The organism is Pseudomonas sp. CC11G (genome assembly GCF_056174845.1).
Genome location: NZ_JBWBZC010000001.1, coordinates 147,501 through 204,169 on the forward strand (window position 1 = coordinate 147,501; position 56,669 = coordinate 204,169).

Genomic DNA, 56,669 nt, shown 5'->3' on the forward strand with positions numbered 1-56,669 from the left:
GTCGGCCTGCGCGGAAGATGTAACGGGGCTCAAACCATGCACCGAAGCTACGGGTATCACTTAGGTGATGCGGTAGAGGAGCGTTCTGTAAGCCTGTGAAGGTGAGTTGAGAAGCTTGCTGGAGGTATCAGAAGTGCGAATGCTGACATGAGTAACGACAATGGGTGTGAAAAACACCCACGCGAAAGACCAAGGTTTCCTGCGCAACGTTAATCGACGCAGGGTTAGTCGGTCCCTAAGGCGAGGCTGAAAAGCGTAGTCGATGGAAAACAGGTTAATATTCCTGTACTTCTAGTTATTGCGATGGGGGGACGGAGAAGGCTAGGCCAGCTTGGCGTTGGTTGTCCAAGTTTAAGGTTGTAGGCTGACTGCTTAGGTAAATCCGGGCGGTTAAGGCTGAGAACTGATGACGAGTGCTCATTAGAGCGCGAAGTGGTTGATGCCATGCTTCCAAGAAAAGCCTCTAAGCTTCAGATAACTAGGAACCGTACCCCAAACCGACACAGGTGGTTGGGTAGAGAATACCAAGGCGCTTGAGAGAACTCGGGTGAAGGAACTAGGCAAAATGGCACCGTAACTTCGGGAGAAGGTGCGCCGGTGAGGGTGAAGCATTTACTGCGTAAGCCCATGCCGGTCGAAGATACCAGGCCGCTGCGACTGTTTATTAAAAACACAGCACTCTGCAAACACGAAAGTGGACGTATAGGGTGTGACGCCTGCCCGGTGCCGGAAGGTTAATTGATGGGGTTAGCTAACGCGAAGCTCTTGATCGAAGCCCCGGTAAACGGCGGCCGTAACTATAACGGTCCTAAGGTAGCGAAATTCCTTGTCGGGTAAGTTCCGACCTGCACGAATGGCGTAACGATGGCGGCGCTGTCTCCACCCGAGACTCAGTGAAATTGAAATCGCTGTGAAGATGCAGTGTATCCGCGGCTAGACGGAAAGACCCCGTGAACCTTTACTATAGCTTTGCACTGGACTTTGAATTTGCTTGTGTAGGATAGGTGGGAGGCTTTGAAGCGAGGACGCCAGTTCTTGTGGAGCCAATCTTGAAATACCACCCTGGCAACTTTGAGGTTCTAACTCTGGTCCGTTATCCGGATCGAGGACAGTGTATGGTGGGTAGTTTGACTGGGGCGGTCTCCTCCTAAAGAGTAACGGAGGAGTACGAAGGTGCGCTCAGACCGGTCGGAAATCGGTCGTAGAGTATAAAGGCAAAAGCGCGCTTGACTGCGAGACAGACACGTCGAGCAGGTACGAAAGTAGGTCTTAGTGATCCGGTGGTTCTGTATGGAAGGGCCATCGCTCAACGGATAAAAGGTACTCCGGGGATAACAGGCTGATACCGCCCAAGAGTTCATATCGACGGCGGTGTTTGGCACCTCGATGTCGGCTCATCACATCCTGGGGCTGAAGCCGGTCCCAAGGGTATGGCTGTTCGCCATTTAAAGTGGTACGCGAGCTGGGTTTAGAACGTCGTGAGACAGTTCGGTCCCTATCTGCCGTGGACGTTTGAGATTTGAGAGGGGCTGCTCCTAGTACGAGAGGACCGGAGTGGACGAACCTCTGGTGTTCCGGTTGTCACGCCAGTGGCATCGCCGGGTAGCTATGTTCGGAATAGATAACCGCTGAAAGCATCTAAGCGGGAAACTAGCCTCAAGATGAGATCTCACTGGGACCTTGAGTCCCCTGAAGGGCCGTCGAAGACTACGACGTTGATAGGTGGGGTGTGTAAGCGTTGTGAGGCGTTGAGCTAACCCATACTAATTGCCCGTGAGGCTTGACCATATAACACCCAAGCAATTTGCTTAATCGCAGATTGACGGTGTGAAGACGAAAGAACCGAAAATTCGCAACACACAAATTACCGAATCCGAAAAACACATACCCAATTTGGAGTAACGCGAAAGCGAGACTCCACCCGAATTGCTTGACGACCATAGAGCATTGGAACCACCTGATCCCATCCCGAACTCAGTAGTGAAACGATGCATCGCCGATGGTAGTGTGGAGTTTCTCCATGTGAGAGTAGGTCATCGTCAAGCTTAAATTCCAAACCCCTCATTCGCGCAAGCGAGTGGGGGGTTTGTTTTTGCGCGCAGAAAAGTTGGATAACTCGGCATCGTGAGGCTGGGTATCGCTCTGCTAAATGGCGCTCAATAACCTTGTTTCCGGTGTTGATGCTTTCTATGCAATGACGAGGTGCGCCGATATGATGCGTGCCTCTCAGTCGGGCGCTCCGCAGATGCAAAGTTTACTGACGCTTCTACAAGATGGGCGATTTCATTCGGGCGAGGCGCTTGGGCTTGCTCTAGGGATAAGCCGCGCCGCGGTCTGGAAGCAGTTGCAGGAACTGGAGTCTGCTTATGGCCTTCGTGTTCACAAAGTGCGCGGACGAGGCTATTGCTTGGAGAGCCCAGTCATTCTTCTGGAGCGCGACAAGCTTCTAGATAATCCTGGTGGATGGTTGCCCCATGTGCTGGAAGGCACTGACTCCACCAATGCAGAGGCTTTCCGTTGCCTGGAAGCGCGCCGCGAACCCCCATTTTTTATCGTTTCGGAAAGACAGACTGCTGGCCGGGGGCGGCGTGGGCGTCAGTGGGTGAGTCCTTTTGCAGAAAACATCTATTACAGTCTTTTGCTTCGCGTCGAAGGCGGTGCTGTGCAGTTGGATGGCCTTAGTTTGGTGGTGGGATTGGCTGTGCTAAGTGCAATGCAAGAGTCAGGCGTCGTCGGCTGTGGCTTGAAATGGCCGAACGACATTCTTGTCGGTGGGCGAAAATTGCCGGAATATTGCTGGAATTATCTGGGGATCCTGCAGATATTTGCCACGTGGTGATTGGCGTCGAATCAACGTCAATATGCGCAGCGAAGGTGCGATTGATCAGCCATGGACGTCCATGCGCCTGGAAGTTGGTGAGTTGGTTGATCGAAATACGTTGGTTAATAGTCTTAATGCGCACCTGGACCGTTATCTGCGGCTTGCATCGCCAAAGCGGATTTCAGCGCTTCAGGCTGAGTGGGAGTCAGTGCACCTTTGGCAAGAAAGGAAGTGTCTCTTTCCGCGGGAGCGCAAAAAATTGATGGGCGAGTGCTTGGGGTGGATTCCAGGGGGGCGTTGCGCCTCTTGGTGGGTGGGGTTGAGCGCCAATACAGTGGTGGTGAGCTTAGTTTGAGGTTGCGTGATGATTCTTGAGCTCGACTGCGGAAAACAGCTTATCAAATGGCGGGTGCTGGATAGGCGGTCGGTGGTGGCTGCTGGCGGTATGGTTGGCTCTTCGAGGAGCTGCTTACCAGTCTTGCTGAGCTGTCGAGCGCAGCATTGCGCGCTGCCAGAATAGTGAGCGTGCGCAGTGACGACGAGACTGCTGCGATTGTTAGCTCTTGCTTGAGCGATTTGGTGTTACTGCGCTGCTGGCTCGGTCAGCGGAGGTTGTTGGCAGCGTAGTGAACGGCTATGGCGACTATCAGCGACTGGGGTTGGATCGCTGGCTGGCTATCCTTGCGGCGTACCACCTTGCGGGTAAGGCATGTCTGGTTTCTCGACCTGGGTACGGCCGTAACTTCCGACTTTGTGGCTGCAGATGGGGCTCATCTCGGCGGCTTTATCTGCCCGGCGTTCCGCTGATGCGTAATCAGCTGCGTACTCATACCCGGCGTATCCGTTATGACGATGATGCGGCTGAGAAGGCGCTGCATGCCCTCGCTCCAGGGCGCTCAACTGTAGAGGCGGTTGAGCGCGGTTGCTCTCTTATGTTGCGGGGATTTGTACAAACCCAGCTGGAGCTGGCGCAAGAGTACTGGGGGGAGTCGTTTGAGGTGTTTCTCACGGGGGGGGATGCTGGTTCTGTAGAGGAAATCCTACCTTCCGCACGCGTGATGCCGGATCTGATTTTTATCGGCCTGGCTATCGCATGTCCCTTGGCTTGAGGTTCTTATGCGTTGGTTTGTTCCTTCGTTCCTGGTTTTGAATCTGTTCTATTACGTGTGGCACCAGCAGCAGACGCCATTGCGAGCTAAAGAGGTCGCGCCGTTGTCCCTGCATCAAGAGGTGCGCCAGGATATTCGCCTGCTAAGCGAGTCTGGTGGTGCGCAAAGTCGTCGGGAGCACCCAGTCGAGCCGGCGGCAGTTTCCTCTGAGGTGTGCATGTTTTTGGGTGGTTTTGATCAAGAGGATGCCGCCAAGCTGGTTGAGCAGCGTTGATTGCTCTGGATATCCAGTCCCGAGTGAGAGTTGTAGATGCGCCGGCGGGGTTGGACTACTGGGTTTACTTGCCGCCACTTGCATCTCGCCAGGCGTCACTGCGGCAGTTAAAAGAACTTCAGGCACGAAAAATCGACAGTTACATAATCACTCAGGGTGACCTTTCAAACGGCATTTCTGGGAATGTTCCCGCGTAGCGAGTCTGCGGAAAGCGTAATGCAGCGCCTGCGCGAAGTGGGTTACGAGCCGCAAATGCGGGAACTGCCGCGTGCGCACCGTAATTTCTGGGTCCGTATAGCGCCCGAAAGCCGCCGTTTAGCTGACGATGCGCTGCTGCAGTCACTAGCTCGTGATTTCAATGGCTTACAACATCAATTAATGCCGTGCGAAAGCGTTGCATCGCCGAATTAGTTTGAATAGAATGGCGCCCGCTTTGCAGGGTTGCTCTCTGGGTGAGTCTGAAAAGTTGTTGTCGAATGCGCTAACCTCAAGTTTTTTATGAGGAATTGCTTGACAGCTGGGTGGCATGCGAAGAGAATGCCGCCTCACTTTGGAGGGGTTCCCGAGTGGCCAAAGGGATCAGACTGTAAATCTGACACGCGAGTTTCGAAGGTTCGAATCCTTCCCCCTCCCCATATTTAGCGTGAGCTGCAAGCTCCGCGGGTATAGTTCAACGGTAGAACCTCAGCCTTCCAAGCTGATGGTGCGGGTTCGATTCCCGCTACCCGCTCCATGTTTGTGGTTTGTGTAAGAAGAGTTCGCTCTTGTAGCTCAGTTGGTAGAGCACACCCTTGGTAAGGGTGAGGTCAGCGGTTCGAATCCGCTCAAGAGCTCCATTATTAAAAGGCAGATATGCAGATATCTGCCTTTGTTTTAATGGTCGCGTGAGTCGCGCACTTAATCGATGGGAGACGCTCTGATGGCTAAAGAAAAGTTTGAACGGAACAAACCGCACGTCAACGTTGGCACCATCGGTCACGTTGACCACGGTAAAACCACTCTGACCGCTGCTCTGACCCGCGTTTGCTCCGAGGTTTTCGGTTCGGCTCGCGTTGACTTCGACAAGATCGACAGCGCTCCAGAAGAAAAAGCTCGTGGTATCACCATCAACACCGCTCACGTTGAGTACGATTCGGCCGTGCGTCACTACGCACACGTTGATTGCCCAGGTCACGCCGACTACGTAAAAAACATGATCACCGGTGCTGCTCAGATGGATGGCGCTATCCTGGTTTGCTCGCCGCTGATGGTCCGATGCCGCAAACCCGTGAGCACATCCTGCTGTCCCGTCAGGTTGGCGTTCCTTACATCGTTGTCTTCCTGAACAAGGCTGACATGGTGGACGACGCTGAGCTGCTGGAACTGGTTGAGATGGAAGTTCGCGACCTGCTGAGCACTTACGAGTTCCCGGGCGACGACACTCCGATCATCATCGGTTCGGCTCTGATGGCTCTGAATGGCCAAGACGACAACGAAATGGGCACTACCGCTGTTAAGAAGCTGGTAGAGACTCTGGACAGCTACATTCCTGAGCCAGTTCGTGTCATCGACAAGCCGTTCCTGATGCCAATCGAAGACGTATTCTCGATCTCCGGCCGCGGTACTGTAGTTACCGGTCGTATCGAGCGCGGTATCGTCAAGGTTCAGGAAGCTCTGGAAATCGTTGGTCTGCGTGACACCACTCAGACTACTTGCACCGGCGTTGAAATGTTCCGCAAGCTGCTCGACGAAGGTCGTGCTGGCGAGAACTGCGGCGTTCTGCTGCGCGGTACTAAGCGTGAAGACGTTGAGCGTGGTCAAGTACTGGCCAAGCCGGGTTCGGTTAAGCCGCACACCAAGTTCGAAGCTGAGGTTTACATCCTTAGCAAAGACGAAGGTGGTCGTCACACTCCGTTCTTCAAAGGCTACCGTCCTCAGTTCTACTTCCGTACTACCGACGTAACCGGTAGCTGCGAACTGCCGGAAGGCGTTGAGATGGTAATGCCAGGCGACAACATCAAGATGGTTGTTACCTTGATCAAGTCGATCGCCATGGAAGATGGTCTGCGTTTCGCGATTCGCGAAGGCGGCCGTACCGTTGGTGCCGGCGTTGTTGCCAAAATCATCGAGTAATCGTTGATAAGTCCCCATCGGGCCGGCATAATGGTCGGCCTGATTTTGTTTTAGGTCAGTAGCTCAATTGGCAGAGCGACGGTCTCCAAAACCGTAGGTTGGGGGTTCGATTCCCTCCTGACCTGCCAGTTTTACCAAGAAGTTAAAACTGGCACGTCTTTCACAGGGTCCTCGTAAATGACTGTTAAGGCTGAAGCCAAAGAATCGCGCTTTGATCTGCTCAAGTGGCTTGTTGTTGCTGCTTTGGTTGTGGTTGGCGTGGTTGGCAATCAGTTCTTCTCTGGTGAGCCGATTCTGTACCGTGTCCTGGGTCTGCTGGCGCTTGCAGCTGTAGCTGCATTTGTTGGTCTGCAAACCGCTAAAGGGCAGGCATTTTTCGGGCTCGCAAAAGAAGCTCGGGTTGAGATTCGTAAGGTCGTTTGGCCAACTCGTCAGGAAACCACGCAGACCACGCTTATTGTTGTGGCTGTTGTATTGGTGATGGCGCTGTTGTTGTGGGGGCTTGACTCCCTGCTAGGCTGGCTTGTTTCCATGATTGTTGGTTAAAGGTGTCCCGTGGCTAAGCGTTGGTACGTTGTGCATGCTTACTCGGGTTACGAGAAGCATGTAATGCGCTCTCTGATTGAGCGCGTCAAGCTGGCCGGCATGGAAGATGGGTTCGGCGAGATTCTGGTCCCCACTGAAGAAGTGGTTGAAATGCGTAATGGCCAGAAGCGCAAAAGTGAACGCAAGTTCTTCCCGGTTATGTTCTGGTGCAGATGGACATGAACGAAGGCACTTGGCACTTAGTCAAGGATACGCCTCGCGTCATGGGCTTTATCGGTGGTACTGCTGATAAGCCTGCGCCAATCACTGATAAAGAGGCTGATGCAATTTTGCGTCGTGTTGCTGATGGTAGCGACAAGCCGAAGCCGAAAACTCTGTTTGAGCCAGGTGAGATGGTCCGTGTAATTGACGGTCCTTTTGCTGACTTCAGCGGTGTTGTCGAAGAAGTGAACTATGAGAAAAGCCGGATCCAGGTGGCTGTGACCATTTTTGGTCGCTCTACCCCGGTTGAGTTGGAGTTTAGTCAGGTCGAAAAGGCATAACTGACAAAGCATCCCGTACCCCGCAGCCTCAGGCTGTGGGGTTTTGTCGTCACTGGGATAAACGCGTAAGTAACCCGGGGAGCCGTAAAGGCGCTAGAACCCGAATTGGAGTAGCTAATGGCTAAGAAAATCACGGCTTATATCAAGCTGCAAGTAAAGGCTGCACAAGCTAACCCGAGCCCGCCCGTAGGCCCGGCTCTTGGTCAGCATGGTGTGAACATCATGGAGTTCTGCAAGGCGTTCAACGCCAAGACCCAAGGCATGGAGCCTGGTCTGCCGACTCCAGTGATCATCACTGTTTATAGCGACCGTAGCTTCACCTTTGAAACCAAAAGCACCCCTGCTTCGGTTCTGCTGAAGAAAGCTGCTGGTCTGACTAGCGGTTCGGCCCGTCCGAACAGCGTCAAGGTTGGCACCGTTACCCGTGCTCAGCTCGAAGAGATCGCCAAAACCAAACAGGCTGATCTGACCGCTGCTGATATGGATGCAGCCGTGCGTACTATCGCCGGTTCTGCTCGCAGCATGGGCCTTAACGTGGAGGGTGTGTAATGGCTAAGTTGACTAAGCGCCAAAAGGCTATTGCCGAGAAAATCGTTGCCGGTAAATCGTACGGTTTCGAAGAAGCGGCCACCCTGCTGGCAGAGCTGTCGAAAGTTAAGTTCATCGAGTCGTTCGACATCGCTGTGAACCTGGGTGTTGACCCGCGTAAATCCGACCAAGTTGTACGTAGCGCTACCGTTCTGCCGCACGGCACCGGTAAGACCGTACGCGTTGCCGTCTTTACCCAAGGCCCGGCTGCTGAAGCTGCTCTGGCTGCCGGTGCTGACCGCGTTGGTATGGACGACCTGGCCGCCGAAATGAAAGCTGGCGACCTGAACTACGACGTCGTTATTGCTTCGCCGGACGCCATGCGCGTTGTCGGTCAGTTGGGTCAAATCCTCGGTCCACGTGGCCTGATGCCTAACCCTAAAGTGGGTACCGTAACCCCAGACGTAGCCACTGCCGTGAAAAACGCCAAGGCTGGTCAGGTTCGTTATCGCACCGACAAAACGGCATCATCCACACTTCCGTCGGCAAAGTTGGCTTTGAAGCCATCAAGCTGAAGGAAAACGTTGAAGCCCTGATCGCTGACCTTAAGCGTATCAAGCCGTCGGCGTCGAAAGGCATCTACGTTAAGCGCGTAACCCTGAGCACCACTATGGGCCCAGGTCTGGTTATTGATCAGAGCTCGCTCGACGCGTAAGACAAATCGGCCGGAGCAATTGATTGTTCGGGCTGTTGAAAGATTGGGGTCCCTGCCTGGCGGGGGCTATCCAAGACCGTAGGCGACGAAAGTCTTAAACCACAAGCCTACGCAGATGGTGCTCCCGGTTCCTTACGGAATCTGACACCAAACGACATCCGGCTTCGGTTGGATGAAACGTAACAAGCAGGAGTTAACCCGTGGCAATTAAACTCGAAGACAAGAAGGCCATCGTCGCTGAAGTCAACGAGGCTGCCAAAGTCGCTCTGTCCGCTGTCGTGGCTGATGCCCGTGGTGTGACAGTAGGCGCAATGACCGGACTCCGTAAAGAGGCTCGTGAAGCTGGCGTTTATGTACGTGTAGTACGTAACACCCTGCTCAAGCGCGCTGTTGCCGGCACTCAATATGACGTGCTCAACGACGTGTTCACTGGCCCGACCCTGGTTGCATTCTCGAACGAACATCCTGGCGCTGCTGCCCGTTTGTTCAAAGAGTTCGCCAAAGGTCAGGATAAGTTCGAGATCAAGGCAGCTGCGTTCGAGGGCAAGTTCCTCGCAGCTAATCAGATCGACGTACTGGCAAGCCTGCCGACCCGTGACGAAGCAATTTCTCAGCTGATGAGCGTGATTCAAGGCGCAACCAGCAAGTTGGCTCGTACTCTGGCGGCCCTTCGCGACCAGAAAGAAGCTGCCGCAGCCTGAGGCTGAGCATCTCCTTTCGCGTTTATTGTTTATTTCGATGGCCGCGTAGGCTGTCACCCCAATACAGGAATTAGAGTCATGGCTCTGTCTAACCAAGAAATCATCGACGCAATCGGCGAGAAATCCGTTCTGGAAATCGTTGAACTGATCAAAGCAATGGAAGAGAAGTTCGGCGTTAGCGCCGCTGCTGCTTCCGCTGGCCCAGCTGCTGGCCCAGCCGCTGTTGCTGAAGAGCAAACCGAATTCAACGTAATGCTGCTTGAATCCGGCGAGAAGAAAGTAAACGTGATCAAGGTCGTTCGTGAACTGACCGGTCTGGGTCTGAAAGAAGCTAAAGCCGTTGTTGACAGCGCTCCTGGCATCGTCAAGGAAGCTGTGTCGAAAGACGAAGCTGAAGCTGCTAAGAAAGCCCTGGAAGAAGCAGGCGCCAAAGTCGAGCTCAAGTAAGCGACGACCTTGCGTCTACAGCCCAAGCGTAGAGCGAAAGGCTGATGGCTGGTGGCTTTTGCCACCGGCCTTTTTCCGTTATAGGCCGACCTTCGAGGGTTGGCCTGTAGCTGAAGCAGTAACCGCCCCGAGGGGTGGCGCAAACCGAGAGTTTGCAAGATTTTCTGGCTGCTCCCGTCGGGAGGAGCCAAATAAGCAGGTGACCAAGCTGGGGAACGCTGATGGCTTACTCATATACTGAGAAAAAACGTATCCGCAAGGACTTTAGCAAGTTGCCGGATGTCATGGATGTGCCTTATCTCCTGGCCATCCAGCTGGATTCGTATCGCGAATTCCTGCAGGCGGGAGCTACAAAGGATCAGTTCCGCGACATCGGCCTGCATGCGGCCTTCAAGTCCGTTTTCCCGATTATCAGCTATTCCGGCAATGCTGCTCTGGAATATGTCGGTTATCGCCTGGGCGAACCGGCCTTTGATGTGAAAGAGTGCGTGCTGCGTGGCGTGACATTCGCCGTGCCGCTGCGGGTAAAAGTCCGTCTGATCATTTTCGATAAGGAATCGTCGAACAAAGCGATCAAGGACATCAAAGAGCAAGAAGTTTACATGGGGGAAATCCCCCTGATGACCGAGAACGGTACTTTCGTTATCAACGGTACCGAGCGCGTCATCGTTTCCCAGCTGCACCGCTCCCCAGGCGTGTTCTTCGACCACGACCGTGGCAAGACTCACAGCTCGGGCAAGCTGCTGTACTCCGCGCGCATCATTCCTTACCGCGGTTCGTGGTTGGACTTCGAGTTCGACCCGAAAGACGCGGTATTCGTACGTATCGACCGTCGCCGCAAGCTGCCGGCGTCCGTGCTGCTGCGCGCGCTGGGTTACACCACTGAGCAAGTGCTCGATGCGTTCTACGAGACCAACGTGTTCCATGTTCAGGGTGAGAATCTCAGCCTGGAACTGGTACCGCACCGTCTGCGTGGCGAAATTGCTGTTCTCGATATCAAAGACGAGAAGGGCAAGGTCATCGTTGAGCAAGGCCGCCGTATTACCGCGCGCCACATCAATCAGTTGGACAAGTCCGGAATCAAGACCCTGGAAGTGCCGCTGGACTACGTCATTGGTCGCACCAGCGCCAAGGCGATTGTTCACCCGGCTACTGGCGAAATCCTGGCTGAGTGCAATACCGAGCTGAACACTGAAATCCTGGCAAAAATCGCCAAGGCTCAGGTCGTACGTATCGAAACGTTGTACACCAACGACATCGACTGCGGTCCGTTCATCTCCGACACCCTGAAAATCGACGGCACTACCAATCAATTGGAAGCGCTGGTCGAGATCTATCGGATGATGCGTCCAGGCGAGCCACCTACCAAGGATGCTGCCGAGACCCTGTTCAACAACCTGTTCTTCAGTGCCGAGCGCTACGACCTCTCCGCTGTAGGTCGCATGAAGTTCAACCGTCGTATCGGTCGTACCGAGATCGAAGGTTCGGGCGTGTTGAGCAAGGAAGACATCGTCGAAGTTCTCAAGACCCTGGTCGACATCCGCAACGGCAAAGGCATCGTCGATGACATCGACCACCTGGGTAACCGTCGCGTGCGTTGTGTTGGCGAGATGGCCGAGAACCAGTTCCGCGTTGGCCTGGTGCGTGTAGAGCGTGCGGTCAAAGAGCGTCTGTCGATGGCTGAAAGCGAAGGCCTGATGCCGCAAGACCTGATCAACGCCAAGCCAGTGGCTGCGGCGGTGAAAGAGTTCTTCGGTTCGAGCCAGCTCTCGCAGTTCATGGACCAGAACAACCCGCTGTCCGAGATTACCCACAAGCGCCGCGTTTCTGCTCTCGGCCCAGGTGGTTTGACCCGTGAGCGTGCTGGCTTCGAAGTTCGTGACGTACACCCGACCCACTACGGTCGCGTATGCCCGATCGAAACGCCGGAAGGTCCGAACATCGGTCTGATCAACTCCCTGGCGGCCTATGCCCGGACCAACCAGTATGGCTTCCTGGAAAGCCCGTACCGTGTGGTGAAGGACACTCTGGTTACTGACGAAATCGTGTTCCTCTCGGCTATCGAAGAGGCAGACCACGTGATCGCTCAGGCATCGGCAACGATGAACCAGAAAGGTCAGCTGGTTGATGAGCTGGTAGCTGTTCGTCACTTGAACGAGTTCACCGTCAAGGTGCCGGAAGACGTCACGCTGATGGACGTTTCGCCGAAGCAGGTTGTGTCCGTCGCCGCTTCGTTGATTCCGTTCCTCGAGCATGACGACGCCAACCGTGCATTGATGGGTTCGAACATGCAGCGTCAGGCTGTTCCGACTCTGCGTTCGGACAAACCGCTGGTTGGTACCGGCATGGAGCGCAACGTTGCGCGTGACTCCGGCGTTTGCGTCGTGGCACGTCGTGGCGGCGTGATCGACTCCGTCGACGCCAGCCGTATCGTGGTTCGCGTTGCGGATGACGAAGTTGAAACTGGCGAAGCCGGTGTTGACATCTACAACCTGACCAAATACACCCGTTCGAACCAGAACACCTGCATCAACCAGCGTCCGCTGGTGAGCAAAGGTGACAAGGTTGAGCGCAGCGACATCCTGGCTGATGGTCCGTCCACCGATATGGGTGAGCTGGCTCTGGGGCAGAATATGCGCATCGCGTTCATGGCCTGGAACGGTTACAACTTCGAAGACTCCATCCTCCTGTCGGAGCGTGTGGTTCAAGAAGACCGTTTCACCACGATCCATATTCAGGAACTGACCTGTGTGGCGCGTGATACCAAGCTCGGGCCAGAAGAGATCACCTCGGACATTCCGAATGTGGGCGAAGCTGCGCTGAACAAGTTGGACGAGGCCGGTATCGTTTACGTGGGTGCTGAAGTTGGCGCTGGCGACATTCTGGTGGGCAAGGTCACTCCGAAAGGCGAGACCCAACTGACCCCAGAAGAGAAGCTGCTGCGCGCCATCTTCGGTGAGAAGGCTTCCGACGTTAAAGACACGTCCCTGCGCGTACCGACCGGTACCAAAGGCACGGTCATCGACGTTCAGGTCTTCACCCGTGACGGCGTAGAGCGTGACGCTCGTGCGCTGTCGATCGAGAAGATGCAACTCGACGAGATCCGCAAAGACCTCAACGAAGAGTTCCGCATTGTTGAAGGTGCAACCTTCGAGCGTCTGCGTTCCGCCCTGGTTGGCAAGAAAGCCGAAGGCGGTGCTGGTCTGAAGAAAGGCGCCGAGATCACCGACGAGTTCCTCGACGGCCTCGAGCGCGGTCAGTGGTTCAAGCTGCGTATGGCTGAAGATGCTCTGAACGAGCAGCTTGAGAAGGCGCAGGCTTACATCGTTGACCGCCGTCAGTTGCTCGACGACAAGTTCGAAGACAAGAAGCGCAAACTGCAACAGGGCGATGACCTGGCTCCGGGCGTGCTGAAGATCGTGAAGGTTTACCTGGCAATCCGTCGTCGCATCCAGCCGGGCGACAAGATGGCCGGTCGTCACGGTAACAAAGGTGTGGTCTCCGTGATCATGCCGGTAGAAGACATGCCGCACGATGCCTATGGCACCCCGGTCGACATCGTTCTCAACCCGCTGGGCGTACCGTCGCGTATGAACGTCGGTCAGATCCTTGAAACCCACCTGGGCCTCGCGGCCAAAGGTCTGGGCGAAAAGATCAACCGCATGCTCGAAGAGCAGCGCAAGGTTGCTGAGCTGCGTAAGTTCCTGCACCAGATCTACAACGAGATCGGTGGTCGTCAAGAAACCCTGGCAGACCTGTCTGACCAAGAAATTCTTGATCTGGCGAAGAACCTGCGTGGCGGCGTGCCGATGGCAACTCCGGTGTTCGACGGTGCCAAGGAAAGCGAAATCAAGGCCATGCTGAAACTGGCAGATCTGCCAGAAAGCGGCCAAATGCAGCTGTTCGACGGCCGTACCGGCAACCAGTTCGAGCGTCGTGTGACCGTTGGCTACATGTACATGCTGAAACTGAACCACCTGGTGGACGACAAGATGCACGCTCGTTCTACCGGTTCCTACAGCCTGGTTACCCAGCAGCCGCTGGGTGGTAAGGCGCAGTTCGGTGGTCAGCGCTTCGGGGAAATGGAAGTTTGGGCGTTGGAAGCATACGGCGCCGCGTACACCCTGCAGGAAATGCTGACCGTTAAGTCGGATGACGTGAACGGCCGTACCAAGATGTACAAAAACATCGTGGACGGTGATCACCGCATGGAGCCGGGCATGCCCGAGTCCTTCAACGTGTTGATCAAAGAAATCCGTTCGCTCGGTATCGATATCGATCTGGAAACCGAATAACACGAAGCGCAATGGGAGCGGGGCTGTAGAGCCCGCTCCTTGCTCCGCCAGGAGGAAAGGCCTTGAAAGACCTACTGAATTTGCTGAAAAACCAGGGTCAAGTCGAAGAGTTCGATGCCATCCGTATTGGGTTGGCCTCGCCAGAGATGATCCGTTCGTGGTCCTTCGGTGAAGTTAAAAAGCCGGAAACCATCAACTACCGTACGTTCAAACCTGAGCGTGACGGCCTGTTCTGCGCCAAGATCTTTGGCCCAGTAAAGGACTACGAGTGCCTGTGCGGTAAGTACAAGCGCCTGAAACACCGCGGTGTGATCTGCGAGAAGTGCGGTGTTGAAGTCGCCCTTGCCAAGGTTCGTCGTGAGCGCATGGCGCACATTGAACTGGCTTCGCCGGTTGCCCACATCTGGTTCCTGAAGTCGCTGCCGTCCCGTATCGGCCTGCTGCTGGACATGACCCTGCGTGATATCGAACGCGTTCTCTACTTCGAGAGCTATGTAGTTATCGATCCAGGCATGACCACCTTGGAAAAGGGTCAGTTGCTGAACGACGAGCAATATTTCGAAGCCATCGAAGAGTTCGGTGACGACTTCGACGCCCGCATGGGTGCCGAAGCTGTTCGCGAGCTGCTGACTGCTATCGATCTGGAGCACGAAATCGGCCGCCTGCGTGAAGAGATTCCGCAGACCAACTCCGAAACCAAGATCAAGAAGCTGTCCAAGCGTCTGAAGTTGATGGAGGCCTTCCAGGGTTCCGGCAACCACCCAGAGTGGATGGTGCTGACCGTTCTGCCGGTTCTGCCGCCAGATTTGCGTCCGTTGGTACCGTTGGATGGTGGTCGTTTCGCGACGTCCGACCTCAACGATCTGTATCGTCGAGTGATCAACCGCAACAACCGTCTGAAGCGCCTGCTCGATCTGTCCGCCCCGGACATCATCGTGCGCAACGAAAAGCGCATGCTGCAGGAAGCGGTTGACGCCCTGCTCGACAATGGCCGTCGCGGTCGTGCCATCACTGGCTCGAACAAGCGTCCGCTGAAATCCTTGGCCGACATGATCAAGGGTAAGCAAGGTCGTTTCCGTCAGAACCTGCTCGGTAAGCGCGTGGACTACTCCGGTCGTTCCGTTATTACCGTAGGCCCGACTCTGCGTCTGCATCAGTGCGGTCTGCCGAAGAAGATGGCCCTCGAGCTGTTCAAACCGTTCATTTTCGGCAAGTTGGAAATGCGTGGCCTGGCCACCACCATCAAAGCCGCGAAGAAAATGGTTGAGCGTGAGCTGCCAGAAGTGTGGGACGTTCTCGCTGAAGTGATTCGCGAACACCCCGTACTCCTCAACCGTGCACCGACCCTTCACCGTCTGGGTATCCAGGCGTTTGAACCGGTTCTGATCGAAGGTAAAGCTATTCAGCTGCACCCGCTGGTCTGCGCTGCGTACAACGCCGACTTCGACGGCGACCAAATGGCCGTGCACGTACCGCTGACACTGGAAGCCCAGTTGGAAGCGCGCGCGTTGATGATGTCGACCAACAACATTTTGTCGCCAGCCAACGGTGAGCCAATCATCGTTCCGTCGCAGGACGTTGTATTGGGTCTGTATTACATGACCCGTGAAGCGATCAACGCCAAAGGCGAAGGTCGTGTGTTTGCCGATCTGCAAGAAGTCGACCGCGTATTCCGCGCCGGCGAAGCAGCGCTGCACGCCAAAGTTAAGGTGCGTATCAACGAGGTCATCAAAGATCGCGACGGCAGCATCACCAAGAACACCCGCATCGTCGACACCACTGTTGGCCGCGCGTTGCTGTTCCAAGTTGTTCCGGCCGGCCTGGCGTATGACGTGGTCAACCAGCCAATGAAGAAAAAGGCGATCTCCAAGCTGATCAACCAGTGCTACCGCACCGTTGGCTTGAAAGACACTGTGATCTTCGCTGACCAACTGATGTACACCGGTTTCGCCTACTCGACTATCTCCGGCGTTTCCATTGGCGTGAATGACTTCGTCATCCCCGATGAAAAAGCTCGCATCATTGATGCAGCCACCGAAGAAGTTAAGGAAATCGAAAGCCAGTACGCCTCCGGCCTGGTAACCCAGGGCGAGAAGTACAACAAGGTGATCGACCTCTGGTCCAAAGCCAACGACGAAGTGTCGAAGGCGATGATGGCGAACCTTTCGAAAGAGAAAGTGATCGACCGTCACGGTAAAGAAGTGGATCAGGAGTCGTTCAACTCCATGTACATGATGGCTGACTCCGGCGCTCGGGGTTCGGCAGCTCAGATTCGTCAGTTGGCCGGTATGCGTGGTCTGATGGCCAAGCCGGACGGCTCGATCATCGAGACGCCGATCACCGCGAACTTCCGTGAAGGTCTGAGCGTACTGCAGTACTTCATCTCCACTCACGGTGCTCGTAAAGGTCTCGCGGATACCGCGTTGAAAACTGCGAACTCCGGTTATCTGACTCGTCGTCTGGTAGACGTGGCGCAAGACTTGGTCGTTACCGAGATCGACTGCGGCACCGAACACGGCCTGTTGATGACTCCGCACATTGAAGGCGGTGACGTGGTTGAGCCTCTGGGTGAGCGCGTTCTGGGTCGAGTAATTGCCCGTGACGTATTCAAGCCAGGTACTGAGGACATCATCGTGCCGGCTGGCACCTTGGTGGACGAGCAGTGGGTTGAATTCATCGAGCTGAACAGCATCGACGAAGTGATCGTGCGTTCGCCGATCAGCTGCGAAACTCGTTATGGCATTTGCGCCAAGTGCTACGGCCGCGATCTGGCCCGTGGTCACCAGGTGAACATCGGTGAAGCTGTCGGCGTTATCGCTGCTCAGTCGATCGGTGAGCCGGGTACCCAGCTGACCATGCGTACGTTCCACATCGGTGGTGCGGCAAGCCGGACCTCTGCTGCAGACAGCATTCAGGTCAAGAACGGCGGCACCATCCGCCTGCATAACCTGAAGCACGTTGAGCGTGCTGACGGCAATCTGGTGGCGGTATCGCGTTCTGGTGAGTTGGCTCTGGCGGACGAATTCGGTCGCGAGCGCGAGCGTTACAAGCTGCCTTACGGTGCTGTTATTTCCGTCAAGGAAGGCGACAAAGTGGATGCCGGCGCGATCGTCGCCAAATGGGATCCGCACACCCACCCGATCGTTACCGAAATGAAAGGTACCGTGACCTACGTGGGCATGGAAGAAGGCATCACCATCAAGCGTCAGACTGACGAATTGACGGGTTTGACCAACATTGAAGTACTGGATCCGAAAGACCGTCCAGCTGCCGGCAAAGACATCCGTCCTGCTGTGAAGATGGTCGGTGTTGACGGTAAAGACTTGCTGCTGCCAGGTACCGACGTACCGGCTCAGTATTTCCTGCCAGCTAACGCCTTGGTCGGTGTGGCGGATGGGGTGCAAGTGGGCGTGGGTGATGTTATCGCTCGTATCCCGCAAGAAACTTCGAAAACTCGCGACATCACCGGTGGTCTGCCGCGTGTTGCCGACTTGTTCGAAGCGCGCCGTCCGAAAGAAGCCTCGATCTTGGCTGAAGTCAGCGGCACCATCGCGTTCGGTAAAGAAACCAAAGGCAAGCGCCGTCTGGTTATTACACCGAACGACGGTAGCGATCCGTACGAGGAGCTGATTCCGAAGTGGCGTCACCTGAACGTCTTCGAAGGCGAACAAGTGAACCGCGGCGAGGTTATCTCCGACGGTCCAAGCGATCCGCACGACATCCTGCGTCTGCTGGGTGTAAGCGCGCTGGCCAAGTACATCGTTAACGAAATCCAGGACGTTTATCGCCTGCAGGGCGTGAAGATCAACGACAAGCACATCGAGACCATCCTGCGTCAGATGCTGCGTAAAGTTGAGATCACCGAATCCGGCGACTCTAGCTTCATCAAGGGCGACCAGATGGAACTGACTCACGTACTGGGCGAGAACGAGCGTCTGAGCACGGACGACAAGTTCATCTCCAAGTTCGACCGCGTTCTGCTGGGTATCACCAAGGCATCGTTGTCCACCGAATCGTTCATCTCGGCGGCTTCATTCCAGGAAACCACCCGCGTCCTCACTGAGGCTGCGGTTACTGGTAAGCGTGACTTCCTGCGCGGCCTGAAAGAGAACGTGGTGGTAGGTCGTCTGATTCCGGCCGGTACGGGTCTGGCTTATCACAGCGAGCGTAAACGTCGTCGTGATGCCGGCAAGCCGGTTCAAGTGAGCGCCAGCGAAGCTGAAGCTCAACTGTCGGAAGCGTTGAACAACCTGTAATCGCTACAGGTTGCCAATCGGGTCAGGGCCCGGTGAAGCGAAAGCCTCACCGGGCCTTGTCTTGACGGGGTGCCAGAAGCTCTTTAGACTCTTGTACCCCTAAATTTGGCGGGACTCATGTCCTGCCATTTTGTTTTTCTTGTAAGACAATAGCGTCGAAAGACAACAGTGGAGCTAGTAGATGGCAACTATCAACCAGCTGGTACGTCAGCCGCGTAAGCGTATCGTCGAGAAATCCGACGTTCCTGCGCTGCAGAACTGCCCGCAACGTCGTGGCGTATGCACCCGTGTGTATACCACCACGCCGAAAAAACCTAACTCGGCACTGCGTAAAGTATGCCGTGTGCGTCTGACCAACGGTTTCGAGGTTTCCTCGTACATCGGCGGTGAAGGCCACAACCTGCAAGAACACAGCGTGGTACTGATCCGCGGCGGTCGTGTAAAAGACTTGCCAGGTGTTCGTTACCACACCGTTCGCGGTTCCTTGGATACTTCCGGTGTTAAAGGTCGTAACCAAGGTCGTTCGAAATACGGTACCAAGCGTCCGAAGTAAGTGCAGCGCCCGAGTGATCGGTCGTTTCACCCAAAATAGATTTTCATTTTTCTGAGTCGATAAGAGTAAGGTCGGGCGTTCAACCCAGGATTGTCATCCAGAGGTTTTATTGTTCCCGGGCTAACCTGAAGACCGTTTGAGGGCTTATCCATGCCAAGAAGACGTGTAGCAGCCAAGCGCGAAGTGCTTGACGATCCAAAATACGGTAGCCAAATCCTGGCCAAGTTCATGAACCACGTGATGGAAAGCGGCAAGAAAGCCGTTGCCGAGCGTATCGTTTATGGCGCGCTGGAAAAGGTTAAAGAGCGTAAGAACAGCGATCCCCTGGAAATCTTCGAGAAAGCTCTCGACGCCATCGCTCCGCTGGTCGAAGTGAAGTCGCGCCGTGTTGGCGGTGCTACTTACCAGGTTCCGGTCGAAGTTCGTCCGTCCCGTCGTAACGCCCTGGCCATGCGCTGGTTGGTGGATTTCGCCCGTAAGCGTGGCGAGAAATCCATGGCCCTGCGTTTGGCTGGCGAACTGTTGGATGCTGCTGAAGGCAAAGGTGCTGCAGTTAAGAAGCGTGAAGACGTGCACCGTATGGCTGAAGCCAACAAAGCATTTTCGCACTACCGCTTCTAAATTCAGCGCTTCTAATATTGCGAGGGCTTTATGGCTCGTCTTACACCGATCAACCGCTACCGTAACATCGGTATCGTCGCGCACGTGGATGCTGGCAAAACCACTACCACTGAGCGCGTACTGTTCTACACCGGCGTGAACCACAAAATGGGCGAGGTGCATGATGGCGCCGCGACCATGGACTGGATGGTTCAGGAGCAGGAGCGTGGTATTACCATTACTTCTGCTGCTACCACCGCTTTCTGGTCCGGTTCCGTCAAGCAGCACAAAGACAGCTACCGCTTCAACATCATCGACACCCCCGGGCACGTTGACTTCACCATCGAAGTAGAGCGCTCGTTGCGCGTACTCGACGGCGCCGTCGTTGTGTTCTGCGGTACTTCGGGTGTTGAGCCGCAGTCGGAAACCGTATGGCGTCAAGCCAACAAATACGGCGTTCCACGTCTTGTTTACGTAAACAAGATGGACCGTGCTGGCGCAAACTTCCTGCGCGTTGTTGGTCAGATCAAGCAGCGTCTGGGTCACACTCCGGTGCCAATCCAATTGGCTATCGGTGCCGAAGACAACTTCCAGGGTCAGATCGATCTGATCACCATGGAAGCGGTTTACTGGGATGACGCCGACAAGGGCATGGCCCCTCGTCGCGAAGCTATTCCAGCCGAACTGCAAGAGTTGGCTAACGAGTGGCGCAGCAACATGGTTGAGGCTGCTGCCGAAGCCAGCGATGAGCTGATGAACAAGTACCTCGAAGGTGAAGAACTCACCAACGTGGAAATCAAGGCCGCTCTGCGTCAGCGTACTATCGCTGGCGAAATCGTCCTGGCTGTTTGCGGTTCCTCGTTCAAGAACAAGGGCGTTCCCCTGGTTCTCGACGCCGTTGTTGACTACCTGCCGGCCCCGGTCGACATTCCTGCCATCAAGGGTTCCGACCCGGATGACGAGACTGTTGAAATGGAGCGTCATGCAGATGACAGCGAGCCCTTCTCGGCTCTGGCGTTCAAGATCGCTACCGACCCATTCGTGGGTACTTTGACCTTTGCCCGCGTTTACTCGGGCGTGTTGAGCTCCGGCGACGGCGTGATCAACTCGGTTAAAGGCAAGAAAGAGCGCGTGGGTCGTATGGTGCAAATGCACGCAAACACCCGCGAAGAGATCAAAGAAGTACGCGCTGGCGACATCGCTGCTCTGATCGGCATGAAGGACGTCACCACTGGTGACACCCTGTGCTCCGCTGACAAGCCGATTATCCTGGTTCGCATGGACTTCCCGGAGCCGGTTATTTCGGTTGCCGTAGAGCCCAAGACCAAGGACGACCAGGAAAAAATGGGTATCGCTCTGGGCAAGCTCGCTCAGGAAGACCCATCGTTCCGCGTCAAAACCGACGAAGAGACTGGTCAGACCATCATCTCCGGTATGGGTGAGTTGCACCTCGACATTCTCGTCGACCGTATGAAGCGCGAATTCGGTGTTGAAGCCAACATCGGTAAGCCGCAGGTTTCGTACCGCGAGAAGATCACCAAGAACTGCGAAATCGAAGGTAAGTTCGTTCGTCAGTCCGGTGGTCGTGGTCAGTTCGGTCACTGCTGGATCCGCTTCGCACCTGCTGACGAAGGTCAGGAAGGTCTGCAGTTCGTCAACGAAGTGGTAGGTGGTGTGGTTCCGAAGGAATACATCCCGGCAATCCAGAAGGGCATCGAAGAGCAGATGAAGAACGGCGTTGTTGCCGGCTATCCGCTGATCGGCCTGAAGGCTACCGTGTTTGATGGTTCCTACCACGACGTCGACTCCAACGAGATGGCGTTCAAGATCGCAGCTTCCATGGCGACCAAGCAGCTGGCCCAGAAGGGTGGCGGTGTTGTGCTTGAGCCGATCATGAAAGTTGAAGTGGTAACCCCGGAAGATTACATGGGCGACGTGATGGGTGACTTGAACCGTCGTCGTGGTCTGATTCAGGGCATGGAAGATACGGTTTCGGGCAAGGTTATTCGCGCCGAAGTGCCGTTGGGTGAGATGTTCGGTTACGCGACCGACGTCCGCTCCATGTCTCAGGGTCGCGCGAGCTACTCCATGGAATTCTCCAAATACTCTGAAGCTCCGTCGAACATCGTCGAAGCTCTGATCAAAAAACAAGGCTGATATCAGCCCCTTTAGGCAAGGAGTTTATTGTCGTGGCTAAAGAAAAATTTGAACGTAACAAACCGCACGTCAACGTTGGCACCATCGGTCACGTTGACCACGGTAAAACCACTCTGACCGCTGCTCTGACCCGTGTTTGCTCCGAGGTTTTCGGTTCGGCTCGCGTTGACTTCGACAAGATCGACAGCGCTCCAGAAGAAAAAGCTCGTGGTATCACCATCAACACCGCTCACGTTGAATACGATTCGGCCGTGCGTCACTACGCACACGTTGACTGCCCAGGTCACGCCGACTACGTAAAAAACATGATCACCGGTGCTGCGCAGATGGACGGCGCTATCCTGGTTTGCTCGGCCGCTGATGGTCCGATGCCGCAAACCCGTGAGCACATCCTGCTGTCCCGTCAGGTTGGCGTTCCTTACATCGTTGTCTTCCTGAACAAGGCTGACATGGTGGACGACGCTGAGCTGCTGGAACTGGTTGAGATGGAAGTTCGCGACCTGCTGAGCACTTACGAGTTCCCAGGCGACGACACTCCGATCATCATCGGTTCGGCTCTGATGGCTCTGAACGGCCAAGACGACAACGAAATGGGCACTACCGCTGTCAAGAAGCTGGTAGAGACTCTGGACAGCTACATTCCTGAGCCAGTTCGTGTCATCGACAAGCCGTTCCTGATGCCAATCGAAGACGTATTCTCGATCTCCGGCCGCGGTACTGTAGTTACCGGTCGTATCGAGCGCGGTATCGTCAAGGTTCAGGAAGCTCTGGAAATCGTTGGTCTGCGTGACACCACTCAGACTACTTGCACCGGCGTTGAAATGTTCCGCAAGCTGCTCGACGAAGGTCGTGCTGGCGAGAACTGCGGCGTTCTGCTGCGCGGTACTAAGCGTGAAGACGTTGAGCGTGGTCAAGTACTGGCCAAGCCGGGTTCGGTTAAGCCGCACACCAAGTTCGAAGCTGAGGTTTACATCCTTAGCAAAGACGAAGGTGGTCGTCACACTCCGTTCTTCAAAGGCTACCGTCCTCAGTTCTACTTCCGTACTACCGACGTAACCGGTAGCTGCGAACTGCCGGAAGGCGTTGAGATGGTAATGCCAGGCGACAACATCAAGATGGTTGTTACCTTGATCAAGTCGATCGCCATGGAAGATGGTCTGCGTTTCGCGATTCGCGAAGGCGGCCGTACCGTTGGTGCTGGCGTCGTTGCCAAAATCATCGAGTAATCGTTGATTGATGAAAAAGCCCCCGCTTGCGGGGGCTTTTTTATTGGGTTGACACCTGTAGGGGGCGTCTATAGAATTGCGCCTCCTTTTAACGGGCGTATTGCGTCCGTTGGGAATAGCAACTGGGAGTCTGTGGACAATGCAAAATCAACAAATCCGGATTCGGTTGAAGGCTTTTGATCATCGCCTGATTGACCAATCCACCCAGGAAATCGTGGAAACCGCGAAACGTACTGGTGCTCAAGTGCGTGGTCCGATTCCTCTGCCCACCCGCAAAGAGCGTTTCACTGTTCTGGTTTCCCCGCACGTCAACAAAGACGCGCGTGACCAGTACGAGATCCGCACTCACAAGCGCGTTCTGGACATCGTCCAGCCTACGGATAAAACCGTTGACGCTCTTATGAAGCTGGATCTTGCGGCTGGCGTAGAAGTTCAGATCAGCCTCGGCTAAAACCGTCTGGTTTTAGTCGTGTAACGCTCTGAAATGGGCGGCCATAGCGGGTGAAAGCCCCGTACACTCATGAGGTTTACAACATGACTATTGGTGTAGTCGGTCGTAAATGCGGTATGACCCGTATTTTCACCGAAGAAGGTGTCTCCATTCCGGTTACGGTCATTGAGATCGAGCCGAATCGCGTCACCCAGTTCAAGACTGAAGAAAGCGATGGCTATCGTGCAGTGCAAGTCACTGTCGGTGAGCGTCGTGCTTCGCGCGTGACTGCTGCTCAGGCAGGCCACTTCGCTAAAGCAAACGTAGCTGCCGGTCGTGGCGTCTGGGAATTCCGTCTTGAAGAAGGCGACTACCAGGCTGGCGATCTGATCAATGCAGAAATTTTCCAAGCTGGTCAACTGGTGGATGTCACCGGTCAGTCCAAAGGTAAAGGCTTCGCCGGTACCATCAAGCGCTGGAATTTCCGCGGTCAAGATAACACCCACGGTAACTCCGTCTCCCACCGCGTCCCTGGCTCTATCGGCCAGTGCCAGACTCCTGGTCGTGTATTCAAGGGCAAAAAAATGTCCGGTCATATGGGCGCTGAGCGCGTGACCGTGCAGTCCCTCGAAGTAGTGCGCGTCGACGCTGAACGCAATCTGCTGCTGGTTAAGGGCGCTGTTCCTGGCGCTACCGGTGGCAACCTGGTTGTGCGTCCGGCAGCCAAGGCTCGCGGTTAAGGGGAAGCGAAGATGCAATTAAATGTAAATGACGCTCAAGCGATCGAAGTTTCCGAACTGACTTTCGGCGGCGAGTTCAACGAGACGCTGGTTCACCAAGCAGTCGTGGCCTACATGGCTGGCGGCCGTCAAGGTACTGCTCAGCAGAAGACCCGTTCCGACGTTCGTGGCGGCGGTAAGCGCCCATGGCGTCAGAAGGGTACTGGTCGTGCTCGTGCTGGTACCATCCGTAGCCCAATCTGGCGCGGCGGCGGCACCACCTTTGCTGCTCGTCCTCAGGATCACAGCCAAAAGCTCAACAAGAAGATGTACCGCGCAGCACTGCGCTCCATCCTCGCTGAGCTGGTTCGCACTGATCGTTTGGTTGTGGTTCAGGATTTCGTTGTTGATGCACCGAAAACCAAAGACCTGCTGAACAAACTGAATGGCATGGGCCTGACCGACGTACTGATTGTTTCCGACTCCGTCGACGAGAATCTGTACCTCGCTGCTCGTAACCTTCCACACGTTGATGTCCGTGACGTGCAGGGTTCCGATCCAGTTAGTCTCATCGCCTACGACAAAGTGTTGATCACTGTGTCGGCCGTGAAGAAATTCGAGGAGCTGCTGGGATGAACCAGGAACGCGTATTTAAAGTGCTACTTGGCCCGCACGTCTCTGAGAAAGCCACCGTTTTGGCTGACAAAAAAGGCCAGTTCGTTTTCAAGGTTGCTACCGATGCAACCAAGCTAGAAATCAAAAAGGCCGTCGAAAGCCTGTTCAGCGTGAAAGTAGAGCGTGTTACTACCCTGAATGTTCTGGGTAAGAGCAAGCGTACTGCTCGCGGTCTGGGCAAGCGTAACGACTGGAAGAAGGCAGTTATCTCCCTTCAGCCGGGTCAAGATCTCGACTTCAGCAGTAGTGCTGAGTAAGGAAGGGGAGCATCATGGCAATCGTTAAATGCAAACCGACCTCCGCTGGCCGCCGTTTTGTGGTCAAGGTGGTCAACCAGGAGCTGCACAAAGGCGCTCCTTACGCACCGCTGCTCGAGAAGAAGTCGAAGACTGGTGGTCGTAACAACAATGGCCGTATTACCACTCGTCACATCGGTGGTGGTCACAAGCAGCATTACCGTCTGGTCGATTTCCGTCGCAACGACAAAGATGGCATCGCTGCCACTGTCGAGCGTATTGAATACGATCCAAACCGTACCGCTCACATCGCACTGCTGCTGTACGCAGACGGCGAACGCCGTTATATCATCGCCCCAAAAGGCGTGAGTGCTGGCGACCAGCTGATCTCGGGCGCTCTCGCTCCGATCAAGCCGGGCAACTCGCTGCAACTGCGTAACATCCCAGTCGGTAGCACCATTCATGGTGTTGAGTTGAAGCCGGGTAAAGGTGCTCAGATCGCTCGTTCCGCTGGTGCTTCGGCTCAGCTGATCGCTCGTGAAGGCGCATACGTGACCTTGCGTCTGCGTTCCGGTGAAATGCGTAAAGTGCTGGCTGAATGCCGTGCGACCCTGGGCGAAGTCTCGAACTCCGAGCACAGCTTGCGTTCGCTGGGTAAAGCGGGTGCCACGCGCTGGCGTGGCGTTCGCCCAACCGTTCGTGGTGTCGCCATGAACCCGGTTGACCACCCACATGGTGGTGGTGAAGGTCGTACCTCTGGTGGTCGTCATCCGGTGTCTCCATGGGGCTTCCCGACTAAGGGCGCGAAGACTCGTGGTAACAAACGCACCGATAACATGATCGTCCGTCGTCGCAAGTAAATAGAGGGATACGACAGTGCCACGTTCTCTGAAAAAAGGTCCTTTTATCGATCTTCACCTACTGAAGAAGGTCGAAGTGGCGGTGGAAAAGAACGATCGCAAACCGGTGAAAACCTGGTCGCGTCGTTCGATGATCCTGCCACAAATGGTCGGTCTGACCATCGCTGTGCATAACGGTCGTCAACATGTTCCAGTTCTCGTGAACGAAGACATGGTCGGTCACAAACTGGGCGAGTTCGCCGGTACCCGTACATATCGCGGGCACGTGGCTGACAAGAAAGCCAAGCGTTAAGGGGTAAGGAAATGGAAGTAGCCGCTAAGTTGTCGGGCGCTCGAATCTCCGCCCAGAAAGCCCGCTTGGTCGCCGACCAAATCCGCGGGAAGAAGGTGGGCGAAGCGCTCAACCTGCTGGCTTTTAGCAGTAAGAAAGCCGCGGAAATCATGAAGAAAGTGCTGGAGTCGGCTGTAGCCAACGCCGAGCACAACGAAGGCGCTGACGTAGACGACCTCAAAGTCTCTACTGTTTTCGTCAACGAAGGGCGTTCGCTGAAGCGCATCATGCCACGTGCCAAAGGCCGTGCTGATCGCATCGTCAAGCGGTCTTGCCATATCACTGTCAAGGTTGCTGACAAGTAACGGAGTCGAAGAGATGGGTCAGAAAGTACATCCCATTGGCATTCGCCTGGGAATCGTCAAGGAGCACACCTCCGTCTGGTACGCCGACGGTCGGACTTATGCGGACTATTTGTTCGCAGATCTGAAGGTGCGTGAATACCTCCAAGACAAACTAAAAAGCGCGTCCGTAAGCCGTATCGATATCCATCGCCCGGCTCAGACTGCACGCATCACCATCCACACCGCTCGTCCAGGTATCGTTATCGGGAAGAAAGGTGAGGATGTTGAGAAGCTGCGTCAGGACCTGACCAAGCAAATGGGTGTGCCTGTGCACATCAATATCGAAGAGATCCGCAAGCCGGAGCTTGACGGTATGCTGGTTGCACAGAGCGTAGCTCAGCAGCTGGAGCGTCGTGTGATGTTCCGTCGCGCTATGAAACGCGCTGTACAGAACGCCATGCGTATTGGTGCCAAAGGCATCAAAATCCAAGTGAGCGGTCGTTTGGGCGGCGCAGAAATTGCCCGTACCGAGTGGTATCGCGAAGGTCGTGTGCCGTTGCACACCCTGCGTGCCGATATCGACTATGCCACGTACGAAGCGCACACCACTTACGGTGTGATCGGTGTGAAGGTTTGGATCTTCAAAGGCGAAGTAATTGGTGGTCGCCAAGAAGAACTCAAACCACAAGCACCAGCGCCTCGTAAAAAAGCTGCTAAGTAAGGGGTACGCCAAATGTTGCAACCAAAGCGTACGAAGTTCCGCAAGATGATGACAGGCCACAACCGTGGTCTGGCCCAGCGCGGTAGCAAAGTCAGCTTCGGCGAGTTCGCCTTGAAGTCTGTTGCCCGCGGTCGTCTCACCGCCCGTCAGATTGAGTCCGCTCGTCGTGCTCTGACTCGTCACGTAAAACGTGGTGGGAAAATCTGGATTCGCGTGTTCCCTGACAAACCGGTTACCAAGAAGCCTCTCGAAGTGCGGATGGGTAAAGGGAAGGGTAGCGTTGAGTATTGGGTAGCCCAAATCCAGCCAGGCAAAGTCCTGTATGAGATCGAAGGCGTTTCCGAAGAGCTGGCGCGTGAGGCTTTCGCCCTGGCTGCTGCAAAGCTGCCGCTCGCCACCTCCTTTGTTAAACGGACGGTGATGTGATGAAAGCGAATGAACTTCGTGAAAAATCAGCACAGCAGCTGAACGAGCAACTGCTCGGCCTGCTGCGCGACCAGTTCAATCTGCGTATGCAGAAAGCAACTGGCCAGTTGGGGCAGTCTCACCTGCTCTCGCAAGTTAAGCGCGACATCGCTCGCGTGAAGACTGTGCTTAACCAGCAGGCAGGTAAGTAATCATGGCTGAAGCTGAAAAAACTGTCCGTACGCTGACTGGCCGTGTCGTCAGCGACAAGATGGACAAGACCATCACCGTACTGATCGAGCGTCGCGTAAAGCACCCGATCTACGGTAAATACGTGAAGCGTTCGACCAAATTGCACGCCCACGACGAAACCAACCAGTGCCACATCGGCGACAAAGTCACTATTCGTGAAACTCGTCCGATGGCCAAGACCAAAAATTGGGCACTGGTTGAAGTCGTTGAACGCGCAGTGGAAGTCTAAGGACTAGGGGTCGGAGAAATTATATGATTCAGACTCAATCCATGCTCGATGTAGCTGATAACAGCGGCGCTCGTCGTGTTATGTGCATCAAGGTGTTGGGCGGTTCGCATCGTCGTTATGCCGGCATCGGCGACATCATCAAAGTTACCGTCAAGGAAGCAATTCCGCGCGGTAAAGTGAAAAAAGGCCAAGTGATGACTGCAGTAGTAGTCCGCACGCGTCACGGCGTTCGTCGCCCTGATGGCTCGATCATTCGCTTTGATGGCAACGCTGCTGTTCTGCTGAACAACAAGCAAGAGCCGATCGGCACCCGTATCTTTGGGCCCGTGACCCGTGAACTTCGCTCTGAGAAGTTCATGAAGATCGTCTCGCTCGCCCCTGAAGTGCTGTAAGGAGATCCGACATGCAAAAGATTCGTCGTGACGACGAGATCATCGTGATCGCCGGCAAAGACAAAGGTAAGCGTGGCAAGGTGCTCAAGGTTCTCGCTGACGACCGTTTGGTCGTTGGTGGGATCAACCTGGTGAAGCGCCATACCAAGCCGAACCCTATGTCGGGCGTTCAAGGCGGTATCGTCGAGAAAGAAGCGCCTCTGCACGCTTCTAACGTCGCCATTTTCAACTCTGAAACCAGCAAGGCTGATCGCGTTGGTTTCAAAGTAGAAGAAGGCAAAAAAATTCGTGTCTTCAAGTCGACCCAAAAAGCGGTTGATGCTTGAACACTGCTAGGTAGAAGACCATGGCACGACTAAAAGAGATTTATCGGAAAGAAATCGCTCCGAAGCTTAAGGAAGAACTCAAGCTCTCGAACGTGATGGAAGTTCCGCGCGTTACCAAAATCACCCTGAACATGGGTCTTGGCGAAGCGATCGGTGACAAGAAAATCATCGAACACGCTGTAGCGGATTTGGAAAAGATCACCGGTCAGAAAGTCGTTGTGACTTACGCCAAGAAATCCATCGCGGGCTTCAAAGTTCGTGAAGGTTGGCCGATCGGCGTGAAAGTGACCCTGCGTCGCGAACGTATGTACGAATTCCTGGATCGTCTGCTTTCGATCTCCCTGCCGCGCGTGCGTGACTTCCGCGGCCTGAATGCCAAGTCCTTCGACGGTCGTGGCAACTACAGCATGGGCGTTAAAGAGCAGATCATTTTCCCGGAAATCGATTACGACAAAATCGACGCGCTGCGCGGTCTGGACATCACCCTGACCACTACTGCTCGTACGGATGATGAAGGTCGCGCCTTGCTGCGTGCTTTCAAATTCCCGTTCCGCAACTGATCGGAGTAGGAACATGGCCAAGACAAGCATGAAAAACCGCGAGCTGAAGCGTCAGCAAACGGTTGCCAAGTACGCCAAAAAGCGTGCTGAGCTGAAAGCTACCATCGTTAATCCGAACACCAGTCCGGAAGCTCGTTGGGAAGCGCAGATCGCCCTGCAAAAGCAACCACGTGACGCCAGCGCTTCGCGCCTGCGTAACCGTTGCCGCATCACCGGTCGTCCGCACGGCGTGTACCGCAAGTTCGGCCTCGGCCGTAACAAGCTGCGCGAAGCTGCAATGCGCGGTGATGTACCAGGTCTGGTGAAAGCCAGCTGGTAAGTCGAAGTCTCGACAAGCCGGGGTCCGCTCTTCACGGAGTTGGCCCTGGTACAGAGCAAAAATGAATCAAGCCCCTTTTGGGGCTTGATTCATTTTTAATCAGTCTCTAGAATGCTCGGCTCGCCTGAGCCTGGCTTTTATATGCACGGCATTTTTCTAGCGACATGCAGTAGCCGTTTGGCTAATTCTTTTGTTTCAGGAGCACCTAGCCCATGAGTATGCAGGACCCGTTAGCGGACATGCTAACTCGTATCCGTAATGCCCAGATGGCTGAAAAGTCCGTCGTAAGCATGCCGTCTTCCACGTTGAAGGTGGCTGTAGCCAAAGTCCTGAAGGACGAAGGTTACATCGCGGGTTTTCAGATCAGCAGCGATGTTAAGCCGCAGCTGTCCATCGAGCTGAAATATTTCGAAGGCCGTCCGGTCATCGAAGAAGTGAAGCGCGTCAGCCGTCCAGGCCTGCGCCAGTACAAGTCCGTTGATGATCTGCCGAAAGTTCGTGGCGGTCTCGGCGTTTCCATCGTCTCCACCAACAAAGGTGTGATGACGGATCGTGCTGCGCGCGCTGCCGGTGTCGGCGGCGAAGTGCTCTGCACCGTGTTCTAAGGGGGGAACAAGCATGTCTCGCGTTGCTAAGAACCCCGTTAAGCTGCCAGCTGGTGTCGAGATCAAACTCGCCGGCCAACAGCTCTCGGTGAAGGGTGCCAAAGGCGCTCTCGAACTGAACGTTCATTCGTCCGTTGAAATTGTTGAGGAAGCTGGTGAGCTGCGTTTCGCTGCTCGCAATGGCGACCAACAAACTCGCGCAATGGCCGGTACCACCCGTGCGTTGGTGAACAACATGGTAATCGGCGTCAGCCAAGGCTTCGAGCGCAAGCTGCAGCTGGTTGGTGTTGGTTACAAGGCTCAGGCCAAAGGCGAAATCCTTTCCCTGGCACTTGGCTTCTCGCACCCGGTGGATTACGAACTTCCACAAGGCGTAACCGCAGAAACTCCTAGCCAAACCGATATCCTGATCAAGGGCATCGACAAGCAGCTGGTAGGTCAAGTGGCCGCTGAGATCCGTGACTTCCGTCCGCCAGAACCTTACAAAGGTAAAGGTGTGCGTTACGCAGACGAAGTCGTCCGCCGTAAAGAAGCGAAGAAGAAGTAGGGCATAGCAAATGACCGACAAAAAAGTTACTCGACTGCGTCGCGCTCGCAAAGCACGCCTGAAAATGCACGAGCTAGAAGCCGTGCGTCTCTGCGTGTACCGCTCTTCGCAGCACATTTACGCCCAGGTCATCTCGGCCGACGGCAGCAAAGTCTTGGCAAGCGCTTCGACTTTGGACAAGGATCTGCGTACTGGTGCCACTGGCAACATCGACGCGGCCACGAAAGTTGGCCAACTGGTTGCTGAGCGCGCGAAAGCCGCTGGCGTCACTCAGGTGGCATTCGACCGTTCTGGCTTCAAGTACCACGGCCGCGTCAAGGCGCTGGCTGATGCTGCTCGTGAAGGCGGGCTGGAGTTCTAAGTTATGGCAAATAACGATCAAAGACGCGACAGCCGCGACAACGGCAACGACGAAGGCTACATCGAGAAACTGGTTCAGGTTAATCGTGTAGCTAAAACCGTAAAAGGCGGCCGTATCTTCACTTTTACCGCGTTGACCGTGGTGGGTGATGGTAAGGGCCGTGTTGGTTTCGGTCGCGGTAAGTCCCGCGAAGTGCCAGCCGCTATCCAGAAAGCTATGGAAGCTGCTCGTCGCAATATGATTCAAGTGGACCTGAACGGCACCACTCTGCAGTACGCAATGAAGTCTGCTCATGGCGCCTCCAAGGTGTACATGCAGCCTGCTTCTGAGGGTACCGGTATCATCGCTGGCGGCGCTATGCGTGCTGTCCTCGAAGTTGCTGGCGTGCAGAACGTGTTGGCCAAGTGCTACGGCTCGACTAACCCGGTAAACGTGGTTCACGCCACTTTCAAAGGTTTGAAAGCTATGCAATCTCCAGGTTCTATTGCTGCCAAGCGCGGCAAGAGCGTTGAGGAGATCCGTTGATCATGGCTACCGTTAAAGTAACGCTGATCAAAAGCATGACCGGCCGTATTCCTAACCACAAACTCTGTGTTAAAGGTCTGGGCCTGCGTCGCATCGGTCACACTGTAGAAGTCTTGGATACTCCGGCTAACCGCGGGATGATCAACAAGGCTTACTACATGCTGCGAGTTGAGGGTTAACACATGTACCTGAACGATCTGAGTCCTGCGCCGGGTTCCCGTCGCGAGAAGCACCGTCCGGGCCGTGGTATCGGTAGTGGTTTGGGTAAGACAGGTGGCCGCGGCCACAAAGGTCAGACCTCCCGCTCCGGTGGCACCATCGCTCCGGGTTTTGAAGGCGGTCAACAGCCGCTGCACCGTCGTCTGCCGAAGTTCGGCTTCGTCTCCCTGAAAGCTATGGATCGTGCAGAAGTTCGCACCTCCGAGCTGAATAAAGTGGAAGGCGATGTTGTAACTCTGCAGTCCCTGAAGGATGCCAACCTGATTAATCAAAACGTACAGCGCGTGAAAGTAATGCTGTCCGGTGAGATTACTCGTGCGGTGACCCTCAAAGGTATCGCTGCCACCAAAGGTGCGCGTGCGGCTATCGAAGCAGCTGGCGGCAAATTCGAGGAATAAATGGCTAAGCAAGGTGCTCTCTCAGCGCTCAGCAATGGCGGGTTGTCCGAGCTCTGGGCTCGTCTGCGCTTTCTCCTTATGGCGATCATCGTCTATCGAGTAGGCGCTCACATCCCAGTTCCAGGTATCAACCCGGACCGGTTGGCGGATCTGTTTCGGCAGAATGAGGGGACCATTCTTAGCTTGTTCAACATGTTTTCCGGCGGTGCGCTGGAGCGCATGAGCATTTTTGCACTGGGGATCATGCCGTACATTTCGGCATCGATCATCATGCAGCTCATGACTGCTGTCAGCCCGCAGCTGGAGCAGTTGAAGAAGGAAGGTGAGTCTGGCCGTCGCAAGATTAGCCAGTACACCCGCTACGGCACCTTGATTCTGGCGTTTGTACAAGCAACCGGTATGTCCGTTGGCTTGGCCGGTCAAGGTGTAGCGTTCTCGGGCGATTTCGGCTTTCACTTCGTGGCAGTCAGCACATTTGTTGCTGGTGCCATGTTCATGATGTGGCTGGGTGAGCAGATCACTGAGCGCGGTGTCGGTAACGGCATCTCGATGTTGATCTTCTCAGGTATTGTCGCTGGCTTGCCGCGTGCAATTGGGCAGTCTTTCGAGTCTGCGCGTCAGGGGGATATCAATATCTTCGCTCTGGTTGCAATCGGCCTGCTCGCGGTAGCGATCATCGGGTTTGTGGTGTTCATTGAACGTGGTCAGCGTCGCATTGCGGTGCACTACGCCAAGCGTCAGCAAGGCCGCAAGGTCTTCGCTGCGCAGACTAGCCACTTGCCGTTGAAGGTAAACATGGCCGGAGTTATCCCGGCTATTTTTGCCAGTAGCCTTCTGTTATTCCCGGCTTCGCTGGGCGCCTGGTTTGGTCAGTCTGCAGGTCTGGGCTGGCTTCAGGATGTTTCGCAGGCTATCGCTCCTGGTCAGCCGTTGAATATCTTGCTGTTTAGTGCGGGGATCGTTTTCTTCTGCTTCTTCTACACAGCGCTGATGTTCAACCCGAAAGACGTAGCGGAAAACCTGAAGAAGTCTGGTGCCTTTATTCCTGGCATTCGTCCGGGTGAGCAATCGGCGCGCTATATCGATGGCGTGTTGACTCGCTTAACCATGTTCGGTGCTTTGTACATGATGGCTGTTTGCTTGCTGCCCCAGTTTCTGGTCGTTGCTGCAAACGTGCCGTTCTATCTTGGCGGGACCTCGTTGCTGATCGTGGTAGTGGTTGTGATGGACTTTATGTCCCAAGTACAATCGCACCTCGTTTCACACCAGTACGAATCCCTGATGAAGAAAGCCAACCTGAAGGGCTACGGCAACGGCATGCTCCGTTAATGTGTCCATAAGGTTCGAGGAGTTGGTGATGAAAGTTCGTGCATCGGTGAAAAAGCTGTGCCGCAACTGCAAAATTATTCGCCGTGAAGGTGTCGTGCGAGTCATCTGCAGTGCAGAACCGCGTCACAAGCAGCGCCAAGGCTGAGTGTGATCAAAAGCTATAAGCCCGGCAGCTAGTGCGCTGTCGGGTTGCTTATTTGTTATTACAGCGTTAATATCTCGCGCCCTTTTCTTGGCTTCCGGGGCGTAGGTAGCTGTCAATTGGAGTTTCATTGAATGGCCCGTATTGCAGGCGTCAACATTCCAGATAACAAGCATACTGTTATCTCGCTGACCTACATCTTCGGTGTTGGTCGCACAACTGCGCAGAAAATTTGCGCAACCACCGGGGTTAACCCGGCGGCAAAGATTAAAGATCTGAGCGATGAGCAGATTGAACTCCTGCGTGGCGAAGTGGCAAAGGTGAACACCGAAGGTGACCTGCGTCGTGAAGTCAACATGAAGATCAAGCGCTTGATGGACCTGGGTTGCTACCGCGGCCTGCGTCATCGTCGCGGTCTACCGGTTCGCGGTCAGCGCACCAAGACCAACGCACGCACCCGTAAGGGTCCGCGTAAGCCGATCCGCAAGTAATCGCACCCGCGAATCGACAGGAATCTAGTCATGGCAAAACCTGCTGCTCGTCCTCGTAAAAAAGTTAAAAAGACAGTGGTTGATGGCATCGCCCATATCCACGCGTCTTTCAACAACACCATTGTGACCATTACCGATCGTCAAGGTAACGCCCTATCCTGGGCTACCTCTGGTGGTTCGGGTTTCCGCGGTTCACGCAAGTCCACTCCGTTCGCTGCTCAAGTAGCTGCTGAACGTGCTGGTCAAGCTGCGCTGGAATATGGCCTGAAAAACCTCGACGTTAACGTCAAGGGCCCAGGTCCAGGTCGTGAGTCCGCTGTCCGTGCTTTGAACGGCTGCGGTTACAAGATCGCCAGCATCACCGACGTGACGCCAATCCCGCATAACGGGTGCCGTCCGCCGAAGAAGCGCCGCGTGTAATCAGGAGACGATAGATAATGGCTCGTTACATTGGTCCAAAATGCAAACTGGCGCGTCGTGAAGGCACTGACCTGTTCCTGAAAAGTGGCGTTCGCGCTCTGGAATCGAAGTGCAACATTGAAGCTGCCCCTGGTATCCACGGTCAGCGCCGCGGTCGCCAATCCGACTACGGTACCCAACTGCGTGAAAAGCAGAAGGTACGTCGTATCTATGGCGTGCTTGAGCGTCAATTCAGCGGTTACTACAAAGAAGCTGCCGGCAAGAAAGGCGCTACTGGTGAGAACCTGCTGCAACTGCTCGAATGCCGTCTGGATAACGTTGTATACCGTATGGGCTTTGGTGCTACACGCGCCGAATCCCGTCAGCTGGTTTCGCATAAAGCTATCAGCATCAACGGTAAAACTGTAAACATCCCGTCCTACCAGGTTCGTGCTGGTGACGTTGTTGCAGTTCGCGAGAAATCGAAGAATCAGCTGCGCATTGTTCAAGCTCTTGAGCTGTGTGCCCAGCGTGGCCGCGTTGAATGGGTAGATGTAGACACTGAGAAGAAATCGGGCGTTTTCAAAAGCGTACCAGCTCGCAGTGACCTCTCCGCCGACATCAACGAAAGCCTGATTGTCGAGCTCTACTCCAAGTAAGGGCTAGAAAATAGGTGCATCCATGCAGATTTCGGTAAATGAGTTCCTGACCCCCCGTCACATCGATGTGCAGGTGGTCAGTCCGACCCGCGCTAAGATCACCCTCGAGCCTCTCGAGCGTGGTTTTGGCCACACGTTGGGCAACGCGCTGCGTCGTATTTTGTTGTCCTCAATGCCTGGCTGTGCAGTAGTCGAGGCCGAGATTGACGGTGTACTCCACGAGTACAGCGCCATCGAAGGTGTACAGGAAGACGTAATTGAAATCCTGCTCAACCTGAAAGGTCTGGCTATTAAGTTGCACGGTCGTGACGAAGTGACTCTGACACTGGCGAAGAAGGGCTCGGGCGTTGTTACCGCTGCCGATATTCAGCTGGATCATGATGTCGAGATCGTCAATGGTGATCACGTTATTGCCAACCTGGCTTCTAACGGCGCACTGAACATGAAGCTCACTGTGGCTCGTGGTCGCGGCTATGAGCCTGCTGATTCGCGTCAGAGTGATGAAGACGAAAGTCGCAGCATTGGTCGCTTGCAGCTGGACTCCTCTTTCAGCCCTGTGCGCCGTGTGGCGTACGTCGTTGAAAACGCCCGTGTTGAGCAGCGTACTAACCTTGACAAGCTGGTTATTGACCTGGAGACCAACGGTACTCTGGATCCTGAAGAGGCTATCCGCCGCGCTGCAACCATTCTGCAACAGCAGTTGGCTGCGTTCGTCGACCTCAAAGGTGACAGTGAGCCAGTGGTAATCGAGCAGGAAGACGAGATCGATCCGATCCTGCTGCGCCCGGTTGATGATCTGGAACTGACCGTTCGTTCGGCCAACTGCCTTAAGGCGGAGAACATCTACTACATCGGCGATCTGATTCAGCGCACCGAAGTAGAGCTGTTGAAAACTCCGAACTTGGGCAAGAAGTCCCTGACTGAGATCAAGGACGTGCTGGCCTCTCGTGGTCTTTCTCTCGGTATGCGCCTGGACAACTGGCCACCGGCAAGTCTTAAGAAGGACGACAAGGCGACTGCCTGATCGTCGTAATCACCGAACGTAAGTTTGGTAAGGAATTGAACCATGCGTCATCGTAAGAGTGGTCGTCACCTGAGCCGCACTAGCGCTCACCGCAAGGCCATGTTTCAAAACATGGCGGTGTCGCTGTTTGAGCACGAGCTGATCAAAACGACCCTGCCTAAGGCCAAGGAACTGCGCCGCGTAGCCGAGCCGCTGATCACCCTGGCTAAAGAAGATAGTTTGGCAAACCGCCGTTTGGCCTTCGACCGTACTCGTTCGAAAGCCATCGTTGGTAAGCTGTTCAACGACCTGGGCAAGCGCTACGCCACCCGTCAGGGCGGTTACCTGCGTATTCTCAAGTGCGGTTTCCGCGCTGGCGACAATGCTCCAATGGCTTATGTTGAGCTGGTTGACCGTCCGGTCGGCGGCGCAGCTGTAGACGCTGAGTAAGTCGTAGGTTGTAAGAAAAAACCGGGCTTTGGCCCGGTTTTTTTGTGCCCAAAGAAAAGACGACTATAGATAACGCAAGGCTAAAAGTATTTGACTATCGATAGTCTGTATTAATGAATTATCCATAAGCGATAGCGAACCTTAATCTCTCCTCCAACGCCGGGCGACACCGGTTGGATATGACCAGGAGAGTGAAATGAGCCAGTCCCCCATCCTCACGACCGCAAGCGGTGCGCCGGTTGCTGACAATCAAAATTCCCGTTCAGCCGGCCCCCGTGGTCCGTTGCTGTTGGATGATTTTCATCTGGTAGAGAAGCTCGCCCACTTCAACCGCGAAGTGATCCCTGAGCGCCGCGTCCACGCGAAAGGCTCCGGTGCGTACGGCACGTTTACCGTTACCCGCGATATCACCGCACTCAGCCACGCCAAGCTGTTCGATAGCGTGGGCAAACAAACGCCCATGTTCCTGCGCTTCTCCACCGTCGGCGGCGAGCGTGGTTCTGCCGATACCGAGCGCGATCCTCGCGGTTTCGCCGTGAAGTTCTACACTGAAGAAGGTAACTGGGACATCGTCGGCAATAACACCCCGGTGTTCTTTATCCGCGACCCGATGAAATTCCCCGACTTTATCCACACGCAAAAGCGCTTGCCGCAAAGCAATCTGAAAAGCCCGCAGATGATGTGGGACTTCTGGTCGCTGTCGCCTGAGTCGTTGCATCAGGTCACCATCCTGTTTTCCGATCGCGGCATACCGGACGGCTACCGCTTTATGCACGGCTTTGGCAGTCACACCTACAGCCTGATTAACGCCAACGGCGAGCGCCACTGGGTGAAGTGGCATTACAAGAGTCAGCAAGGCATCAAAAACCTTTCGCCGACGGTAGCTGCCCACCTGGCGGGCACCGACCCGGATTACGCTCAACGCGATCTGTTTGGTGCCATCGACCGTGGCGACTTCCCGAAATGGAAGGTGTGCATTCAGGTAATGACCGAAGCTCAGGCCGCCGCACACCGCGAAAACCCGTTCGATGTCACCAAGACCTGGTCGCAGAAAGATTTCCCGCTCATTGAAGTAGGCGAGATCGAGCTGAACCGTAACCCGCAGAACTACTTCGCTGAGGTCGAGCAAGCAGCGTTCGCGCCGAGCAATATGGTGCCGGGTGTTGGTCTGTCGCCGGACCGCATGCTGCAGGGCCGCGTATTCGCCTACGCCGACGCGCACCGCTATCGCATTGGCACCAACCATCAGCAACTGCCAGTGAACGCCCCGCGCTCGCCGGTGAATAACTACCAGCGCGACGGTTCTATGCGCTTCGATGGCAACGGTGGTGCGGCGCCGCACTACGAGCCCAACAGTTACGCCGGTGCGCCGAAGCAGGCGCCGCAATACCGGGAACCTGCTCTGGCGCTGGAAGGCGCGGCCGACCGTTACGACCACCGTACCGACGGCGATTACTACAGTCAGGCCGGTGCGCTGTTCCGCTTGATGAGTGCCGAGCAGCAGGCGCTCCTGATCAGCAATATCGCCGGCGCCCTGCAAGGGGTCAGCGAAGACATTCAACTGCGTCAGCTAGCGCATTTCAGCCAGGCGGATGGTGCCTATGGCCGTGGCGTTGCCAAAGCGCTTGGCTTGAACGTGGAGTAACGCTCCACAAGCGAAAAAGGCGCCCTCAGAGGCGCCTTTTTTATCGCGGCTAAAAACCTAGTCCAGACTAAAACCCAACTGCCGCCAGCCTTCGTAAACGGCCACGGCAACGGTGTTGGACAGATTCAGGCTGCGGCAGCCCGGGCGCATGGGCAAGCGCAGGCGTTGCTCGGCAGGAATGGCTTCTAGCACGTCTGCCGGCAAGCCTCGACTTTCGGGGCCAAACAACAACGCATCACCTTTGGCAAACGTCGCTTCATGAAACGGGTGCGAGGCCTTGGTGGTGAACGCAAACACCCGCGGCTGCCCCAGGCTTTCCAGACAGCTGGGCAGGTCGCTGTGGCGAGTCAGGGTGGCGTACTCGTGGTAATCCAGCCCGGCGCGGCGCAGACGCTTGTCGTCAAGTTCGAAACCAATCGGCTCGATCAGGTGCAGACTGCATCCGCTATTGGCGCAGAGCCTGATAATGTTGCCGGTATTGGGGGGGATTTCCGGTTGAAACAGAATCACGTGAAACATGCACGACTCCGACTTGAGGGCGTCGAGGATTTTACCCTCGAAGTGCCGGACCCGCGGCCAAAATTATTGGTTCGTGTGGTGGCGTCTTTGGCGCTGTTCGGCTTTATGGTGGGAATGATGATCGGCCGCTTGCAAGACCCTGCGCCCGTGATGCTCGACGACATTGTGGTCATCGCCGGTGGGCTGGAGCTTCTGTTCGACGCTGAACCAAAAGTGCTCGCCGAGCAAGTCGATGGTGCGCTGGTGATGCGCTTTTATGCCGAAGGCAGTTCGCGCCAGGGCCAGCTGCAATTGGACGGTAAGAACGTCAATTGGCGGCTTCTGCGGAGTAAGGGAGGGTTGCTGCTGAATCTGGTCGCGGCCCGCCCGCTGCAGGCCCAGTGGCACGGCGCAGCGGAGGGTGGACGGTGGCGGCTAGTGATCAGCCTTGTTGCGCAGTAACAGTTGCGGATAAAACCGCAGAATAAAAAAGGGGAATCCCCGGCCTGCCTGTACCAAGGTCCCCGAAAACTGGGGGTATTTCGTTTCTACACTTAACACTATGCAGGTGGTGTGCCAGTTTTATTGCGGCCCACAAAAAAGCGAGCATTGCGCTCGCTTTTTTGTGGGCGGGTAAGGCGAAAACTCAGCTTTCGTCTTCGTCGTCATCGCCGCCGTCGATCTTCATGCCTAGCTCTTTTATCTTACGAGTCAAGGTGTTACGGCCCCAGCCGAGCAGCACGGCGGCGTCGCGACGACGGCCGGCGGTGTGCTTGAGGGCAGTCTCGATCATGATCCGTTCGAAGGTTGGCACGGCCGTATCGAGCAGGCTGGACTGCCCGCGTGCGAGCGCCTGATCGGCCCATTGGCGCAAAGCCTGCTCCCAATTGGTCGCCGGAGCACTGTCTTGGGGCTGCGTAAGCAATTCCGGGGGCAGGTCGTCGATATGCACTTCGCGGCCCGACGCCATTACTGTAATCCAGCGGCAGGTGTTTTCCAGCTGACGCACGTTGCCTGGCCACGGCAGGTTCTTCAGGTAGTCCTCTGTCTCGGTTTTCAGCAGCTTCGGCTCGACGGCCAGCTCCTGGGCAGCGCGAGCAAGGAAGTGACGGGCCAGGGTCGGGATATCTTCGCGGCGATCCGACATGCGCGGGATATGAATGCGGATAACGTTCAGGCGGTGGAACAAGTCTTCACGGAACTTGCCGGCCTGCACCAGGTTTTCCAGATTCTGGTGGGTGGCGGCGATGATGCGCACGTCCACTTTCACCGGCGTATGGCCGCCGACGCGGTAGAACTCGCCATCGGCCAATACGCGCAGCAACCGCGTTTGGGTGTCGGCCGGCATATCGCCGATTTCATCGAGGAACAGGGTGCCGCCGTCGGCTTGCTCGAAACGACCGCGACGCTGGTTGGCCGCGCCGGTAAAAGCGCCTTTCTCATGGCCGAACAGCTCGGATTCCATCAGGTCTTTCGGAATCGCCGCCATGTTCAGCGCAATAAATGGCGACGCCGCGCGCGGACTGTGCCGATGCAGGGCGTGGGCAACCAATTCTTTACCGGTGCCCGACTCACCATTAATAAGCACGGTGATGTTCGAGTGGCTCAGGCGGCCGATGGCGCGAAACACTTCCTGCATCGCCGGCGCTTCGCCGATGATTTCCGGAGTGCGGGTCTGCTCAACCGGCACGTGCAGGCCTTGCTGTTCCTGGGCGTGTTGGAAGGCTCGCTTTACCAGCGAAACAGCCTCGTCCACGTCGAAGGGTTTGGGAAGGTATTCAAAGGCGCCGCCCTGATAGGAAGCCACCGCGCTTTCCAGGTCGGAATGGGCGGTCATTATAATCACCGGCAAACGCGGGTAGAGCTCGCGAATGCGCGCCAGCAAGTCCAGGCCACTGGCACCGGGCATGCGGATGTCCGAAATGATCACGTCCGGCTGCTGACGGCTAAGACGGCTGAGCACGCCGTCGGCACTGTCGAAGCTGGTGGTGGTCATGCCTTCTTGCTGCAGGGCTTTTTCCAGTACCCAACGGATGGAACGATCGTCGTCGACAATCCAGACGGTTTCGCTGCGGCTCATGACGAAGTAACTCCTTGTTCCAACGGCAGGAAGATCGAAAACACGGTGTGGCCAGGGTGGCTCTCGCATTCGATCAGCCCCTGATGCTGACTGATGATGTTCTGGGTGATAGCCAAGCCCAGTCCGGTACCGTCCGGACGACCACTGACCATGGGATAGAAAATGGTTTCTTGAAGTTCAGCCGGAATGCCCGGGCCGTTGTCGATGATTTCCACCTTCGCCACCAGGCGGTGGCGGGTGTGGGCAATGGTGAACTGCCGCAAGGTACGGGTACGCAGCATGATGCGGCCCTGGCGGAATTCATTCTGGCCGCCGATGGCTTGCATGGCGTTGCGCACGATATTGAGCACCGCCTGAATCATCTGCTCGCGGTCGATCAATACGTCGGGGATGCTCGGGTCGTAGTCGCGCACCAAGGTGATGCCGCCCTGGCTCTCGGCCTCCACCAGGCTGCTGACCCGCTCCAGTACTTCGTGCACGTTGGTCATTGCCAGCGATGGCAGCTTGTTGGAGCCGAGCATGCGGTCGACCAGATTACGCAGGCGGTCGGCCTCTTCGATGATGACGTTGGTGTAATCCTTGAGGTTTTCGTCTGGCAGTTCTCGGGCCAGCAGCTGTGCGGCGCCGCGAATGCCACCCAGTGGATTCTTTATTTCATGGGCGAGGCCGCGCACCAGCATTTTGGTGGTTTCCTGCTTGGACAGCTGGGCTTCTTCCTTGGTGATGCGCAGCAGGCGATCACGCGGATGAACCTCAAGCAGCAGCAGGGTGGCGCCGCGGTTGAGAATCGGCGTAACCGCATAGTCCACGGTCAGGGTCTGGCCGGTGAGGGCGATCAGCACCGCTTCGCGCTTATTGAAGGGGTGCGCCTCTTCGACAGCCTGGCGCAACGAGGCCAGCGCTTCGGGCGATTCGGTAAACAACTCACTGATGAATTGGCCGTGGCTGCGCTGGCCGCTGACGGCCAGAAGCATTTCCGCCGCGGGGTTCATGTACTCAAGGCGCAGTTCGGCGTTGAGCAGCAGAGTCGCGGTGGTCAGGTTGTCCAGCAGCAGGCGGTGCAGTGCGTCGTTGATGGTCATCTATGGGATCCCGAGAATGGGACTGAAAATGCAAAAAGCAAACCAAAGCCCCGAAAAGACGCGTGATAGCGGCGTAAACAGGGAAATTGGGTCGTTTTGCTGCACCGTCAGCCGCCATGAGCGAACCAAAACAGGGAGAGCATAGAATTTGGTGCGTCACAAAGCACCAATATGGTGCTTTGTGCGTGACGGCTAGACGGTTAGAGGAAGGGGACGAAGGGGATGTCGTCGTCATCGTCTTTGGGTTTGTCCTTGAGCGGGCATTCCGGCCGCACGCCCCAGTCGCCTTTCGAGCAGGGATTGGCTCGGCGCTTACTGTCGAGCGAGGTGCGCACGATATGCACGGGTTGGCTCGGCGTGCGCGCAACGCTGCGCCCTTCGGCGTCGATAATCTCTGCCGCCAACTGGTGGGTGCCACGGTCCAGGTTGGTCAGCGGAATCACCGGGCTGCGCCCGGGTGTGCCAGCCACGGTGCCATCGAGCAGCAAGCGGTAGTTGTGGCCCTCCATCAGTGCCGGGTCGCTGGTCAGCGTGACGATCAGGTCGCCGGACGAGCCTTCCTGCACCGTGGCATCGGGTTCGGGCACCAGAATGCGCAACAGCTGATACGTGGCCAACGGCGCGGGTGCTACTACCGGCACGGGCACCCGTACGGTTGGCGGTGTGGTCTGGTTCATGCCATTGGTGGGGGCGATCTCCACCTTCTTGGCATTGCCCCTCGGTTGGTCGGTAAAGACCCGGTTACCTTCGCTATCAATATAGGTATACACATCGGCCACGGCTGGGAGGCCCAGCAACAGCAGGCAGAGCAGAGCGAATCGCATGGTTTAGTTGGCTGGCCTTGGAGTCGGTTTGGGCGTCGGTTTGATCGGCGGACGGGCTGGGCTGTTGGTGCTGATGCGCTGCGTAGTGAAAGTGACGGTGGCGCTCTGCTGAATCAGGCGATCGCCGCTAAACACCTGCACCGAGAGGCTGTGTTCGCCGCGGTCCACATTGTTGAGGGGGAACTGCAGACTGCTGGTCAGGCCGCCATAGGGCTGGCCGTCGAGCAGCAGCTGCAGGCTGTCGCCGATGCGCAGTTGTGGTTGGATGTTCACGCTCACGGTGAAGCTACCGTCGTTGGCGCGTAGCGCTTCTTCGTCCGGCACATTGGCAATTTCCAGCACGCTGTAGATTTGTTCGGTTGCCGATGGCTCCTGCGAGTTGCCCGGCATGGTGGGTGGAGGTGGCGATTGCACGGTGTTTACCGGCGGCAGGGTGACGGCTTCGGCGTTGGTGCCTTGGGGCGGCTGGTTGGTGAAAACGGTGTTGCCGTTGGCGTCGGTGTACTTGTAGATCTCGGCGCTGGCGGGCAGGGCCAGGGCGGCTAACAGGCAGGTCACGATCAGGCGCATGGCGTGGGTTCCGTGGGGTGTGTGCTTAGCCTTGCACTGCAATGCGGCGCTGGCAAGTTTGTCCGCTTATCGCTGTGCACGAGAACAAGATTGCGGGCAATAAAAAGCGCCTCTGCTGGGAGGCGCTCGGCCATCACGGGCGGCCTTACCTGTTTTTTCGCTGAGTGGCAGCATCGGCACGCCGGCATAGAACACCAGCAGGTCGGCTGGCTGTTCGCCGGTCATGCCGCGGTGAATGATGCCCACCGTTTCCGCCAACGTGTCGCCCTGTTTGAGTAGGCGCCTTTGTCCCGGCTTGCGGGTTTCGACGGTGAGTTCGCCAGCAAGCATATAAGCGGCGTTGGGGATGGGGTGAGTGTGCCAATCAAGCACGGAATTGGGAGGGATATGGATTTTCACCAAGGTCAATTCCGGCGTGCCGCGCGGGTAGCTGGTGTACGGCGTGCCATCCCAGGAGATGGTGGTTTTAAGCAGGACTTGCGATTCGATGCCGGGCTTGTCGAGGGTGTGGCTGCAGCCGGCAAGCCACAGGCAGCTGAGGGCTGTGGTGGCGATCTGGCGTGGGTTCATGGCGTCGCTCCAACTGTTGGGGGTACAGAGGGAGGAATACGGGTAATCGCTGCTGCGGGCTGTCAGGCAAGGCGCGCTGATGCCGCGCGATGGCGCTTTGTACGGTGTGAAAGGCGGAAATAAAAAAGGCCTCCCGAGGGAGGCCTTCTCAATCACGCCGCTATGAAAGCGAGCGTGTCTGGCTTGGACGCTGTTCTACTTAAACGCTGTAGTACAGGTCGTATTCCAGAGGGTGCACGAAGGTGCGCACTTTGATTTCTTCTTCGCTCTTCAGCTCGATGTAGGCATCGATGAAGTCGTCGCTGAACACGCCGCCTTTGGTCAAGAACGCACGGCCCTTGTCCAGTTCTTCCAGAGCTTCTTTCAGGCTGCCGCACACTTGCGGAATCAGCTTGCCTTCTTCTGGAGGCAGGTCGTACAGGTTCTTGTCCGCTGCGTCGCCAGGGTGGATCTTGTTCTGAATACCGTCCAGACCAGCCATCAGCAGAGCTGCGAAGGCCAGGTACGGGTTGGCAGCCGGATCCGGGAAGCGCGCTTCGATGCGGCGAGCTTTCGGGCTGGAAACGTACGGGATACGGATGGAAGCGGAACGGTTACGAGCCGAGTAGGCCAGCATTACCGGAGCTTCGAAACCTGGGACCAGACGCTTGTAGGAGTTGGTCGACGGGTTGGTGAAGCCGTTCAGTGCCTTACCGTGCTTGATGATGCCGCCGATGAAGAACAGAGCGGTATCGGACAGGCCGGCATAGCCTTCGCCGGCGAAGGTGTTCTTGCCGTCTTTACCGATCGACAGGTGAACGTGCATACCCGAACCGTTATCGCCGTACAGCGGCTTAGGCATGAAGGTAGCGGTTTTGCCGTAGGCATCAGCTACGTTGTGTACGCAGTACTTCAGGGTCTGAACTTCGTCAGCCTTGGCTACTAGGGTGTTGAACTTAACGCCGATTTCGTTCTGACCAGCAGTCGCCACTTCGTGGTGGTGAACTTCGATGACCAGGCCCATTTCTTCCATGGCATTACACATGGCAGTACGGATTTCGTGGTCGTGGTCGCATGGCGGAACCGGGAAGTAACCACCTTTAACGCCTGGACGGTGGCCTTTGTTGCCGGTTTCGATGTCAGCGTCGGACATCCAGGAGCCTTGTTCGGAGTAGATCTTGAACATGGAGCCGGAGATGTCGGATTTGAATTTTACTTCGTCGAAGATGAAGAATTCTGGTTCCGGGCCAACGAATACGGTGTCACCGATACCGGTGGTCTTCAGGTATTCCTCGGCACGCGAAGCGATGGAGCGCGGGTCGCGGTCGTAGCCTTGCATGGTCGATGGTTCGATGATGTTGCAAACCAGGATCAGGGTTGGCTCTTCGGTGAACGGGTCGAGCACGGCAGTGCTGTCTACTGGCAGCAGGATCATGTCGGAGGCTTCGATGCCTTTCCAGCCATGGATCGAGGAGCCGTCGAACATTTTGCCGACTTCGAAGAATTCGTCGTCAAGGGCGTCACGGGCCGGCATGGTCACGTGGTGCTGCTTGCCTTTGGTATCGGTGAAGCGCAGGTCAACCCACTTCACGTCGTGTTCTTTGATTAGTTGAAGCGCCTTCGACATGGTGTCCTCCAGATGGTGGGGCGTTGTGATTTTTTAGCCCCAAATAAAACGGTGAAGCCGGGCGGCATAGTCCGCCAGGGCAACCTGCCTCACAAGGGAGCAAATTGCATGCCAGTGCCCCGAAGTGGGTTTGATGCACGAAACTCAGGCGTAGCGGGGGCTGCGCGGCAAAAACATAGCGGGCAATGCACCAATATGAGGCTCTGGTTAAATGGCGAGACTCATTTTGGTGCGCCGCCGATCTTTGTGTGCATTGCCTGGTTAAACCTTGAGCAATTTCCGCTATAATCCGCGCCCCTCAATTTCGGCCGGGCTCGCGCACGCTGTTTTCATGAAACTTATCGTTAAAGTCTTCCCCGAGATCACCATTAAAAGCCGGCCGGTGCGTACGCGTTTTATCCGCCAGCTTGCGAAGAATATTCGCGCGGTGATGCGTGACCTGGATCCAGATCTCGTGGTGGACGGCGTGTGGGACAACATTGACGTCGAGACCAAACTCACCGAGCCCAAAGTGCTGGTTGAGCTTAAAGAACGCCTGACCCGTATCCCGGGCATCGGCCAGTTCCTCGAAGTGAATGAATACCCGCTGGGCGATTTCGACGACATGGTCGAAAAGTGCAAAGCCCACTTCGGCGAGCAACTGGCCGGCAAAGTGTTTGCCGTGCGCTGCAAGCGTGCCGGCAAACACACTTTCAGTTCCATGGATGTTGAGCGTTATGTCGGCAGCCAACTGCGTCGTCAGTGCGGCGCCGCCGGTATCTCGCTGAAAGAGCCTGACCTGCTGGTGCGCATGGAAATTCGCAATCAGCTTTTATATGTCATTCACAGCCAACACGAAGGCCTTGGTGGATACCCGCTGGGCGCCATCGAGCAGACGCTGGTGCTGATGTCCGGTGGTTTCGACTCCACCGTGGCGGCGTACCAGATGATCCGCCGCGGGCTGATCAGCCATTTCTGCTTCTTCAATCTTGGCGGCCGCGCCCATGAGCTGGGGGTGATGGAAGTTGCCCACTATCTATGGAGCCGTTACGGCAGTTCGCACCGCGTGCTGTTCGTCAGCGTGCCATTTGAAGAAGTGCTCGGCGAAATTCTCGGCAAGGTCGATAACGCGCACATGGGTGTCGTGCTCAAGCGCATGATGCTGCGCGCTGCCACCCGTGTGGCCGACGGCCTGGATATCGACGCGCTGGTCACCGGCGAGGCGATTTCCCAGGTGTCCAGCCAGACGCTGCCGAACCTGTCGGTGATCGACCGCGCGACCGAAAAGCTGGTGATGCGCCCGCTGATCGCGAGCCACAAGCAAGACATCATCAATATGGCTGAGCACATCGGCACCGCCGAATTTGCCAAGCATATGCCCGAATATTGCGGAGTGATCTCGGTAAACCCGACCACCCGTGCCAAACATGACCGCGTCGTTTATGAAGAAGCCCAGATCGATATGACCGTGTTCGAGCGCGCCCTTGAGCGCGCCCGTTCCGTGACAATCGACCGGGTGATCGACGAGTTAAGCCAAGACATCCAGGTCGAGGAATTGAGTGAAGCCTTGCCTGGGCAGATCGTGCTGGACATCCGTCATCCGGATGCCCAGGAAGATCTGCCGCTGGAGTTGGACGGCATCGAAGTAAGAGCGTTGCCGTTCTTCGCGCTCAACAGTCGCTACAAGGAACTGGACTCCACCCGTCAGTACCTGCTGTATTGCGACAAAGGCGTGATGAGCCGCCTGCATGCCCACCACTTGCTTAGCGAGGGGCATGCCAATGTGCGCGTTTATCGTCCGGCATAAAACGCCGGGGCTGAATGGCGGCAGTATCCGCCACCGCCCCCCCGACCGACGGGGCAGTTGAGCCACTCATTCTTCATACTGGCCGCCTAGACTTAGCGGCGAACCGAATCCTCTGATCGAGATGCAAAAGTGATCGAAAATCTACGCAACATCGCCATCATCGCCCACGTTGACCATGGTAAGACCACCCTGGTTGATAAACTCCTGCGTCAATCCGGCACCCTGGAGCGCAACGAGCTCAACGACGAGCGCGTGATGGACTCCAACGACCAGGAAAAAGAGCGCGGCATTACCATTCTCGCGAAGAACACCGCGATCAACTGGAACGGCTACCACATCAACATCGTCGACACCCCCGGCCACGCCGACTTCGGCGGCGAAGTTGAGCGCGTAATGTCGATGGTGGACTCGGTTCTGCTGCTGGTCGACGCTCAAGACGGCCCGATGCCGCAAACCCGCTTCGTAACCAAGAAAGCCTTCGAAGCCGGCCTGCGCCCAATCGTGGTCATCAACAAGGTTGACCGTCCAGGCGCTCGTCCGGACTGGGTTCTGGACCAGATCTTCGACCTGTTCGACAACCTCGGTGCTACCGAAGAACAGCTGGACTTCAAGGTCGTCTACGCCTCCGCCCTGAACGGTATTGCTGGTCTTGACCACACCGAAATGGCTGAAGACATGACCCCGCTGTACCAGTCCATCGTCGACAACGTTCCGGCTCCGGCCGTTGACCGCGACGGTCCGTTCCAGATGCAAATCTCGGCACTGGACTACAACAGCTTCCTCGGCATCATCGGCGTTGGCCGTATCGCCCGTGGTCGCGTCAAGCCGAACACCCCGGTCGTCGCCATCGACGCCGACGGCAAGCGCCGCAACGGTCGTATCCTGAAGCTGATGGGTCACCACGGTTTGCACCGTGTAGACGTTGAAGAAGCAGCTGCCGGCGACATCGTCTGCATCAGCGGTATGGACCAGCTGTTCATCTCCGACACCCTGTGCGACATCAACAACGTGGAAGCGATGAAGCCGCTGACCGTTGACGAGCCGACCGTATCCATGACCTTCCAGGTCAACGATTCGCCGTTCTGCGGTAAAGAAGGCAAGTTCGTTACCAGCCGCAACATCAAAGAGCGTCTGGACAAAGAGCTGCTGTACAACGTGGCACTGCGCGTTGAAGAAGGCGACTCGGCCGACCGTTTCAAAGTATCGGGCCGTGGCGAGCTGCACTTGTCCGTACTGATCGAAACCATGCGTCGCGAAGGCTTCGAAATGGGTGTAGGTCGTCCTGAAGTAATCATCCGCGTAGTTGATGGCGTGAAGAACGAACCGTTCGAAAACGTCACCATCGACATCCCGGAAGAGTCGCAGGGCAAGGTCATGGAAGAAATGGGTCTGCGTAAAGGCGACCTGACCAACATGTCCCCGGATGGCAAAGGCCGTGTACGTCTGGAATACAACATTCCAGCCCGTGGTCTGATCGGTTTCCGTAACCAGTTCCTGACCCTCACCAACGGCGCCGGCATCCTGACCTCGATCTTCGATCGTTACGACACCATGAAGTCGGGCCACATGTCTGGCCGTCAGAACGGCGTTCTGGTTTCGGTTGAAACCGGCAAGGCTCTGACCTACTCCCTGGAAACCCTGCAAGCGCGCGGCAAGCTGTTCGTTGAGCACGGTCAGGACATCTACAACGGTCAGATCGTTGGTCTGAACAGCCGTGACAACGACCTGGGTGTTAACCCAACCAAAGGCAAGAAGCTCGACAACATGCGTGCTTCGGGCAAAGACGAAACCATCGCTCTGGTTCCGCCGGTTCGTTTCACTCTGGAACAGGCTCTGGAATTCATCCAGGACGACGAGCTGTGCGAAGTAACGCCGAAATCCATCCGTCTTCGTAAGAAGATCCTGGACGAAGGCGAGCGCACCCGCGCTGCCAAGAAAGCGGCCAAATAATTGGCTTAGCTTCGGCTAAATAAAAACGCCCCCGGCCTTACGACCGGGGGCGTTTTTTTATGCCCAGATTTTGGCGTTCATTTCACACCGTCATTCCCGCGAAGGCGGGAATCCAGAATGGGCCAGAAATACGTAATTTATTCAGAATTCTGGGTCCCCGCCTGCGCGGGGACGACGGTGTGTCTATTGGGAGAGGGCTGGGCGGGGGAGCCGGCCGTTACGCGTTCAACCCTTCGCAGCCGGCTTGGGCTTATATGCACAATACCCAGGCCGCGGCCCGATCTTCGGGTGATTACGGCAGGTATCCGGCCGCTGTTCATAGATGGTGCACAACCGGGTCTTGCGATCCAGGTACAGGCAATCGTTATTGCCCATGCGTGTCAGCGTGTAGATGCCGTACTTCTGATTGAAGCGCTCCACCACACCGTCTTTCATCAACCGCTTGGCGATCTGCTTGGGCGGTTCGCTGCGCTCGAATTCCTGCACCAGGCCAATGCGCAGGAGGTCGGCGAATTTCACTTCCACCGGCATCGTGCAGCAACTGGAAACGCAGCTGCTGCACATGCTGCGTTCGTATTTGATCCAGGTGTCGGTGCGATCGAGTTCGGCGCCGACTACCAATAGCTTTGTCATGACTTGCACACCTGTAAACGCCACCGTCTGGCAGGGCTTGAAGAGCGCGCTACGCCGTGTGGGGGGCGGCATCATAGCGATATTGGTGAAATTGTGAACAACCATCCGCCGATTCAACGCAAACCGTGCACTGGTAGTGGCGGCGCGCCGGGGTAGGGCGGATATACTCGCGCTCTTGCAGGCCCCGGCCTGCGTGAGCTGGACAGGGATGCCCAGGCGGCAGATGTGACGTTGCCGCTGTAGGGGCTGTCATTGGCTGGCACCTCGCCTGACTAGGAAGCGCTGCATGCAATGGATTTTCATGCTGGTGGGTCTGCTTATCGGCGTTTCGCTCGATGAGTCGATCACGGACGGTTTACTCGGTGCCCTGCTGGGGTTTGCCGTCGGCCAATGGCTGCAACTGCGCAATCTGCAGCTGCGCAACGAAGAGCTGCAAACCAAGCTGACCGGCTTTGCCGACCGCTTCGAGCGCGGCACCAGTGCCGTCAGCGCACGCCTGGCACAGTTGGAAGAGCGCCTGGCCAGTGGCGCCGCCCCCGAGCCTTCACCGGCGCCGGTCGTGGTTGCCGAAACGCCCGCCGCCACAGTCGATGAGCTGGACTTCACCCTCGACTTCGAACCTGAACCCATTACCGTCGCGACCGATGAACCCGGTCTGGTGTTCGAGTTGCCGCCCGAGTTGCTGTCCACGCCGCCAACGCCGGTCGCCGCCGCGCCATTCCAGGTCGTGGACGACTGGACCCGCGAGCCCGCAGCCCCGCAACCACCCCGCCAGCCGCCCGCGCCGCCAACGCCACGCGAACCCAACCTGTTCGAGCGCGGTTTCAGTGCGGCGAAAAACTGGCTGTTCGGCGGCAACACCGTGCTGCGTATCGGCGTGGTGCTGTTGTTCCTCGGCCTGGCCTTTTTACTGCGCTATGCCACCGAAGGCATGGTGGTGCCGATTCAAGTGCGTTACGCCGGGGTAGCGGCAAGCGCCGTGGCCTTGCTGGCGCTGGGCTGGTGGCTGCGCCACAAAAATCCAAACTACGCGTTGATGCTGCAGGGCACCGGTATCGCCGTGCTGTACCTGACCACCTTCGCCGCGTTCCGCCTGCATCCGTTGCTCGACCCGACCATGGCGCTAAGCCTGTTGGTGGTCGTGACGATCTGCTCAGCCATTCTCGCCGTCACCCAGAACGCCATGGCCCTGGCTGCCGTCGCCGCGCTCGGCGGTTTTGCCGCGCCGATTCTGACCTCCACCGGCAGCGGCAACCATGTCGCGTTGTTCTCCTATTTCATCCTGCTGAACAGCGGCATTCTGGCCATCGCCTGGTTCAAGGCTTGGCGCCCGCTGAACCTGATCGGTTTTGTCGGCACCTTCGGTATCGGCTTTGCCTGGGGCGCGCGGTCGTACACACCGGAGCTGTTGTGGAGCACCGAGCCATTTCTGGTGGTGTTCTTCCTGATGTATGTGGCCATCGGTCTGCTGTTCGCCCGGCGCAAATTGCGCGAGCTGAGCGACGGCCCGGCTGACGACAGCCGCGAGGCGCTGCTCAGTTGGTCACGCCGCCAGGGCGACTATGTGGACGGCACCATGCTGTTCGGTCCGCCGCTGGTGGGTTTTGGCTTGCAGTTCGCGCTGGTGCAGCACCTCGAATTCGCCGCCGCTTTCAGTGCCTTGGCCATGGGCCTGCTGTATATGCTGATTGCCCGCGTGCTGGTCGGCCGTGCGCCGGGCCGCGCGTTGCTGCTGGTGGAAACCTGCATGGCGCTGGGGGTGATCTTCGGCTCGCTGGCCATTCCCCTGGGCCTGGATGCCCGTTGGACCTCCGCCGCCTGGGCCGTGGAAGGCGCCGGCATTTTCTGGCTCGGCCTGCGTCAACAGCGGCCACTGGCCCGCGCCTTTGCCATGCTTCTGCAACTGGGCGCGGCGATTGCGTTCCTGGTGGATCTGCACAGTGGCGAGCACACGCTGCTCGACGGCTCCTGGCTAGGTGCGTTGATGCTCGGCGTCGCCTTGCTGTTCAGCCACTACCAACTGCGCAAGGCCACACCCGAGCAAGCCAAAGACTGGGAGCGTCGTGGCCTGCCGGTATTGGCCGTATTGGGCCTGAGCTTCCTGTACCTGCTTGCGCCGCTCCATCTGCAAGCCGAAGCCACGGCCATCTGCTGGGCGCTGGCCGGGCTGGCGACCTTGTTTGTCGGCTTGCGTATTCATTCGCGCAGCTTCCTGTTTACCGCCTTCGGTGTGCAGTTGGTGGGCGGTGCGTTGTTCCTGCTGCAACTACGCGGTGCAACCGGCGATGAAAGTGGCGTGTTCAGCGCAGGCTGGCGTGGCCTGGTGGTGGCATCCCTGATCGGCCTGGCGCTGATCGGCGGCATGCTGGTGGCGGCGCGTGACAGCCAGGTGCGCAGCGATGCGCGGTTGATGCGCGGGCTGTCGCTGGTGCTGCTGGTGGGCCTGGTGTTTATCAACCTGGCGGTACTGTTCGTGCTGCCTTGGCAAACCGCCAGCGCGGTGTGGGCGGGCAGTGGGTTGCTGATCGTCTGGCTGAGCCTGCACCTGCAACAGCGCGCCAGTTTTGTTTTTGGGTTGCTGCTGCAAGCTTTGGGCGGCATTGCCTTCCTCGCCGCTAGCCCGCTGTTGCTGGGCCCGCTTAGCAGCGAAGGGCTACGGCCATTGGCCCATGCTGGTTTCTGGACGCCGGCGACCCTGGCGCTGGCTGCCCTTGTCGGTGCCTGGCGCCTGATGCGCGCGGCGCGTAATGACAACGACACCATGGGCTCGCTGAGCCTGGAGCGCCTCTCGCAATTGCTCGTGGTGTGGGGCGCCGGCTGGTGGGTGTTGGCGGCGGTCAGTGAAGTGCTGCGCTTTGCCGAACCGACGTTGCAGGTACCGCTGCTGCTGATCGTCGCCGCCGCCAGCGTGGCGCTCTGGGCCTGGCTGGCCGCGCGGGAGAACTGGCAAGCGCTGGCCTTGCTGTGCCCGCTGCTGGTGCCGGCCGCCGGCGTGGCTTTGCTGTATGCCTGGCAGGTGGACTACCACCCGGCCGCGCGTTTCGGCTGGCTGGGCTGGGGACTGGTCTTCGCTGTGCACCTGTGGTCGTCGCGGCGCCTGGCCACCTTGCTACCGGCCAACGCCCTAAGCGCGGCCCACGTGTTGGGTTGCTGGCTGATGATTGGCGTGCTGGCGCTGGAACTGCGTTATTTGCTCTACGTGCTGTCCGACCACTACAACGCCTGGCGTTGGCTGGGTTGGGCGGTGTTGCCGAGCATCTACCTGCTGGCCATGGCCTCAAAGCGCGACTGGCCGTGGCCGGTGCGTGCTTATGGCCGCGAGTACCGGCTGTACGCCGCGCTGCCGTTGGCGGTGCTGATGCTTGGTTGGTTCTGGCTGGCCAATATCGCCAGCGACGGCAATGCCGAGCCGCTGCCGTATGTGCCGCTGATCAACCCACTGGAGCTGGGCATGCTGTTCGCCCTGTTCGGTGTATGCCGCTGGCTACATAACGCGCTGCCGCATATGCCGGATGGCGAGCGCCTGGGCTGGCTGCCGCAGGTGATCGCCGGGGCGTCGCTGTTTGCCCTGTTTACCGCGTTGGTATTCCGTGCCGCGCACCATTGGGGCGGCGTGCCGTACCAGTTGGATCTGCTGCTGGAGTCGATGCTGGTGCAGGCCGGGTTGTCGATTGTCTGGACCCTGATCGCCCTGGCCCTGATGATTTTCGGCCACCTGCGTAGCCGCCGCGAAATCTGGCTGGTGGGCGCCGCGCTGATTGCCGTGGTGGTGGCCAAGCTGTTCTTCGTTGAACTGGGCAACCGCGGCGGGCTGGAGCGCATCGTGTCGTTTATCGGCGTGGGCGTGCTGTTGTTGATCGTGGGTTATTTCGCGCCGCTGCCGCCTCGGCATGCGGAGTCTGAAGCTGAAAAAGAGCAGGCCAGTTTATGAGTGCGGAGTTTTCTCGGGCGGCCCTGCGCCGCGTGGTGGTGGCAGCAGCTATCGCCTTGGCAGCGGGCGGCGCGGTGGCTGAAGAGCGCGCGGATTACCGCACCCAGGTGCCGCTGACGCTGACTGGCGAAGGCCCTTGGTACCGCCTGGAAGTGCCCATGGCTCTGCGCCTGGCCGCGCACTTTGGCGACCTGCGCGATATGCGCGTGTTCAACGCCGAAGGCGAGGCCCAGGCTTACGCCCTGACGCTGGGCAGCGCCGAGCAAAGCGAAACCAGCACTGCCTCGGCAGTGAAGTGGTTCCCGCTGTACAGCGCCGTCGATGCGCCAGCCGGTGCGCCGAGTGTAAGGGTTGAACGCACCACCGCCGGCACCATCGTCGAAGTCGGCCCGCAAGCGGCGACCTCAACCGACAAACAACAAGTGCTGCGCGGCTGGCTGCTGGATGCCAGCGCCATCGATGCGCCGCTGAACAAACTGAGCCTGGACTGGACTTCCGAACAAGACGGCTTCCAGCGTTTCTCCATCGAAGCCAGCGACGACCTGCAAACCTGGTCGCGCTGGGATGACGGCCAGATCGCCCGCCTGGCCTTTGCGGACGAGCGCCTGGAACAACGCGACACCACCTTGCCCGGTCAACGCGCGCGCTATCTGCGCTTGCTGTGGCTAGCGCCGCAAAAGGCGCCGGTGCTGATCAGCGCCGAGTTGTTCAGCACCTCGCAGAGCAGCGTGCCGGCGCCGTTGTCCTGGTCGGACAGCTTGTCCACCACGTTGGTAAAAGACGGCGAATACAGCCTGGATCTGCCGGTGCCGTTACCGCTGGAATTGCTGCGGGTGGAATTGGCCCAGGCCAACACCCTGGCGCCGGTTAGCGTCAGTGCGCGGCGTGACAGCAAAGACAACTGGCAGCCGTTGGCGCGGGGCCTGCTGTATCGCCTGCCGGAAAACGGCAAGGATGTGGTGCATGACGAGCTGCAGCTGCCGGGGCAGTGGGTGCAGCACTTGCGGTTGCAGGTCGATCCCCGTGGCGGCGGTTTGGGTAAAGGTGCGCCGACGGTACGGGTCGGATTGCGCTCAACCCAGTTGGTGTTCCTGGCGCGCGGTACGCCGCCGTATGTGCTGGCGTTGGGCAATGCCAATGGCAAGGCCAACAGCTTGCCGCTGACTACGCTGATTCCCGGCTACGACGACAAGCGTCTGGCCAAGCTGGGCGTGGCCAAGGCAGGGGAGGCGGTGGTGGTTGCGCCGACGGCTGCGACAGCAACAACGGCGGCCAGTGTTGACTGGCAGCGTTATGGCCTGTGGGCCGTGCTGTTGGTCGGTGTCGCGTTGTTGGTGGGCATGGCGTTGAGTTTGTTGCGCGCGCAGAAGTCGTAATTTGCGTATTGGTGCGCGGCCCAACGCGCACCAGGCGATCCACGTCGTTACGCAGAAGATCTTTAGTTTTTCGCCCCAGATGGCGTATCGTTGCGCGTTCGCGCCAATGCTGGCATGGGGCCCTTCCGGCCGCGCCGGTCCACCACTTTCCTGAAGTATCCCGCAGAGAGCTCCCCGGTTCGGGCGTCGGCTCTTGGACGGTAGGTATCGCGTCATGAGCCTTTGCAGTAACTCGGGTTGGGCGTTAAGCATGCCGTTGGTGTTTACCGTATTGGTATGCGTCGGTGTGCTGATGCTTGCCCATTGGGTTACTCGCCAGCGCGGCTTCCCCGGCCGCGACAGTTTCTTTCTGCTGCATATGGCCAGCTTCTGGTGGCTGGTAGCCGCCAGCCTGGAAATGGCCGCGCAAGGCAGCAGCTGCAAAATGTTCTGGGCCAGCATGGCCTGGCCCGGCATCGTCGGGTTGCCGACGTTCTGGGCGGTGTTTCTCTGGCAGTACGTCAACAGCGAACGCAAGCCGCTGCCGCTCAGCCAGATCGCGGTGTTTGCCGCCGTGCCGGTGGTGGTCTGGCTGCTGGCGCTGAGCAACCCCTGGCACGGCCTGTTCTACACCTTCGATTCGGCGCCGGTTTCCGACCTGCCAGGCGCCCCGGTCAACTACCGCCACGGCCCGCTGTTCTACGCCACGGCCATCTACGAATACGCGTTTGTGCTGTTCTGTTTGGCCGTGGTGATCAAGGCCGCAGTGCTCAGCAGCGGCGTGCACCGCCGGCATTATCTGGGTTTTGTGGTGGTGACCTTGTTGCCCTGGGGCGCCAACCTGTCGTACGTGTTCTGGAATGTGCAGCTGTTCGGCTTCGACCCCACGCCCTTCTGCTTTGCCTTCACCTTGTTGGCGTTTTCCTGGCTGATCGTCGGCGTGCGGCTGTTCGACCTGTTGCCGGTGGCGCGCCATCTGCTGCTGCAGGAGTTGCTCGACCCGGTGCTGGTGGTCGACACCCAGCACCGTGTGCTCGAAGCCAACCCCGCTGCCTGCCGCCTGGCCGATAAAACCGGGCAGTGGCAAGGCGTGCCGCTGAGTGAGTGGCCGGTGTATGGCGCGGCGCTTGAAGCGTTGTTGCAGCAACCGCTGAGTGCCAACAACGACCGGTTGTTGACCCTGGAAGACCCGGAGCGTTATTTCGAAGTGAGTTGCCGCGCCATCGAACGTGCCACCCGCAATGGCACCTCGTTGCTCGGGCAGATGCTGTATTTGCGCGATGTCACCCAGCGTCATCTGAGCGAACGCAAGCTGGCCGAGGCGCTGGCGGTGAGCGAAGACCGTCTGCGCACTATCTCCAGCCTGCACGAGCGGTTGCAGGAGCAAGCG

53 protein-coding genes, 4 tRNA genes, 2 rRNA genes and 6 pseudogenes (2 of these 65 cut by a window edge) are annotated in these 56,669 nt (G+C 57.0%); 57 read left to right on the forward strand and 8 right to left on the reverse strand.

Going from position 1 to position 56,669, the window contains the following annotated elements; translation table 11 throughout:
- The 51 genes and pseudogenes from AC0V2S_RS00655 to AC0V2S_RS00905 form a co-directional block, all read left to right on the forward strand.
- A 23S ribosomal RNA gene (locus AC0V2S_RS00655) occupies positions 1-1,788 on the forward strand; it begins 1,100 nt to the left of the window's first position.
- A gap of 141 nt (positions 1,789-1,929) precedes the next feature.
- Positions 1,930-2,045 (forward strand): 5S ribosomal RNA (gene rrf, locus AC0V2S_RS00660).
- 200 nt (positions 2,046-2,245) lie between these two features.
- Positions 2,246-3,196 (forward strand): annotated as a pseudogene (gene birA / locus AC0V2S_RS00665) (bifunctional biotin--[acetyl-CoA-carboxylase] ligase/biotin operon repressor BirA).
- A pseudogene (locus AC0V2S_RS00670) lies at positions 3,186-3,930 on the forward strand (pantothenate kinase). The pseudogenes birA and AC0V2S_RS00670 overlap by 11 nt, the downstream one beginning before the upstream one ends.
- A 7-nt stretch (positions 3,931-3,937) precedes the next feature.
- Positions 3,938-4,615 (forward strand): annotated as a pseudogene (locus AC0V2S_RS00675) (SPOR domain-containing protein).
- A gap of 141 nt (positions 4,616-4,756) precedes the next feature.
- A tRNA-Tyr gene (locus AC0V2S_RS00680) sits at positions 4,757-4,837 on the forward strand.
- 26 nt (positions 4,838-4,863) lie between these two features.
- A tRNA-Gly gene (locus AC0V2S_RS00685) sits at positions 4,864-4,937 on the forward strand.
- A gap of 27 nt (positions 4,938-4,964) precedes the next feature.
- Positions 4,965-5,040 (forward strand) — tRNA-Thr (locus AC0V2S_RS00690).
- 83 nt (positions 5,041-5,123) lie between these two features.
- Positions 5,124-6,316 (forward strand): annotated as a pseudogene (gene tuf / locus AC0V2S_RS00695) (elongation factor Tu).
- A 52-nt stretch (positions 6,317-6,368) separates the two neighbouring features.
- Positions 6,369-6,444 (forward strand) — tRNA-Trp (locus tag AC0V2S_RS00700).
- A gap of 49 nt (positions 6,445-6,493) precedes the next feature.
- Entirely contained in the window at positions 6,494-6,862 is a 369-nt protein-coding gene (gene secE / locus AC0V2S_RS00705) for a preprotein translocase subunit SecE (protein WP_271196044.1), read from the forward strand.
- Positions 6,863-6,871: 9 nt separating this feature from the next.
- Positions 6,872-7,404, forward strand: a pseudogene (gene nusG, locus AC0V2S_RS00710) (transcription termination/antitermination protein NusG).
- Positions 7,405-7,521: 117 nt separating this feature from the next.
- Positions 7,522-7,953, forward strand: coding sequence for a 50S ribosomal protein L11 (rplK, locus tag AC0V2S_RS00715; RefSeq protein ID WP_108096542.1), 432 nt, complete (start codon positions 7,522-7,524; stop codon positions 7,951-7,953).
- Positions 7,953-8,647 (forward strand): annotated as a pseudogene (gene rplA / locus AC0V2S_RS00720) (50S ribosomal protein L1). The gene rplK and the pseudogene rplA overlap by 1 nt, the downstream one beginning before the upstream one ends.
- 200 nt (positions 8,648-8,847) lie before the next feature.
- Positions 8,848-9,348 (forward strand): 50S ribosomal protein L10, encoded by a 501-nt coding sequence (gene rplJ / locus AC0V2S_RS00725; protein WP_108096540.1) that lies wholly within the window; start codon positions 8,848-8,850, stop codon positions 9,346-9,348.
- A 78-nt stretch (positions 9,349-9,426) separates the two neighbouring features.
- A complete protein-coding gene (rplL, locus tag AC0V2S_RS00730) occupies positions 9,427-9,795 on the forward strand; it encodes a 50S ribosomal protein L7/L12 (RefSeq protein ID WP_457435842.1) in 369 nt (122 codons plus the stop codon).
- Between the two features lie 221 nt (positions 9,796-10,016).
- Positions 10,017-14,090, forward strand: a complete 4,074-nt coding sequence (gene rpoB / locus AC0V2S_RS00735; protein WP_475508088.1) for a DNA-directed RNA polymerase subunit beta — start codon at positions 10,017-10,019, stop codon at positions 14,088-14,090.
- Between the two features lie 62 nt (positions 14,091-14,152).
- Positions 14,153-18,346, forward strand: a complete 4,194-nt coding sequence (gene rpoC / locus AC0V2S_RS00740; RefSeq protein WP_475508089.1) for a DNA-directed RNA polymerase subunit beta' — start codon at positions 14,153-14,155, stop codon at positions 18,344-18,346.
- A gap of 181 nt (positions 18,347-18,527) precedes the next feature.
- Positions 18,528-18,899 carry a 30S ribosomal protein S12 gene (rpsL, locus tag AC0V2S_RS00745; RefSeq protein WP_003186084.1) on the forward strand — a complete coding sequence of 124 codons (372 nt, stop codon included), beginning with the start codon at positions 18,528-18,530 and terminating at the stop codon, positions 18,897-18,899.
- A 150-nt stretch (positions 18,900-19,049) separates the two neighbouring features.
- A complete protein-coding gene (gene rpsG / locus AC0V2S_RS00750) occupies positions 19,050-19,520 on the forward strand; it encodes a 30S ribosomal protein S7 (RefSeq protein ID WP_002555493.1) in 471 nt (156 codons plus the stop codon).
- A 30-nt stretch (positions 19,521-19,550) separates the two neighbouring features.
- Positions 19,551-21,656: an elongation factor G gene (fusA, locus tag AC0V2S_RS00755; protein ID WP_463551251.1), complete on the forward strand. Its 2,106-nt coding sequence runs from the start codon at positions 19,551-19,553 to the stop codon at positions 21,654-21,656.
- Positions 21,657-21,688: 32 nt separating this feature from the next.
- Positions 21,689-22,882, forward strand: coding sequence for an elongation factor Tu (tuf, locus tag AC0V2S_RS00760; protein ID WP_108096535.1), 1,194 nt, complete (start codon positions 21,689-21,691; stop codon positions 22,880-22,882).
- 139 nt (positions 22,883-23,021) lie between these two features.
- Complete coding sequence (gene rpsJ, locus AC0V2S_RS00765) at positions 23,022-23,333, forward strand: 30S ribosomal protein S10 (protein WP_003186070.1); 312 nt, start codon at positions 23,022-23,024, stop codon at positions 23,331-23,333.
- Between the two features lie 83 nt (positions 23,334-23,416).
- Entirely contained in the window at positions 23,417-24,052 is a 636-nt protein-coding gene (gene rplC / locus AC0V2S_RS00770; protein ID WP_108096534.1) for a 50S ribosomal protein L3, read from the forward strand.
- Positions 24,053-24,064: 12 nt separating this feature from the next.
- Entirely contained in the window at positions 24,065-24,667 is a 603-nt protein-coding gene (gene rplD, locus AC0V2S_RS00775) for a 50S ribosomal protein L4 (RefSeq protein ID WP_122493538.1), read from the forward strand.
- On the forward strand, positions 24,664-24,963 hold the full coding sequence (rplW, locus tag AC0V2S_RS00780; protein ID WP_002555488.1) for a 50S ribosomal protein L23: 300 nt from the start codon (positions 24,664-24,666) through the stop codon (positions 24,961-24,963). The genes rplD and rplW overlap by 4 nt, the downstream gene beginning before the upstream one ends.
- A gap of 14 nt (positions 24,964-24,977) precedes the next feature.
- Positions 24,978-25,802, forward strand: a complete 825-nt coding sequence (gene rplB / locus AC0V2S_RS00785) for a 50S ribosomal protein L2 (RefSeq protein ID WP_475508090.1) — start codon at positions 24,978-24,980, stop codon at positions 25,800-25,802.
- A 16-nt stretch (positions 25,803-25,818) separates the two neighbouring features.
- On the forward strand, positions 25,819-26,094 hold the full coding sequence (rpsS, locus tag AC0V2S_RS00790; RefSeq protein WP_003255482.1) for a 30S ribosomal protein S19: 276 nt from the start codon (positions 25,819-25,821) through the stop codon (positions 26,092-26,094).
- A gap of 11 nt (positions 26,095-26,105) precedes the next feature.
- Entirely contained in the window at positions 26,106-26,438 is a 333-nt protein-coding gene (gene rplV, locus AC0V2S_RS00795) for a 50S ribosomal protein L22 (protein ID WP_003103908.1), read from the forward strand.
- 13 nt (positions 26,439-26,451) lie between these two features.
- Positions 26,452-27,138, forward strand: coding sequence for a 30S ribosomal protein S3 (gene rpsC / locus AC0V2S_RS00800; protein WP_027982006.1), 687 nt, complete (start codon positions 26,452-26,454; stop codon positions 27,136-27,138).
- A gap of 12 nt (positions 27,139-27,150) precedes the next feature.
- A complete protein-coding gene (gene rplP / locus AC0V2S_RS00805; RefSeq protein ID WP_108096531.1) occupies positions 27,151-27,564 on the forward strand; it encodes a 50S ribosomal protein L16 in 414 nt (137 codons plus the stop codon).
- Positions 27,564-27,755, forward strand: coding sequence for a 50S ribosomal protein L29 (rpmC, locus tag AC0V2S_RS00810; protein ID WP_002555481.1), 192 nt, complete (start codon positions 27,564-27,566; stop codon positions 27,753-27,755). The genes rplP and rpmC overlap by 1 nt, the downstream gene beginning before the upstream one ends.
- Positions 27,756-27,757: 2 nt before the next feature.
- Positions 27,758-28,024 (forward strand): 30S ribosomal protein S17, encoded by a 267-nt coding sequence (rpsQ, locus tag AC0V2S_RS00815; protein WP_108096530.1) that lies wholly within the window; start codon positions 27,758-27,760, stop codon positions 28,022-28,024.
- 23 nt (positions 28,025-28,047) lie between these two features.
- Complete coding sequence (gene rplN / locus AC0V2S_RS00820; RefSeq protein ID WP_003289207.1) at positions 28,048-28,416, forward strand: 50S ribosomal protein L14; 369 nt, start codon at positions 28,048-28,050, stop codon at positions 28,414-28,416.
- Between the two features lie 11 nt (positions 28,417-28,427).
- On the forward strand, positions 28,428-28,742 hold the full coding sequence (gene rplX / locus AC0V2S_RS00825) for a 50S ribosomal protein L24 (protein WP_056836274.1): 315 nt from the start codon (positions 28,428-28,430) through the stop codon (positions 28,740-28,742).
- Positions 28,743-28,762: 20 nt separating this feature from the next.
- The gene (gene rplE / locus AC0V2S_RS00830; RefSeq protein ID WP_110618210.1) at positions 28,763-29,302 is read left to right on the forward strand and encodes a 50S ribosomal protein L5; all 540 of its coding nucleotides are present in this window, start codon (positions 28,763-28,765) and stop codon (positions 29,300-29,302) included.
- A 13-nt stretch (positions 29,303-29,315) separates the two neighbouring features.
- Positions 29,316-29,621: a 30S ribosomal protein S14 gene (gene rpsN, locus AC0V2S_RS00835; protein WP_122453853.1), complete on the forward strand. Its 306-nt coding sequence runs from the start codon at positions 29,316-29,318 to the stop codon at positions 29,619-29,621.
- 212 nt (positions 29,622-29,833) lie between these two features.
- A complete protein-coding gene (gene rpsH, locus AC0V2S_RS00840; protein WP_108096527.1) occupies positions 29,834-30,226 on the forward strand; it encodes a 30S ribosomal protein S8 in 393 nt (130 codons plus the stop codon).
- A 13-nt stretch (positions 30,227-30,239) separates the two neighbouring features.
- The gene (rplF, locus tag AC0V2S_RS00845; RefSeq protein WP_108096526.1) at positions 30,240-30,773 is read left to right on the forward strand and encodes a 50S ribosomal protein L6; all 534 of its coding nucleotides are present in this window, start codon (positions 30,240-30,242) and stop codon (positions 30,771-30,773) included.
- Between the two features lie 10 nt (positions 30,774-30,783).
- The gene (rplR, locus tag AC0V2S_RS00850) at positions 30,784-31,134 is read left to right on the forward strand and encodes a 50S ribosomal protein L18 (RefSeq protein WP_110618212.1); all 351 of its coding nucleotides are present in this window, start codon (positions 30,784-30,786) and stop codon (positions 31,132-31,134) included.
- Positions 31,135-31,137: 3 nt separating this feature from the next.
- Entirely contained in the window at positions 31,138-31,659 is a 522-nt protein-coding gene (gene rpsE / locus AC0V2S_RS00855; protein WP_108096524.1) for a 30S ribosomal protein S5, read from the forward strand.
- A gap of 2 nt (positions 31,660-31,661) precedes the next feature.
- Positions 31,662-31,838, forward strand: a complete 177-nt coding sequence (rpmD, locus tag AC0V2S_RS00860; protein WP_110618213.1) for a 50S ribosomal protein L30 — start codon at positions 31,662-31,664, stop codon at positions 31,836-31,838.
- 3 nt (positions 31,839-31,841) lie between these two features.
- Positions 31,842-32,276: a 50S ribosomal protein L15 gene (gene rplO / locus AC0V2S_RS00865; protein ID WP_108096522.1), complete on the forward strand. Its 435-nt coding sequence runs from the start codon at positions 31,842-31,844 to the stop codon at positions 32,274-32,276.
- Positions 32,277-33,605, forward strand: coding sequence for a preprotein translocase subunit SecY (secY, locus tag AC0V2S_RS00870; RefSeq protein ID WP_271196084.1), 1,329 nt, complete (start codon positions 32,277-32,279; stop codon positions 33,603-33,605).
- 28 nt (positions 33,606-33,633) lie between these two features.
- The gene (gene rpmJ / locus AC0V2S_RS00875) at positions 33,634-33,750 is read left to right on the forward strand and encodes a 50S ribosomal protein L36 (RefSeq protein WP_002555468.1); all 117 of its coding nucleotides are present in this window, start codon (positions 33,634-33,636) and stop codon (positions 33,748-33,750) included.
- A 131-nt stretch (positions 33,751-33,881) separates the two neighbouring features.
- Entirely contained in the window at positions 33,882-34,238 is a 357-nt protein-coding gene (gene rpsM, locus AC0V2S_RS00880; RefSeq protein WP_108096520.1) for a 30S ribosomal protein S13, read from the forward strand.
- 30 nt (positions 34,239-34,268) lie between these two features.
- Positions 34,269-34,658, forward strand: a complete 390-nt coding sequence (gene rpsK / locus AC0V2S_RS00885; protein WP_002555466.1) for a 30S ribosomal protein S11 — start codon at positions 34,269-34,271, stop codon at positions 34,656-34,658.
- 17 nt (positions 34,659-34,675) lie between these two features.
- Positions 34,676-35,296: a 30S ribosomal protein S4 gene (gene rpsD / locus AC0V2S_RS00890; RefSeq protein ID WP_110618216.1), complete on the forward strand. Its 621-nt coding sequence runs from the start codon at positions 34,676-34,678 to the stop codon at positions 35,294-35,296.
- 22 nt (positions 35,297-35,318) lie between these two features.
- Positions 35,319-36,320: a DNA-directed RNA polymerase subunit alpha gene (locus AC0V2S_RS00895; RefSeq protein ID WP_108096518.1), complete on the forward strand. Its 1,002-nt coding sequence runs from the start codon at positions 35,319-35,321 to the stop codon at positions 36,318-36,320.
- A 42-nt stretch (positions 36,321-36,362) separates the two neighbouring features.
- The gene (gene rplQ, locus AC0V2S_RS00900; RefSeq protein ID WP_108096517.1) at positions 36,363-36,749 is read left to right on the forward strand and encodes a 50S ribosomal protein L17; all 387 of its coding nucleotides are present in this window, start codon (positions 36,363-36,365) and stop codon (positions 36,747-36,749) included.
- Between the two features lie 196 nt (positions 36,750-36,945).
- Positions 36,946-38,394 carry a catalase gene (locus AC0V2S_RS00905; RefSeq protein WP_475508091.1) on the forward strand — a complete coding sequence of 483 codons (1,449 nt, stop codon included), beginning with the start codon at positions 36,946-36,948 and terminating at the stop codon, positions 38,392-38,394.
- A gap of 57 nt (positions 38,395-38,451) precedes the next feature.
- On the opposite strand, the gene AC0V2S_RS00910 is transcribed toward AC0V2S_RS00905, so the two are convergent.
- The gene (locus tag AC0V2S_RS00910) at positions 38,452-38,913 is read right to left on the reverse strand and encodes a tRNA (cytidine(34)-2'-O)-methyltransferase (protein ID WP_475508092.1); all 462 of its coding nucleotides are present in this window, start codon (positions 38,911-38,913) and stop codon (positions 38,452-38,454) included.
- 42 nt (positions 38,914-38,955) lie between these two features.
- Here AC0V2S_RS00910 and AC0V2S_RS00915 point away from each other — a divergent pair, with 42 nt between their 5' ends.
- Positions 38,956-39,354, forward strand: coding sequence for a hypothetical protein (locus AC0V2S_RS00915; RefSeq protein ID WP_475508681.1), 399 nt, complete (start codon positions 38,956-38,958; stop codon positions 39,352-39,354).
- Positions 39,355-39,538: 184 nt separating this feature from the next.
- On the opposite strand, the gene ntrC is transcribed toward AC0V2S_RS00915, so the two are convergent.
- The 6 genes from ntrC to glnA form a co-directional block, all read right to left on the reverse strand.
- Positions 39,539-40,972, reverse strand: coding sequence for a nitrogen regulation protein NR(I) (ntrC, locus tag AC0V2S_RS00920; protein ID WP_475508093.1), 1,434 nt, complete (start codon positions 40,970-40,972; stop codon positions 39,539-39,541).
- On the reverse strand, positions 40,969-42,054 hold the full coding sequence (gene glnL / locus AC0V2S_RS00925; RefSeq protein ID WP_475508094.1) for a nitrogen regulation protein NR(II): 1,086 nt from the start codon (positions 42,052-42,054) through the stop codon (positions 40,969-40,971). Before glnL ends, ntrC begins: the two co-directional genes overlap by 4 nt.
- A gap of 200 nt (positions 42,055-42,254) precedes the next feature.
- The gene (locus tag AC0V2S_RS00930) at positions 42,255-42,878 is read right to left on the reverse strand and encodes a DUF4124 domain-containing protein (protein WP_475508095.1); all 624 of its coding nucleotides are present in this window, start codon (positions 42,876-42,878) and stop codon (positions 42,255-42,257) included.
- A 3-nt stretch (positions 42,879-42,881) separates the two neighbouring features.
- Positions 42,882-43,448: a DUF4124 domain-containing protein gene (locus tag AC0V2S_RS00935; RefSeq protein WP_475508096.1), complete on the reverse strand. Its 567-nt coding sequence runs from the start codon at positions 43,446-43,448 to the stop codon at positions 42,882-42,884.
- Positions 43,449-43,514: 66 nt separating this feature from the next.
- Positions 43,515-44,018 carry a cupin domain-containing protein gene (locus AC0V2S_RS00940; RefSeq protein ID WP_475508097.1) on the reverse strand — a complete coding sequence of 168 codons (504 nt, stop codon included), beginning with the start codon at positions 44,016-44,018 and terminating at the stop codon, positions 43,515-43,517.
- Between the two features lie 199 nt (positions 44,019-44,217).
- Positions 44,218-45,624: a type I glutamate--ammonia ligase gene (glnA, locus tag AC0V2S_RS00945; RefSeq protein ID WP_110618225.1), complete on the reverse strand. Its 1,407-nt coding sequence runs from the start codon at positions 45,622-45,624 to the stop codon at positions 44,218-44,220.
- Positions 45,625-45,955: 331 nt separating this feature from the next.
- Here glnA and thiI point away from each other — a divergent pair, with 331 nt between their 5' ends.
- Together thiI and typA are read left to right on the forward strand one after the other, a co-directional pair.
- Positions 45,956-47,410, forward strand: coding sequence for a tRNA uracil 4-sulfurtransferase ThiI (thiI, locus tag AC0V2S_RS00950; protein WP_475508098.1), 1,455 nt, complete (start codon positions 45,956-45,958; stop codon positions 47,408-47,410).
- 129 nt (positions 47,411-47,539) lie between these two features.
- Positions 47,540-49,360, forward strand: coding sequence for a translational GTPase TypA (typA, locus tag AC0V2S_RS00955; protein ID WP_475508099.1), 1,821 nt, complete (start codon positions 47,540-47,542; stop codon positions 49,358-49,360).
- Between the two features lie 225 nt (positions 49,361-49,585).
- On the opposite strand, the gene AC0V2S_RS00960 is transcribed toward typA, so the two are convergent.
- Complete coding sequence (locus AC0V2S_RS00960; RefSeq protein WP_475508100.1) at positions 49,586-49,993, reverse strand: YkgJ family cysteine cluster protein; 408 nt, start codon at positions 49,991-49,993, stop codon at positions 49,586-49,588.
- Positions 49,994-50,279: 286 nt separating this feature from the next.
- Here AC0V2S_RS00960 and AC0V2S_RS00965 point away from each other — a divergent pair, with 286 nt between their 5' ends.
- The 3 genes from AC0V2S_RS00965 to AC0V2S_RS00975 all read left to right on the forward strand — a co-directional run.
- Complete coding sequence (locus tag AC0V2S_RS00965; protein ID WP_475508101.1) at positions 50,280-53,924, forward strand: DUF2339 domain-containing protein; 3,645 nt, start codon at positions 50,280-50,282, stop codon at positions 53,922-53,924.
- Entirely contained in the window at positions 53,921-55,300 is a 1,380-nt protein-coding gene (locus tag AC0V2S_RS00970; protein WP_475508102.1) for a DUF3999 domain-containing protein, read from the forward strand. Before AC0V2S_RS00965 ends, AC0V2S_RS00970 begins: the two co-directional genes overlap by 4 nt.
- 214 nt (positions 55,301-55,514) lie before the next feature.
- Positions 55,515-56,669 carry the 5' portion of a histidine kinase N-terminal 7TM domain-containing diguanylate cyclase gene (locus AC0V2S_RS00975; RefSeq protein ID WP_475508103.1) on the forward strand. The gene runs 513 nt beyond the window's last position, so the window shows 1,155 of its 1,668 coding nt (coding positions 1-1,155); its start codon is at positions 55,515-55,517; its stop codon lies off the right edge, out of view.

Bases quoted from the DNA above. Each gene is read 5' to 3' on its own strand.
- rplQ (WP_108096517.1), top strand. From the start codon at position 36,363: ATGCGTCATCGTAAGAGTGGTCGTCACCTGAGCCGCACTAGCGCTCAC.
- rplL (WP_457435842.1), top strand. From the start codon at position 9,427: ATGGCTCTGTCTAACCAAGAAATCATCGACGCAATCGGCGAGAAATCC.
- glnL (WP_475508094.1), bottom strand. From the start codon at position 42,054: ATGACCATCAACGACGCACTGCACCGCCTGCTGCTGGACAACCTGACC.
- rplP (WP_108096531.1), top strand. From the start codon at position 27,151: ATGTTGCAACCAAAGCGTACGAAGTTCCGCAAGATGATGACAGGCCAC.
- rplV (WP_003103908.1), top strand. From the start codon at position 26,106: ATGGAAGTAGCCGCTAAGTTGTCGGGCGCTCGAATCTCCGCCCAGAAA.
- secY (WP_271196084.1), top strand. From the start codon at position 32,277: ATGGCTAAGCAAGGTGCTCTCTCAGCGCTCAGCAATGGCGGGTTGTCC.
- rpsH (WP_108096527.1), top strand. From the start codon at position 29,834: ATGAGTATGCAGGACCCGTTAGCGGACATGCTAACTCGTATCCGTAAT.
- AC0V2S_RS00935 (WP_475508096.1), bottom strand. From the start codon at position 43,448: ATGCGCCTGATCGTGACCTGCCTGTTAGCCGCCCTGGCCCTGCCCGCC.
- rpsQ (WP_108096530.1), top strand. From the start codon at position 27,758: ATGGCTGAAGCTGAAAAAACTGTCCGTACGCTGACTGGCCGTGTCGTC.
- rpsG (WP_002555493.1), top strand. From the start codon at position 19,050: ATGCCAAGAAGACGTGTAGCAGCCAAGCGCGAAGTGCTTGACGATCCA.
- rpsE (WP_108096524.1), top strand. From the start codon at position 31,138: ATGGCAAATAACGATCAAAGACGCGACAGCCGCGACAACGGCAACGAC.
- rplW (WP_002555488.1), top strand. From the start codon at position 24,664: ATGAACCAGGAACGCGTATTTAAAGTGCTACTTGGCCCGCACGTCTCT.
- AC0V2S_RS00910 (WP_475508092.1), bottom strand. From the start codon at position 38,913: ATGTTTCACGTGATTCTGTTTCAACCGGAAATCCCCCCCAATACCGGC.
- rpmC (WP_002555481.1), top strand. From the start codon at position 27,564: ATGAAAGCGAATGAACTTCGTGAAAAATCAGCACAGCAGCTGAACGAG.
- rplF (WP_108096526.1), top strand. From the start codon at position 30,240: ATGTCTCGCGTTGCTAAGAACCCCGTTAAGCTGCCAGCTGGTGTCGAG.
- rpmJ (WP_002555468.1), top strand. From the start codon at position 33,634: ATGAAAGTTCGTGCATCGGTGAAAAAGCTGTGCCGCAACTGCAAAATT.
- AC0V2S_RS00970 (WP_475508102.1), top strand. From the start codon at position 53,921: ATGAGTGCGGAGTTTTCTCGGGCGGCCCTGCGCCGCGTGGTGGTGGCA.
- rpoB (WP_475508088.1), top strand. From the start codon at position 10,017: ATGGCTTACTCATATACTGAGAAAAAACGTATCCGCAAGGACTTTAGC.
- rpmD (WP_110618213.1), top strand. From the start codon at position 31,662: ATGGCTACCGTTAAAGTAACGCTGATCAAAAGCATGACCGGCCGTATT.
- glnA (WP_110618225.1), bottom strand. From the start codon at position 45,624: ATGTCGAAGGCGCTTCAACTAATCAAAGAACACGACGTGAAGTGGGTT.
- fusA (WP_463551251.1), top strand. From the start codon at position 19,551: ATGGCTCGTCTTACACCGATCAACCGCTACCGTAACATCGGTATCGTC.
- thiI (WP_475508098.1), top strand. From the start codon at position 45,956: ATGAAACTTATCGTTAAAGTCTTCCCCGAGATCACCATTAAAAGCCGG.
- secE (WP_271196044.1), top strand. From the start codon at position 6,494: ATGACTGTTAAGGCTGAAGCCAAAGAATCGCGCTTTGATCTGCTCAAG.
- AC0V2S_RS00930 (WP_475508095.1), bottom strand. From the start codon at position 42,878: ATGCGATTCGCTCTGCTCTGCCTGCTGTTGCTGGGCCTCCCAGCCGTG.
- AC0V2S_RS00905 (WP_475508091.1), top strand. From the start codon at position 36,946: ATGAGCCAGTCCCCCATCCTCACGACCGCAAGCGGTGCGCCGGTTGCT.
- AC0V2S_RS00965 (WP_475508101.1), top strand. From the start codon at position 50,280: ATGCAATGGATTTTCATGCTGGTGGGTCTGCTTATCGGCGTTTCGCTC.
- rpsN (WP_122453853.1), top strand. From the start codon at position 29,316: ATGGCCAAGACAAGCATGAAAAACCGCGAGCTGAAGCGTCAGCAAACG.
- rpsD (WP_110618216.1), top strand. From the start codon at position 34,676: ATGGCTCGTTACATTGGTCCAAAATGCAAACTGGCGCGTCGTGAAGGC.
- rplB (WP_475508090.1), top strand. From the start codon at position 24,978: ATGGCAATCGTTAAATGCAAACCGACCTCCGCTGGCCGCCGTTTTGTG.
- rplD (WP_122493538.1), top strand. From the start codon at position 24,065: ATGCAATTAAATGTAAATGACGCTCAAGCGATCGAAGTTTCCGAACTG.
- ntrC (WP_475508093.1), bottom strand. From the start codon at position 40,972: ATGAGCCGCAGCGAAACCGTCTGGATTGTCGACGACGATCGTTCCATC.
- AC0V2S_RS00895 (WP_108096518.1), top strand. From the start codon at position 35,319: ATGCAGATTTCGGTAAATGAGTTCCTGACCCCCCGTCACATCGATGTG.
- rplC (WP_108096534.1), top strand. From the start codon at position 23,417: ATGACTATTGGTGTAGTCGGTCGTAAATGCGGTATGACCCGTATTTTC.
- rplR (WP_110618212.1), top strand. From the start codon at position 30,784: ATGACCGACAAAAAAGTTACTCGACTGCGTCGCGCTCGCAAAGCACGC.
- AC0V2S_RS00940 (WP_475508097.1), bottom strand. From the start codon at position 44,018: ATGAACCCACGCCAGATCGCCACCACAGCCCTCAGCTGCCTGTGGCTT.
- rplO (WP_108096522.1), top strand. From the start codon at position 31,842: ATGTACCTGAACGATCTGAGTCCTGCGCCGGGTTCCCGTCGCGAGAAG.
- rpsJ (WP_003186070.1), top strand. From the start codon at position 23,022: ATGCAAAATCAACAAATCCGGATTCGGTTGAAGGCTTTTGATCATCGC.
- rplN (WP_003289207.1), top strand. From the start codon at position 28,048: ATGATTCAGACTCAATCCATGCTCGATGTAGCTGATAACAGCGGCGCT.
- rplX (WP_056836274.1), top strand. From the start codon at position 28,428: ATGCAAAAGATTCGTCGTGACGACGAGATCATCGTGATCGCCGGCAAA.
- rpsM (WP_108096520.1), top strand. From the start codon at position 33,882: ATGGCCCGTATTGCAGGCGTCAACATTCCAGATAACAAGCATACTGTT.
- rpsL (WP_003186084.1), top strand. From the start codon at position 18,528: ATGGCAACTATCAACCAGCTGGTACGTCAGCCGCGTAAGCGTATCGTC.
- rplK (WP_108096542.1), top strand. From the start codon at position 7,522: ATGGCTAAGAAAATCACGGCTTATATCAAGCTGCAAGTAAAGGCTGCA.
- rpsK (WP_002555466.1), top strand. From the start codon at position 34,269: ATGGCAAAACCTGCTGCTCGTCCTCGTAAAAAAGTTAAAAAGACAGTG.
- rpsC (WP_027982006.1), top strand. From the start codon at position 26,452: ATGGGTCAGAAAGTACATCCCATTGGCATTCGCCTGGGAATCGTCAAG.
- AC0V2S_RS00960 (WP_475508100.1), bottom strand. From the start codon at position 49,993: ATGACAAAGCTATTGGTAGTCGGCGCCGAACTCGATCGCACCGACACC.
- rplE (WP_110618210.1), top strand. From the start codon at position 28,763: ATGGCACGACTAAAAGAGATTTATCGGAAAGAAATCGCTCCGAAGCTT.